We start from the raw sequence: 57,671 nt of genomic DNA, 5'->3' as shown, positions 1-57,671 counted from the left end.
TGCAACCACGACATGAGGCATCTCCGCCAGCACGGTGACAACGCGCAACTCCTTGGCAGGGTCGTAAGGTAGTTTCTTGTAAACCCCGTAAGCAGCATGCAATCCGATGGATCCCACCATCAGCGTGTAGCCGTCCGCCGGCTGATCGGACACATATTTCCCACCTAGATGGCCGCCTGCACCTGGCTTGTTCTCGACCACCACGGCTTGATTCCACATACGACCGAGTCTGTCGGCAAGCATACGGGCCTGCACGTCCGAGCTGCCACCCGCAGTGAACGGCACGATGATGCGAATTTGACGAGCAGGATTGGGATATGCGGAGCTGCCTTCAGCCCAGGCCGAGCCGACGCTCGCCAACGTTGCGGCAGCCAGCACTCCCAGACACAGAGAGCGACGAGCGCTAATGCAAACCATCTAATGACTCCTTGGATTGATTGATGCGCCCTCAATTCCTGAAAACGCATGCACTTATTCGTATGGAAGTCAGTGTAGAAAGCCTAACCTACTCGGAAAAATTCATTTTTCAAACTCATCTATACGTGGTTGGTATACCCTTCCTCCTCAGCATCAAACCGATTGCGCCATGCCACGCCCTTTGAGTTTTAAAGAAATTGAAGCATTTCGTGCCGTGATGCAAACCGGCACCACGACCGCCGCTGCGCAGCTGCTGCACACCACCCAGCCGTCCATCAGCCGCCTGCTGGCTCAGATGCAGACGGGCGCGGACCTGAAGCTGTTTGATATGCACAAAGGGCGGCTGCGCCCGACTGCAGAGGCACGGGAGCTTTTTTCGACGGTGCAGCAACATTTCGTAGGTCTGGACCGCATTGAGCGCGACCTTCAGGGGTTGCGGCAGTTCGGTGCAGGCACTTTGCGCATAGGCTGCACCCCGGCACTGGGACTGTCCATCGTTCCTGCTGCCCTGCACAATTTTCTGCTGCACTACCCGGGCACACACATCAGCCTGCAGACGCTAGGCACTACACATCTTCGGGAAGGACTGCTGCACGGCCAGTTTGACCTGGTGGTCAGTACCATGGCCATTGGCTCCCCTGAACTCAACGCAAGCGTTCTGCATCAGACCCAGGCAGTCTGCGTCATGCATCCAGACCATCCGCTGGCACAGCACAGCAGCCTGCATGTCCGGGACCTGGAAAACCAGCTGCTGCTGACCTTGAATTCGGACGACAACATCTACCTGCAACTGCAGCGAACCATGCTTGAGCATGATGTCCGCCCCGGCTCAACTGTCGAGACCACTTACTCCTCCACTATCTGCTGTCTCGCAGCGCAAGGTACAGGCTTGGGCGTGGTGAACCCCTACGTGGCGGCAACATTTGCGTCAAGCCTCTGCATCAAACCGTTCCTGCCCGAGTGCTCAGTAGAAGTGGTGCTGGCACTGCCCAGTCATTCGGCACCTTCGGAACGCACGCAATGCTTCGTCGAGGAGTTGCAAAAACAGCTGGAACCATAACCCTGCGGCAAAGGCCAAGCACTCAAGAAAACTCCACTGTCAGATGACGGCGAACGCCAAATGCGCCTCAAGGGTCTGCGCCCGCAACCGAGCACATGCGCATGGATGCGGTGGAATTCCGGCGATAGTCAGAGGGCCTCTTACCGGGCCTTGCATTGAATCGGCACCATGCGGCCGACCTCTACCGTCAGATCCAGTCCTTTTCCTCGGATGGTATTGGGCCCGTTGCTGTAAACAAATCCGGAGCCGCTTGGCTGCTGTGGAAGCTCTATGTCTTGACCGCCACGTATCAAGACTGCTTTGCTGTTGGCAGGCGAGAAACGCACCGAAATGGATTCTCCGTTTGCACAGGTGAATGCAACTTCACGGTCTGCATCTTGAGATGGCGCAGAACTGCAGGCACTGACGGCGATTGCGGCGAACATGGCAAGCCCGATGACTTTCATAGACTTCTCCCGTGATATTTCAAGGCAAGACTCAAGCAGCCATGAAGAACTCTTGTGCCAGGTGGCACTTCCAACACTTGGCAGATCACCTTTGTCTCTCTCGACAGATTGGGGCGTCCCAACCCACTGTAGGCTCCCGCCAGCGGGTCAGACCGCAACGCGAAGTGGAACTTGATTGACGCATATCCGAGCTCAGGCTGAGCTCACACGCCTGTCGCGCTCCTTGTCCCGGTAAAGGCGTGCTTTTTCAGCATACATGGCCTTGTCCGCCCCTTGAACAATGCTTTCTATCGGCGTGCCTTCCTGGCCACAGGCATGCCCCATGGAAACCTGGATGCTGTGACCCGGATAGAACTGATTGTTCAGCTCCAGCAAGGACAAGATGCGCTCCTGCAATGCCACGGCACCGCGCTCATCGGTTCCCGGCAAAAGGACGACAAACTCATCGCCGCCGATGCGGGCGGCGCAGGCCGGCGCATCCACTGCCTTGGAGAGAACTTCCCCCATGCGCCTGAGCATGGCATCCCCTGCAGTATGACCATGCTCGTCGTTGACAACCTTGAGTCCATTCATATCTATGGCAAGCATAGACAAGGGCCAGGGCCCTTTGCGCGACAGCCTGTTGAGCTCTTCGGTATAGAAAGCGCGGTTGCGCAGCTGGGTCAACACATCATGCTTGCCCAGATATTCAAGATAAGCCTCAGCCTTCTTGCGAGCGGTGATATCCACGAGCGACAGCAGAACCAAGCCCCATTTTTCCGCATGGCTGCTCATGATGGCGAACTCCATATGAATATGGAGCACATCGCCAGCCAGCCCGTAGTTCACCACTTCCCGCTGCTGCACCAGCTTACCCTCCCAAAGGTCTATCAGTTGCTCGGCAAACGAATCGTACATTTCGCCCCTGAAGACCTTGGACAGATTCTGCAGCAGTTGCTGCTTGCTCTCGGCACCGAACATTTGCAACGTCTGGCGATTGACATCGAGCACCTGGATTTCCTGCATGCAGCGGGTGACGAATTCCGGATGCACTTTCAGAAAAGTCCGGAAATCGGTGATTCCGCGCGCTCTCACATCGTCCATCAGGCGCTTGACCACGCTGAAGTCCTCGACCCACAGTGACACCGGAGAGTACTCGAACAAGTCTCTGGCGTATTGCTCGCTGCGCTGCAGCTTCACCGTGCTCTGCACCTCCGCCGTCACATCCTCCAGGGAGACCAGCACCCGGCTCCAGCTTTGCTCGTAGCCCGGCAGCACACGCGCCCTCACCTGCACATCGAGCCGCCGTCCATCCAGGGCATAGTTGACCGAACGGGTCTCGAAACTGAGCACCCCCTCCCAGAGAGCGACCAGTTCGTTCATGATGCTGTCGAGCATGTCGCCGCGAAAGACCTCACTGAGCCGGTTCTTCAGGGTTTCCTCATCTTCGGCCTTGAACAGGTCCAGCGTGTACTGATTGACTCGCAGCACCTTGTAGGACTGACTGCAAAGCCTGAGCCGCTCCGGATCCTCTTTGAGAAAGCTGAGCAGATCGCTCACCCCCTGCGCCCGCCATTGATCGAAAATCTGTTTCAGGCCACTGTAATCCTCCATCCAGAGCGATACCGGTGCCAGGTTGAACATATCCTCGAAGTCCAGACCTTCTGCGAGCGAATTTTTCACAAACGATACCTCCGCCAACGATTATTACCGAGACTTCAAGCCTGCACTCAGCCCTCTTTTGCAAGAGTCGATCGACTGTCTCGCCGCAATGAAAAAGACTCCCTGCGGAGTCTTTTCAGGTCAGATCACCTCAGGCAGTCTCTGCCTTGCGGCTTTCACCTTGTACATTGCGGCATCGGCTTTCTGCAAAGCATCATCCACATCGGTGTCATCGGGCATCAAGCAGACCATTCCCACGCTGGCTCCTGCGTACTCGATCTCACGACCGTCGGCCAATTGCAAGCTGGCGACAGAGGCTTTGCTCAATCGCAGCTGCATCTCCCTGATCACGGCCTCAGCGTCTTCATCCAGCAAAGGCCCCGCGCCAACCATGACGAATTCATCGCCACCGAAACGAGCCAGCATGTCACTGCTGCGCAGTCCTGATCGCAGTTGTTCGGCCATGGCACGCAGCAATGCATCCCCAGCCTCATGACCGAACTGGTCATTGATCTGCTTGAATCGGTCAAGATCCACAAAGCCCACCAGCACCCATTCACGGGTGCGACGGCAATGAGCAATGAGTCGGTTGAGTTCCTCGGTCACGCAGCGGCGATTGGGCAATCCAGTCAGGGAATCGAGCATGGCCAACGAAGCCAGCTCCTCGTTGGCATGCTGCAGCGATCTCACCAGTTGCTCGCGCTCGGCAAAGCCTGCAATGATCTTGGCAAACAGGCGCAGCAGATCCTCGGCCTCCGCGGCCAGCGCGACGGAATGGTCGCTGGCTGCACACAGAGTGCCGAACAGCGCACCATTGGAAAAACGCACGGGCGTGCTCACATAAGTCTGGATACCCAGCTGACGCGCTGCATCCGAGTCGCCCCAGCACTCGCCAACATTGTCAGTAAAGGTACGCCCTTCGTCGAGCGACCGCTTGCACAAGGTGTCGTGCCAGGGCACCTCCAGCCCTTCGGGGATCTTCATTCCTCCCGTATTGAGGGAGTACAGGACATTCTGAATACCGCGTGCCTCATCCACGGTGGTGAGATAGGCCGACTCCAGATCAGTCACTTCCACCATGATTTCCAGAAGAGGTCGCGTGAAGCTGGGCAGATTCTGAGATGCGGAGACGGTCTGGGAAAGGCGTTGAATAATTGATGGCATGGTGCAATTTGGGGGTACGGCCGCACGACGAGTGCGGCAGCTCAAGCAAAGCCTAAAGCCTAGGCATCATCACTTTCATTCGGCTGAGACTATCGTTCAATCATGCAATGAAAGCCAGATCCCAACGCCTGTATTTTCAAGCAATCGATTGTCAGACTAGGACTGAGGCCACAGGACCCTGACACGCAGACCGCCCAGTTGCGGCGACTCGTCAAGCCACAGCTGGGCGCCGCTGCTTTGCGCAATGCTTTGCGCAATGGCCAGCCCCAGGCCACTGCCGCCGGCCATGCCACCAGCCCCCTGACCGCGAACAAAGCGCTGCAGGACGCGTTGGCGCTCGGCCGGTGCAATGCCTGGACCCGAATCTTCCACCACCAGTGCATGTCCGTGCTCGTCCTGCAACCAGCCCACATCAACCCGCCCCCCGGCGGGCACGTATTTGATGGCGTTGTCCAGCAGATTGCGCAGCAGCACCGCCAGTGCCTCTGCGTCTGCGGCCACGCTGAATGCGGACTGCTGCTGCGGGTCTTCACTAAGACCCATGTCCAACCCCTTGGCCTGGGCAGCCGGCGCGGCATCAGCCAGAGCCTGCTCGACCAGCACGCGCAAGTCAGCCAGCGGTGCATCTTCAGTCTGCGGCCTGGCTTCCTGCCTGGCCAATGCAAGCAACTGCTCCACCAGGCGCCTGGCGCGCTCGATTCCTTGCGCCAGACGGGCCTGCGCCGACTCGCGCTCGGAGCTGTCCGTTGCTTTGCGCAGCAGCTGCAATTGCAGCTGCAACGCGGCCAGCGGCGAGCGCAGCTCATGCGCAGCATCTGCCACGAAATTCTGCTGTGCCTCAAAAGCCTGCCGTACGCGCTGCAGCAGGCTGTTGAGCTCCTCTACCAGCGGGCGCATCTCATCCGGCAGATCATGCTCCGCCACGGGTGCCAAATCCTGAGGCTGACGCAAGGCCAACTCCCTGCGCACCCGCTGCACGGGAGTCAGTGAAAGGCGAATCACCCACCACACGGCCAGCGCCAGCAGCGGCAACAGCAGCACCACAGGCAACAAGCTGCGCCAGGCGGCTTCACGCGCGAGGATCTGACGCACGCGCATGTCCTGTGCAATCTGAATCACCTGAGATCGTGTCTGCAGTGAAAACACACGATAGGTCGTGCCACGCGCAGGCACATCGGCAAAGCCCAGCACTGCCATCTGGGGCAAGGCATCCCCCAGAGCCGACTCGAAAATTCTCAGTCCCTCATTGGTCCAGACCTGGACGATGAACTCGTTGTTTTCATCTTCGGGAGGCGTTCCCTGCGGTCTGCCTTTGGCATCGACCGGCAGACCCGCCCGCAGTGCAAACGCCGTCTGCTGCATCTGGTAGTCGAACAGGGTATCGGTCTGCGCCAGTGCATTGCGATAGGCAAACACCCCTTGCAGCACGGCCACCAGCAAAATCGCCATGCCAATGAAAAGCAACAGACGCCCGCCCAGCGAGCCGGGCAGTTTCAACCGCTGCAATGCTTGGTTTTCGCTCATGGCCTGGGCACCATATAGCCAAGACCGCGCACATTGAGCACTGCGGCAGCGCCGAGCTTTTTACGCAACCCGTGGATATAGACCTCCACCGCATTGCTGCTGACCTCATCGCCCCAGCCATAGAGTTTGTCTTCGATTTGCTGACGTGACAGCGTGGCCCCCGGCCTTGCCAGCAACGCCTGCAGCACTGCCCATTCACGACCAGACAGAGTGACCGGCTGGCCATTCACGCTGGCCTCGCGAGTATTGGGGTTCAGCATGACGCCGCCATGTTCGTACACCGCATCCAGATGCCCTGCCGCACGCCGCGTTAGCGCGCGAATGCGGGCCAGCAGCTCATCCATGTCATAGGGTTTGATGACATAGTCATCGGCCCCGGCGTCCAGCCCCGCAATGCGGTCATGCACGGCATCCCTGGCGGTCGCCACCAGCACCGGCGTGGCATCCTTGCGCGCACGCAACTGGCGCAGCACCTGCAAGCCATCAAGCTTGGGCAAGCCCAAGTCGAGCAGCACCAGATCGTACTGGTGGCCATGCAAGGCTGTATCGGCCTGGGCGCCATCCTGAACCCAATCCACCACATAGCCTTCACGGCGCAGCAGCGCCAGCACCGCCTGGCCGATCATGGTGTCATCTTCAACGAGCAGTAAACGCATGGAGCAAGGATAGCGCCGCTACAGCGGGAATGCCCAGCACCAGAAACAAAGGATGCATCGCACGCAGACTGCATGCCCGCAAGGCGGCAAGCGAGGCAGCTCCACCCCAAGGGGGCAAGCCGCCACCTCACATGAAGGGCCGCCGGTTACACCGCAGCTTCGATGCCCGGCATCGCCATACGTGCCTTGGTCAATGCCATGCCCAGGTTGGCGGTACGGCGGCAGACAAAGACTGCCACATAGTCGGGCACTGCCTTGCTACGCAGAAAGACGTGAATCAGGTTGTCACTGTTGACGATGATTTCCTGAAAATAGTGGTGACCATCATCGCTGAGGCCGCGCGAACGCTTGAACATGGTCTCGATCATGGAGACATTGGGGCCGTTGAACAGGTCGGCCGTAGCAGCCGCCACCAGATCAATCACCTCACGCGGATGGGAATCCACGGTACGGATCGACAGCAACATGCCCGAAGCAGCATCCACATAACCAGCGGCCAAGCACTCGGGGACCGAAGCCACGGCCTGCGTCAACACGGTATCCAAACTCATTACGCTCTCACTTTCCTATTGCTAATCTTTCGCGTCATGGCCGTTTGCAGTCCGCAGCGCCCATGCTTTGGTGGTCTTGAAAACATCACGCCATCTTTTGCAGCAATGCGTTTTCGAATTCATAAAGAAGCGCTTCCTGCGCCTCGGATTGCACATACTGAGCGTCAATCAATCGCACACGGCGCAGCGCTTCTTCGGCAGTCAGGCCCTCGCGCACCAGCCAGGCGGCAAGCACGGTTCCGGTACGGCCCAATCCTGCAAGGCAGTGCACGGCAAGCACCTCTCCACGGCGCAGGGCGACCGACATGCGTGCCAGCAGCATCTGCATCTGTGCCACTGTCGGTGGCTCGTGGTCATAGACCGGCAGGTGAAAGTTCTTGAGCCCATTGCGGGCCAAGGCATCCTGCGGGAAGTCCTTTTCCGTCAGCGTGATCAGCATGGTGATACCGCAACGATTCAGGGCCTTGAGGTCGGCGTCCATGTCATGGACCACACCCGGCCAGGGCGTACCTGCCAGCCTTCCTGGCACCAGCCAGGAAAATCCGTTCGGGCCGCGGCTGGCTGGCATGGCATTTTCAGCAGCCAGCAGTGGCTGCATTTCCATCAGCACAGCCGCATTCACGATGCGAGGCTGGTAGCGGGTTGCAGAGGACAGACCAGATGCCGCAACCGCTGCCGCTTGCGACAGTGCAGGTGCAGGCGCAGAGACCGACGTTGGCACAGGCAGCACGGGTTCCAATTTAAAGGGAGCAACGGCCTCACTCACTGCTGCCGAAGATGCCAGCAGGTCGGAAAATTCGGCAATGGCCGCCAAGGCTGCGACAGGCAAGGGAGGTGGCGGCAATACATCGTCGGCCAGCTCATTCAAAGGGGTACCCGGCATGGGGACAGCGCAGCTTCCGGTACGCAGGAATTGCTGACCGGCAGCACTGAGCGGCCGCAGAGTGAACACCGCCATTGCTGCAGCTTCCTGAATATGACCACCTGCGAGCAACAACATCTGCTGGGCAGCAGCCTGGGCATGCTGCTGATGGTGCGTGACGAGCAGCACACTGCACTGCTGGCCGATCTGCTTGATCAAGTCCAGCAACAAAAATGCCTCATAGCCTTCCAGGTCGGCCGTGGGCTCATCCACCATCAACACCGCAGGCCGGGCCCAGGCCTCGCGCAGAATGGCTACGGCGCGTTGCTGCACCGCGCTCAACAGCATGGTGGACTTATCCAGAGCCTGGGCCAGCTCGGCAAAGCCATAGTGCTGCAGCTGTGCAGTCACCCACCGACGCCACTCCAGTGGCGCACGGTGCTCGGTCCGACGTGCTTTCTCGATCAGAGCATCCAGGGTACTGGCGCGCATAAGCCGGGCATGCTGCTGTACCAGGCGCGGCAAGGCCTGCGCGCCGTCGACGCTCAAAGGCATGTGCAATGGCTGAGCGGCATAGACCACCTGCCCCCAGCTGCGAAAACGCGGATTGACCGCGTTCAGTCCGGCCAGCGTGCGCAGCAGCGTGGATTTTCCTGTACCCGCAGGACCCAGCAATGCAGTTACGCCTGATTGCGGAAGTGTGAAATCCACTTCGGCCAAAACCACGCGTGGACCATATGAAGCGCCCAGGCCTTGCACCTGCAGACTGTGTTGCTGATCCAAAAAATCCTCCCCTCGCAGCGCCTGCTCCGAGGGCCGTCACGATGTATTTGCGGTCACGCCGAATCGCCACCGCACGGCGTCAAAAAGACGAATGAATGCGTTGGCCCGGCAGTCTATGGCATTACATCTCTAGAAACTCGTTACCTCTTGAAACATGACAACATCATGTGGAAATCCACCAAATATTCATTTATTCAGATATTTTTTGTTTTTAATCAATAAAAACAGAGAAGAAAAACCGCACCCCTAAGGATGCGGTCTTTCATACGGCAAGGGATCAACTCAACCCAGGCGCACCGGCACAAAGATTTTGTTGCCATCGCGCCAGATCAGCACGGCCACGGTCTTGTCCGCTTTGGCGACTGCGGCCCGCACCTCATCGATATTTCCGGCAGGCGCGCCATTGATGGACAGCAGCACGTCTCCCTGGCTGATACCTGCTGCTGCTGCCGGACCGCTGGCCTGAGCCACCAGCAGGCCGGAGTCCACACCAATCTGCTTTTTTTCCTCAGGCTGCAGGGGGCGCAAAGCCAGCCCCAGCTTTCCCTTGTCAGCGTCCGGAGAGGACTTAGCCACCTTCGCAGCCTTGTCACTGGCATCGCCAAGGGTCGCACTCAGAGTCTTGGATTCACCCTTGCGCCAGACTTCCAGCGTTACCTTCTGCCCCGGCAAGGCCTGGCCGATAAAGGCCGGCAGATCGCCCGAACCAACAACGGGTTTGCCATCCACCTTGCGCACCACATCGCCTGGTTCCAGTCCGGCCTTGGCAGCAGGGCCATTCTTTTCGACACTGGCCACCAATGCACCTTCGGGCCTATCCAGCTTGAAGGAATCGGCAAAGGCCTGATTGACCTCCTGCACACTCACACCCAGCTTGGCATGCTGGGCCTTGCCCGTTGCCTGAATCTGCTGTTGCACACGGGTTGCCAGTTCGATGGGAATCGCAAACGACACCCCTTGATACCCGCCCGAGCGGGTGTAGATCTGGCTGTTGATGCCCACGACCTCGCCCTGTGCGTTGAACAGCGGGCCACCAGAGTTTCCGGGGTTGATCGCCACATCCGTCTGCAGGAAGGGAACAAAGGAATCATCGGGCAGAGAACGTCCCTTGGCACTCACCACACCAGCCGTCACGCTGTTCTCAAAGCCGAAGGGCGAGCCAATCGCCAGCACCCAGTCCCCCACACGCAGCTGGCTGGTCTGGCCCAGCTTGACCGTGGGCAGCCCGGCAGCGTCAATCTTGAGTACCGCCACATCGGTCTTGGGGTCGGCTCCCAGCACCTTGGCCCTGAACTCGCGACGGTCGTTGAGCTTGACCGTCACTTCCTTGGCGCCATGCACCACATGGGCATTGGTCAGAATCACGCCGTCGCTGGAGACGATAAAGCCCGAGCCTTGGCCGCGCATGGGTGTATCGGGCTGCTGCGCACGTGGTCCCATGCCCTGCCCGCCCGGCATTCCAGGAAAGCCGAACTGGCGGAAGAATTCAAGGAAGGGGTCATCGGGGCTGATGCCCTGACCCTGTTGCTGAAGTTCGCTGGTCTGGTCGCCTTCATCGTCGCTCATGGCGCGAGAGGAGCCCACCACGCTGATATTGACCACGGCCGCGCCATTGCGCGCCGTGATATCTGCAAAATTGGGAGCATTTACCGCAGGCAGGTTAAGGGCTGCGGGTTGCGCAACCGCCGCAGATTGCGTCACCTGCGCCTGGGCAGCGCTGCGGGTTCCCACCAGGCCGGCGCCGGTGGCGCCCAGTGCGCCGATCGCACCAGCGGCCACCAGGGCCATGACCAATCGGCGGGGTGTGGAGAGAATTGTGTTCATGGTCATCCTTTCAAAAAAGCACCGGATCGGTGTCGTTGAAGGGAAGTTTGAACGTCCACACTTAGGCGAGACTTAGGCGCTTGCGGTATTCACCAATGCGCCTGAACCAGAAGCTGCTTGCATCGGCAGCTCAAGGAGTTCAGGCCATTTTCAATCTGCAACCCACCTCGTTCAGATCAGCTCCAGCACCAGCTCCGGCGGGCGACAAAGCTTGGCCCCCTTGGGAGTGACCACAATGGGTCGATTGAGCAGCACCGGATGCGCAGCCACGGCCTGAATCAGCTGGACATCACTGACCGCTGCGTTGTCCAGACCCAGTTCCTTGAACTGAGCTTCCTTGGTACGCAGCAAGTCACGCACCGAAACGCCCAGGTGTGCCACCAGCTCTGCCAACTCTGGCGCCGTCAGCGGCGTGGCGATGTAATCGACGATATTGGGCTCGATACCATGCTCGCGCAGCAGCGCCAGCGCGCCGCGCGAATTGCTGCAGCGGCTGTTGTGAAAAATGGTGATGTCAGGGCGATTCACGGGGGTGTCTGTACTTGTAGTCATGACTGCAGTGTAGCGAGCCTGTACCTGTCCAAGGCTTGGCAGGCAGTCACTGCATAGCAGCTATGCCGGCTGCGCCAGAGCCAGGCAGAGCGCCATCTCATAGACTGTCTGCAAAACATCATGAGGAGACAATATGCCCGCTTTCACCGCACGTGAACCCTTCACTCTGAACCGTCGCCAATGGAGCCAATGGGCTGCGGCCACCACCTTGGGCAGTCTGACCGGTACGGCTCTGGCACAGGACTCGAAGTACCCCAGCAAGGCCATACGCATGGTCATTCCGTTCACGCCCGGCGGCTCCGCCGACATTCTGGGTCGCGCCATAGGTCATGAGCTGACGACCGCCTGGGGCCAGAGCGTGGTGCCGGAAAACGTCGCCGGCGCAGGCGGCAGCATTGGCGCGGACCGCGTGGCAAAGGCCAGTGCCGATGGCTACACACTGCTCATGGGTCATGTCGGCACGCTGGCCGTTACACCAACGCTCTACCCCAAGCTGCCTTACGACCCTATCAAGAGCTTTACGCCTCTGGCCTGGGTGGCGCGTGTGCCCAACGTGCTGGTCGTGCATCCATCGCTGCCGGTCAATGATCTGGCATCGTTCATCAGCTACGCCAAGGCCAACCCGGGCGCAGTGAATTTCAGCTCGGGGGGCAACGGCAGTGCCGCGCATATGACCATGGCCTATCTGAGCCTGCAAGCCGGGCTGAAGATGCAGCATGTGCCCTACAAGGGCACGGCACCGGCCGTCAATGACCTGGTGGCAGGTCAGGTTCAGGCCTTGTTCACCGGCATCCCTGCCGTGCTGGCCCAAATTCGCTCCGGCCAGATCAAGGCCATTGCCGTTTCATCACCTCAGCGCATCCCTGCACTACCCAATGTGCCTACCGTGGCCGAAGCAGGCTTGCCCGGCTTTGAGGCCGACCAATGGTATGGCGTGGTCGGTCCTGCCAATATGCCCGCCGACGTGGTCGCCAGGATCAATCAGCAGATCAATGCCTCGCTCCGAAGCCCCGCCATCCTCGAGCGTCTGCAAAGCGAAGGCGCCCAGCCCATGCCCAGCACGCCCAAGGTCTTTGCCGACCTCATCGTCAAGGACCTCGCGCGCTGGCGCAAGGTCATCATCGACAGCAAGATGACGCTTTAAGCGCCCAGGGCCTGCGCTTCAGGCTGCGGCGGAACTGGTTGCAACCGGGGCTGCCGTTGCGGACTCCAGCTCTTCCTCGTGGGCATCGAACTCACGCCCCGGCAGCAGCAGATTCAGGCCCACGGCCACCAGCGCCCCCACGGTAATACCCGAGCCGAACACCTCGCGCACAAAGGCAGGCATCTTGGAGAGCAGATCGGGGCGCACCGTCACGGCCAGACCGCAGCCCAGCGAGACTGCAATGATCAGGCCGCTGCGACGCGTCTGCTCTGCGCCGCTGAGCATGCGGATGCCCGCCAGGATGATCATGGCAAACATCATCAGGCCCGCACCGCCGAGCACTGGCTGGGGAATCGTCACGACCAGCGCTCCCAGCACCGGAAACAGACCGGCCAGCAACAGCATCACGCCGGTCAGCATCACCACATGGCGACTGGCCACGCCGGTGAGCGAAACCACGCCCACGTTCTGCGCGAAAGTGGAGACAGGAGGACTCGACATCAAGGCGGCAAAGGCCGAACCCACGCCGTCGCAGAGCATGCCGCTGGACAGGCGCTTGCCACGGATCGGCGTCTGTGTTGCCGCCCCCAGGGCCATGAAAGTACCCGTGGTCTCGACAATGGTCACGAGAAAGGCGATGGACATGGCAACGATGCCCGATACCGGAAAGCTCATGCCGAAATGCAGCGGCTGGGGAATCGCGAAGATCGGCGCCTCACGCACCTGGGTGAAATCGATCAAGCCCAGGGCCAGGCACAGCAGATAGCCGCAGGCAATGCCCAGAACCACGGCCGATGCCGAGATCACGCCCTTGCCCCATTGCACAAAGCCAATCACCAGCGCCAGCACAAAGCCCGCAATCGCCAGATTGCCCACGGCGCCATAGCTGCCGCTGCCCACACCGCCTGCGGCCCAGTCCACGGCGACGGGCGTGAGCGACAGCCCGATCATGGTCACAACCACGCTGGTCACGGTATGCGGAAAGAAGCGACGGATCACAGGCATGAAGAAGCTGCCGACGATCATCACCAGCGAGCCCACGAGCGAAGAGCCCAGGATGCCGGGCACACCATGCTCCAGTCCCACGCTGATGCCCGCGCCGACAAAGGCAAAGCTGGTACCCATCACGCAGGGCAGGCGTATGCCGACAGGTCCCACGCCACGGCACTGGATGATGGTGACGATGCCCGAGCCCAGCAGCGCCGCATTGACCAGGGCCACGATCTGGTCGGCCGGCAGCTTGAGCGCGCCACCGAACACCAGCGGCACGGCGATGATGCCGCCCAGAGCGGCGAGCAGATGCTGCAGCGAAAGCAGCGTGGTGGTGATGAGGCTGGGCGGACGGTCTTCCACCCCGTAAAGCAGCTTTTCCATGGTCTTGTCTCCTGTTTTTTAGGTATGCAATCGCCGGGGAATAGGCTTCCCCGCGAAGGCCACAAGACTAAGCACGCAACCGGGAGCTCTCATATGCCGTTGCCGATACAGCCCATGCGCGGCGCCGTATAGCGTGTCCAGCATCGAGAAAGAATTTCTGGCACTCCAAGTCACCTGACACCAGTCCCGAGCCCACTTTTCTTCCAGTGCCACAAAGGCTTGGAATCTCTCTCACACCGATGTCTGGCCATCGCAATGGATCAGCGATGGCCGTCACCGAAAAGTCTCAATGCCCTGCGGCAGCCCGCTCGAACAGGCTGCGCGCAAGATGGCGGTGCTGGCCCAGCACCACGGGCAGGTCGGCGGTCAGCAGACGCCCGTCCTCGACCACCACACGCCCGTTGATGACGCTGCTGGACACATTGGCCGGCGTGCAGAACACCAGCGCTGCCACGGGGTCGTGGCCGGCACCCGCATAGCCGACGTCTTCCATGTCGAAGGCCACGAAGTCGGCAGACATGCCGGGAGCCAGTGCGCCGATGTCATCGCGGTTGAGTACGCGCGCACCGCCCAGCGTGGCGATCTCCAGCGCCTCTCGGGCACTCATGGCCGCCGGGCCGTAGCCCACGCGCTGCAGCAGCATGGCCTGGCGCGCCTCGCCCAGCATGTGGGCACCGTCGTTCGATGCGCTGCCGTCCACCCCCAGGGCCACGGACACGCCGGCATCGCGCATGCTGCGGATGGGTGCGATGCCCGATGCCAGGCGCATGTTGGAGCATGGACAGTGCGCCACACCGGTGCCGGTGCGCGCAAACAGCGCAATGCCTTCGGGATCGAGCTTGACGCAATGCGCATGCCAGACGTCGCGCCCCACCCAGCCCAGGTCCTCGGCGTATTGCGCCGGGGTCAGGCCGAACTTCTCGCGCGAGAAGGCCACGTCGTTGTCGTTCTCGGCCAGATGGGTGTGCAGCGAGACACCGTGCGCACGCGCAAGCACCGCCGATTCGCGCATCAGATCACGCGTCACCGAGAACGGCGAACATGGGGCCAGAACCACGCGCAGCATGGAGTGGCGCGAGCCGTCGTGGTATTGCTGGATCAGGCGCAGGCTGTCGCGCAAGATGGCCTCTTCCTCCTCCACCACCACATCGGGTGGCAGGCCGCCCTTGCTGCGGCCCAGGCTCATGGAGCCGCGCGCGGCGTGAAAGCGCATGCCCATCTGCTGCGCAGCCGCAATGGAATCGTCCAGGCGCGAGCCATTGGGAAACAGGTACAGATGGTCGCTGGTCGTGGTGCAGCCCGACAGCATGAGCTCGGCCATGGCGGTCTGGGTCGAGACATGGATCATCTCGGGTGTCAGATGCGACCACAGCATGTAGAGGTTCTGCAGCCACGAGAACAGCTCGGCATCCTGGGCGGCCGGCACGGCACGCGTCAGGCTCTGGTACATGTGATGGTGGGTGTTGACCAGGCCCGGCGTCACGACCTTGCCGCGCATGTCCAGCACGCGCGCCTGGCCCTCGTCGGCCATGCGGCGGTATTGCGCCGGCAGCTCGGCCGTTGCACCCACCCACAGCAGGGCCGGGCCGTCCGCCACCAGCGCACCGTCCTTGATCTCGCGGCGTTGCGCATCCATGGTGACCAGTACGTCGGCATTCAGGGCAATCAGGGTCATGGGTTTCTTCCTCTCTAAACAAGAAGCGCAAGTCTAGAGAGGCACCCAAGCGCGCGATAGCGCTGAATTCAGCCAAGCATGTCCACAAAATGTGGACGGTGAATCAGTGTTTTCTGGCGTAGAGCCGCGCCAGCGCGGATTCGATGCTTGCCGCCATGAGCTCGGCAGCCGCGCTCAGCTCCGCGCCCTTGCGCACGAACAGCATCAGGGTCTGGCGCTGCAGATGCGCATCGCGCAGAGGCACGAAGCTCAGCGAACCGCGATCCAGCTCCTCCAGTACATCCAGAGCGTTGAGCAAGGCAATGCCCTCGCCCAGCATGACCAGGCGCTGTATCAAGGCCATGGAGGTGGACTCGGCCACCGGCGTCACCTCGATGGCACTGCGCGCGAAGGCTTCGTTGAGCAGACTGCGTATGGTCAGGGCCGGTGCCGGCAGAATCAGCGGATGACCCACGCATTCGCTGAGCAGCAGCGACGAATGCTGGGCCAGCGGGTGCTTGACCGGCAGGACGGCTCCGATCTGCCATTCGCTGGCCGCCAGCATGCGCAAACAGGGTCTGGGCGTGAGATCGTAGGCAAGGCCCAGGTCCACCTCTCCGGCCTCCACGGCAGACACAATGGCCTGCGTGGGCAAGTCGATGACACGCACGACCATCCCCGGGTGGCTGCTGCGAAAGTCATGCACCAGCGATGGCAGCAAGGAGCCCGCCAGGCCCGACGTCGCCGCCACAGTGATCTCGCCACGCCGCATGCCCTTGAGGTCGGCAATGCGCTCGCGCAGCGCTGCATGTTCGCGCAAGGTGCTTCGCACATGGGTCAGCACCATCTCACCCAGAGGCGTCAGACGCAGGCGGTTGTGGATGCGGTCGAACAGCGGCGCTCCCAGCTCGGCCTCCAGATCGAGAATCTGCCGGTTCACGGCCGTGGGAGCCACATGCAGGTGCTCGGCCGCCTTGCGGATGGAGCCGCGGCGAACCACTTCATCGAGATAGCGCAAAACTCTGGCGTGCATGCGCGCAGCCTACAGGGTTTGACTGGGCGCGCAAAGCGCCGGCACAGCGCCTAGTTCTGGCGCAGCCTGTCCACCTCGGTGTGCAAGTCCTTGGCCCAGGCGCGGCGGTCGCGCCCTTGTGCGCTCTGCGCCTCGCCATAGTGCACCACGGCAATCAGCTGCTCCGAACAAAGCACGCGCCAGATGGAGCCCAGCAAGGTCTCATCCCCGACATAGGTTGCGGCATAGCTGGTGCTGCCTGTCTTGCCATCGACAAAGCGCAGCCCCACGGGCTGTACCGGCGCATCGCATTGCACGGCGGCTTCGAGCAGATTGGAGTGAAACGAGAGCAGGCTGCGTCCATCGCCCGTCGTCCCTTCAGGAAAGACGGCAAGGATTTCGCCGCGCTTGAAGGCCTCTTCCATGGCACCTACCATGCGCACCGCATCGCGGCGCGAGCTGCGCTGGATGTAGAGCGTGCCTGCAGCCGTCGCCAGCGTGCCGATGATGGGCCAGCCCTTGACGTCGGATTTGGAGATGAAGCGGCAATGGCGCGCCGCGTGCAGCAGCGGAATATCGAGCCAGGAGATATGGTTGCTGACCATCAGCACCGGTCCTTTGGCTGGCGGCAGGCCCTTGACCTGCAGTCGCACCCCGGCCCGCAGCAGCAGCGTTGCGGCCCAGGCCTGCACATGCTCGTGCTGCTGCAGGTAGTGCAGCTGCGGAAAGCGAAACGCCACGATCCAGGCGCCCTTGGCCACATGGGCCAGCAGACGCAGTCCGCGCCATACCGCACGCGAGCCGGTTTTGATTTTGTGCAAGCCGTTTGCCATGATTCTCAAACAGTGTAGCGGCTCGTTGTGACTCAGTTGCTGCAACTTGAAACCGGCAAGCGCCTAAGACTGGCGCAATGCAAAGTCAGAGGCACCTAGGAAGCGCCGCCGCGCACCGAGGGTGTCGTCCCCCTCCCGATGCAACGCATCGAGAGAGGGGAAGCGGCAAAGCCGCTCAGGGGGAGCCTATCGTTGATAGGCGACAGCGCCGTCAACGATAGTCGTTACCACGCGCGCAGGCAGCTCATAGCCGTTGAATGGCGTGCTCTTGCCCTGGCTTTGCAGCGCCTTGGGATCGACCGTCCACTCCGCCTCGGGGTCGACGATGCACAGATCTGCCACGCCGCCCACCTTGAGCTGCCCCAGCAGGGACTGCTGCTCGCCCAGGGCGCTCCCCAGCACGGCCACGGGAGCCGAAGTCACGACAGCCAGTGCGCGGTTCAGCGGCACCTTGTAGTCGCGGCTCCACTTCACGGCAATGGACAGCAGCAGCTCCACGCCGGTCGCACCGGGTTCGGCTTCGGCAAAGGGCAGCACCTTGGCATCTTCGTCCACCGGGCAGTGATCGGAAACCAGCGCATCGATGGTGCCGTCCGCGAGTGCAGCAGACAGCGCATCGCGGTCGCGCTGCTGACGCAGCACGGGCACCACACGGGCACAGCTGTCGAAGTAGCCGATGTCGTTCTCGGTCAGCAGCAGCGAGTTGATGGACACGTCGGCGGTCACGTTCAGGCCTTCGGCCTTGGCTCGGCGCACCAGCTCCACGCCGGCGGCGCTGGAGATGCGGCACAGGTGAACCCGGGTCTGCGAGCCACGGATCAGCTCGAAGATGGTGTGCAGCGCAATCGTCTCTGCCGCCACGGACACCCCGGCCAGACCCATGCGGGTGGCCAGCGCGCCGCTGGCGGCCACGCCCCTGCCCAGATCCTTGTCCTGCGGGCGCAGCCACACGGCATAGCCAAAGGTGTTGGCATAGCTCAGCGCACGGCTCAGCGTGGTGATGCTGGACAGCGGCACATCCGCCTGGCCGAAGGCCACGCAACCGGACTCGGTCAGCTCGGCCATCTCGGTCAGCGTTTCACCCTTGAGTCCCACGGTCAGCGCGCCCATGGGGAACAGACGCGACTTGTGCTGCTTCTCGGCACGGAACTTGAGCATTTCCACCAGACCCTGCTCGTCGAGCACGGGTTCGGTATCGGGCGGGCAGACCAGGCTGGTCACGCCACCGGCCACGGCAGCCGCCATCTCGGACTGCAACATGCCTTCATGCTCGTGACCGGGCTCGCGCAGGCGCACGGCCAGGTCCACCAGACCGGGCAGCACCCACTGGCCGGAGGCGTCGATTTCACGCTCGGCCACAAAACCTTCGGGCACTGTGCCAATGGCGGCGATCACGCTGCCATCGATGGCGATATCGGCCTGCTGGTCGAAACCTCGTGCCGGGTCCATCACCCGGCCATTGCGAATCAGAATCTTCATGGTTTGGCACCAAATTGGCTTCCAGCCCTTGCCACACAAGCGCTAGCAGCTATAAAAACATCTCTAAAAACCGTCACCACCAGCAACTGCAGTTTGCTTCGTCGACCTTCGCACGGGACACCGAGCTAGGGCCGCCCCGACGCGAAGGTGTCGTCCCCCTCCCGCATCGCGAGAGAGGGGGAAGCCGCGCAGCGGCTCAGGGGGTGTTCAAGCCTCATTCCCCGCGACGATCGACATGACCGCCATGCGCACGGCGATACCGAAGGTCACCTGCGACAGGATCACGGCCTGCGGGCCGTCCACCACGGCGGAGTCGATCTCCACGCCGCGGTTGATGGGGCCGGGGTGCATGACGATGGCATCGGGCTTGGCCAGCTCCAGGCGCTTTTCGGTCAGGCCGAAGCTCTTGAAGTATTCCTGGCTCGAAGGCAGCAGCGCGCCACTCATGCGCTCGTTCTGCAGACGCAGCATGATGATGACGTCGCAGTCCTTGATGCCCTCCTCCAGATTGTGGAAGACGCGCACACCCATGCTGGCCATGTCCGAGGGCACCAGGGTACGCGGGCCGACCACGCGCACCTCGGCAGCGCCGAGTGTGGTCAGGGCGTGGATGTCCGAGCGCGCCACGCGCGAGTGCAGCACGTCGCCCACGATGGCCACGCGCAGATTGGAGAAATCCTGCTTGTAGTGGCGGATGGTGTACATGTCCAGCAGACCCTGGGTGGGGTGGGCATGGCGGCCGTCGCCGGCATTGACCACATGCACATGGGGCGCCACATGTTTGGCGATCAGATAGGGAGCGCCCGACTCGCTGTGGCGCACGACAAAGATGTCGGCCGCCATGGCCGAGAGGTTGTCGATGGTGTCCAGCAGGGTCTCGCCCTTGCTGGCCGAGCTGCGCGCGATGTCCAGGTTGAAGACGTCGGCCGACAGGCGCTTGGCCGCAATCTCGAAGGTGGTGCGGGTGCGCGTGCTGTTCTCGAAGAACAGATTGAACACGCTCTTGCCGCGCAGCAGAGGCACCTTCTTGACTTCACGGTCGTTGACGCTGACGAAGTTGCTGGCCGTGTCGAGAATCTGGGTCAGGATGTCCTTGGACAGGCCTTCGGTGGAGAGCAGGTGGATCAGCTCGCCGTTCTTGTTGAGTTGGGGGTTGCGCTTGTACAGCACGATCAGGCCTCTTGAATGCGGAAGTGGAAAACACCGCCCTCGTCGCGCGCCAGCGCCAGGGAACGGTCGGCCGGCAGCGCCACGCGCGCTGCGGCAAAGTCGGCCTGGATGGGCAGCTCGCGCCCTCCCCGGTCCACCAGGACGGCCAGTCGCACGCTGGCGGGACGGCCGTAGTCATAGAGTTCGTTGAGCACGGCGCGCACGGTGCGGCCGGTGTAGAGCACATCGTCGAGCACCAGCACATCGGCGCCGTTCACATCGAAGGCGATCTGGGTCTGGGCGCTGGAAGCCATGCCGCGCTGGGCAAAATCGTCGCGGTGCAGCGAGGAAGACAGCACGCTGGGCTTGCCCTTGAGGTTCAGATCCTTGTGCAGGCGCTCGACCAGCCAGGCGCCGCCCGAGGTGATGCCCGCCAGACGGGTATTGGGGCCCATGATGCGCTGCACGCCGCGCAGCAGCTCGCTATACAGGGCTTCGGCGTCCAGGATCAGGCTGCCTTGTCCCGGCTGGTTTCCTGCAATGGTTTCACTCATGGGAGACTCCTCAAAAACTGTTCAAGAATGATGCAGGCCGAAGCCGCGTCGGCGTCGCGTGCGCCACCCGCCAGGGCTTCGGTCGTGCTGTAGCGTTCGTCCACCTCGTACACCGGCAGCTTGAAGCGACTTCTGAGCTGGCGGCCGAATTTCAGGGCCCGGGCCGTGTTCTCGTGTGCCGCGCCATCGGGGTGGTAGGGCACGCCTATCACCAGGGCGTTGGGCTGCCACTCGCGGATCAGCTTTTCCACCGCGGCCAGGCGTGCATCCGCCGCTTCGGCCTTGATGGTGGGCAGCGGGTTGGCGCCGCCCAGCACGCGGTTGCCCGAGGCGCAACCCGTGCGCTTGATGCCGAAGTCAAAGCCCAGGAACTGCTGGAAATGGGCCGGAACCTCCGGCTTTTGCGGTGCGGGCGCTGCTGCAGGCCTAGCAGCCGCATTTTCGGCCGAGGAAAAAGTCGAGGAAAAGGCCGCATCGGCGGCCTTGTTGGAAGAGGAAATATCGTTCATGCGCGACCCGACTCTGGGGACAACATCCAGCGCTGCAGACCCAGCAGGCCCAGAGCGCGGTCATAGCGCTCGTCCACCGGGGTGCTGAAGATCACCTCGGGGTCGGCTTCCACGGTCAGCCAGGCGTTTTCGCCGATTTCGGATTCGAGCTGGCCTTCATCCCAGGAGGAATAGCCCAGCGTGACCAGCACGCGCCTGGGGCCGGCACCGTCCGACAGGGCTTCGAGCACATCCTTGGACGTGGTCATCTCCAGACCGCCTGGAATGGTCATGGTCGAGGCATAGGCCGATTCGTTCTCGGGTGCGCCTTCGATGACCATGGGCTCATGCAGCACAAAGCCGCGATCGGTCTGCACCGGGCCACCGGTAAAGACCTGCTGGTCGCGCAAATCATCGCGCTTGAGACCCAAATCCACTTTTTGCAGCAGGCCTTGCAGGCTGAGCTTGGAGGGCTTGTTGATAATCAGACCGAGCGCGCCACGCTCGCTATGCTCGCACAGGTAGACAACGCTGCGCGAAAACGACTCATCTTCCAGGCCGGGCATGGCAATCAGGAAGTGGTGCGTCAAGTTGATAGGCGCAGATTCTGCAGACATGCAGCGATTTTACTGGCGATCCATGACTCCTTCTTACCCTGTGGGCTTGATCTGGCTGCGGCGCGACCTGCGTCTGGCCGATAACGCGGCCCTTTATCATGCATTGCAGCAATGTGAAAAGCTGTATTGCGTCTTTGTCTTCGACGACAGCATTCTTGCCGCCCTGCCCCGCGCCGACCGCCGCGTGGAGTTCATCTGCCAGAGTCTGACCGAGCTGGATGCCGCCCTGCGCGAGGCCGCAGGACGCCCGCACACAGGGCTGATCACGCGGCGCGGTCTGCCCCAGGACATCATCCCGGCCCTGGCCCGGCAGCTGGGCGCGGGCGCCGTCTTCTGCAACGACGACGACGAGCCTGCGGCTATCGCCCGCGACGCCCAGGTGGCGCGCAGCCTCAAGAGCCAGGGGCAGTTGCTGCTGCGCTTCAAGGACCACCGCATCTTTGCGCGCGACGAGGTGCTGACCCAAAGCCTGTCGCCATTTTCGGTCTTCACGCCCTACAAGAACGCCTGGCTGCGGAAAATCACACCGTTCTATCTCTCGGCCTACCCCAGCGAGCGCGATCTGGCGAGCAAGCTGGCCGATCTGCCGGACAGCGAGCGCCGCCCGATTCCCACGGCTGCGGATCTGGGCTTTGCCCCGGACACGCTGGCCGGCCTGCGCCTGCCCACCGGCGTCAGCGGCGCGCGCCAGTTGCTGGCCGATTTTCTGCCGCGCCTGCCGCAGTACAAGACGGCACGCGACTTTCCGGCCCTCAAGGGGCCCAGCTATCTCAGCGTCCATCTGCGCTTTGGCACCGTGTCGATACGCGAGCTGGCCCGCCTCGCCCATGAGGCGGCCCACAACGAGGACTGGTCTGCCGCGGCACGCGAAGGGGCGGCCACCTGGCTCAGCGAGCTGATCTGGCGCGACTTCTACTTCCAGATCCTGGCCCACCAACCTTATGTGGTGGAGCGCAGCTTCAAGCCGGCGTATGACGCCATCGAATGGGAGACGGGAGCCGAGGCCGACCCCCTCTTTGCCGCCTGGTGCGAAGGCCGCACCGGCTACCCGCTGGTCGATGCCGCCATGCGCCAGCTCAATTCCAGCGGCTATATGCACAACCGGCTGCGCATGGTCACGGCCAGCTTTCTGGTCAAGGATCTGGGCCTGGACTGGCGCCGGGGCGAGGCCTATTTCGCCGAAAAGCTCAATGACTTCGATCTGGCGGCCAATAACGGCGGCTGGCAATGGGCGGCCTCCACGGGCTGCGATGCCCAGCCCTGGTTCCGCATCTTCAACCCGGTGACCCAGAGCGAGAAGTTCGATCCGGACGGCAAGTTCATAGCGCGTTATGTGCCTGAAGTGGCTCAGCTGCCCAGCAAACTGCGGCATGCCCCCTGGCTGGCCAAGCCGCTGGAACTGGCCGAAGCAGGCATCGCACTGGGGCGCGACTATCCCTTGCCCGTCGTGGATCATGCGGCAGCGCGGGAGAAAACCCTGGCGCGCTACGGAATCCTCAAGAAAGAAGCTTGAGCTTTCCTGGCTCCAGGCCCTGCGGAGCTCCACATCCGTGGTGTACTCGGCTGCCAGCCGTCCAATAGGCTGTCACTCAAAAAAGAAGCGGCTTGCGCACGGCCTTCATGTATTTCAGATCAATATCAATCTGAAATGCAATCCGGATCAGCGCAAGCCGCTCTGTTATGAGGAGCAGACCTTATTCGACTGTCACTCCCGACTCCTCGGCCGCAAACCCGCCGAGCGGGCTGCGCTCAGGCGCGGGGCCGCTGCGCTGCAAGGCGTAATGCTGGATCAGACCCAGCAGTTCCTCATCGGAATAGGGCTTGCCCAGGTAGTGATTGGCTCCCAGGTCACGGGCCATTTCGCGATGCTTCTGGGCAATGCGCGAAGTGATCATGACCACCGGCATGCCTTCGAGCGTCTGATCGGCGCGGATATTGCGCAACAGATCGAAGCCGTCCATGCGCGGCATTTCGATGTCCGACAGCACCAGGGTCGGGCGCTCGTCCTGCAGACGCTCCATGGCTTGCAGGCCGTCAGCGGCCAGCGTGACACGGTAGCCTTCGCGCTGCAGCAGACGCTGGGTGACGCGGCGCACGGTGATGGAGTCATCCACCACCAGCACCAGCGGCACCGTGGTCTGCGCAGCTTCGGCGCCCAGCAGATCGGCACCGCCTGAGAGAGCCTGCAGTTCGCCATCGGCTGCGGCCTGCTCGGCCCTGGCCAGCATGGCTCGCACCTGCTCGCCATGGACGTTGGCCAGCGCCACCGGGTTGTAGATCTGCACCACGGCCCCCGAGGGCAGCACGGACATGCCGGTAAGACCGGGCAGACGCGACAGCTGCGGCCCCAGGTTCTTGATCACCACTTCCTGGTTGCCCAGCACTTCGTCCACATGCAGCGCCACACGCTGCGAGGCACTGCGAGCTATCACCACGGGGCGCGTGCGACCGAGGTTTTCTTCGCTGCGCACAGAGGTTTGCCACAGCGCGCCGGCCCAATAGAAGGGCATGACTTCGCTGCCGTCCTGGAACTCCTGCTTGCGGTAGCTCTCCTCCAGCACATCGACGGGCACGCGACGCACGATTTCCACCAGGTTGGCGGGCACGCCCATGGACACGGCGCCCATGCGCAGCATCACCACCTGGGTCACGGCCGTGGTCAATGGCACAACCAGCCGGAAGGCGCTGCCACGGCCTGGCTCGGTATGGGTTTCGATACGACCGCCCAGAGCATTCACTTCGGAACGCACCACATCCATGCCGATGCCGCGGCCGGCAACACCCGTCACCTCGGCGGCCGTGCTGAAGCCCGGCTCGAAAATCAGGCGCCCCGCGTCTTCCAGCGTCATGGGACGCTCGTCGTTCCAGAGCTTGAGGCTGATGGCCTTGGCGCGAATCCGCTCTAGGTCCAGACCGGCACCGTCGTCCTCCACGGACAGCGCCACGTCGTTGCGCTCCTGACTCAGCACGATCTCGATGGTGCCGACAGCCGGCTTGCCCAGCTCCTGGCGCCGCTCGGGCGATTCGATGCCATGAGCCACGCAGTTGCGCAGCAGATGCTCGAAGGCCGGCATCATGCGCTCCAGCATGCCTCGGTCCATTTCGATGGTGCCGCCCAGGATGTTCAGGCGCACCTGCTTGCCCATTTCCTTGGACGTCTGGCGCACCACGGCGTACAGACGCTCGGCAAAGGAGTCGAACTCCACCATGCGCGTGCGCAGCAGATCTCGCTGCAGATCACGTGCCTGCCGGCCCTGGGCCACCAGATCGTCTTCGGCAGCGGCCAGATCCCGCTGCAGATTGCGCTGCACGGTGGCCACGTCGTTGACCGATTCGGCCATCATGCGCGTGAGTTCCTGCACGCGGGTGAAACGATCGAACTCCAGCGGATCGAAACCGGCTGCCGTGTCCTTGGACAGGGCCAGACGCGACTGCATCTGACTTTCGGCCTGCACCTCGATGTCGCGCAGCTGCGTGCGCAGGCGCTCCAGGTTGCCCGTCAAGTCATTGAGCGCCGAACGCGCCTGCGACAGCCGCGCATCGACACGCGAGCGGGCAATCAGTACTTCACCGGTCTGGGAAATCAAACGGTCCAGCAGCTGCGCCCGCACACGCACGGTCTGCTGCGACGCAGGACGCGGCACCACCGGAGCCGGCAGCTCAATGGCCTGCTCAAAATCTGCGGCAGTCTTTTCTCCGCCTTGAGCTTCCGCTGCTGCTTGCTCTACATCAGACTCCGCCGCGCTCAGATGCAAAGGCGCCTGAGCAAGAAGATCGTCCAGTTGAGCCAGTGGCTGCTCGGACTCCTGCTCACCGGCCATGCGCAGCACATCGAAGCTGGCTTGCAAAGCGTCAAAGCTGCTCAGCAGCGGCTCGATCGCTTCGGCTGCGGGACGCTCCTGATCAATACGCTCCACCGCCGACTCCAGGCGGTGGGCCATCTCACCCATGCGCATGGCACCCGCCAGGCGGGCACTGCCCTTGATGGTGTGCAAAGCGCGCAGGGCTTCGTTGCGAGCCTCATCCAGCGTCGGGCGCCCATGCCAGCGGCGCAGTGCAGCACCGAGCTTGGGCAGCAGGTCGATGGCCTCTTCCTCGAAAATGGGAAACAGGTCGGCATCGACCTGATCGAGCACATCGATATCGTCTTCGTCGTCACCGGCATGCACCGCCAGAGCAATGGCTTCATCGATACGGCGCTGCAGCTCGGCCTCATGCTCCACGCTGCCCGCGGCAGGCACCATGGAATACGGTGCCTGATCCGCGGCTTTCACCACGGCATCCAGCAACGGGTCGGCTGCCGATGCTCCCACGTCTTCCTCGGCCACACCCTTGGGTCCATCACCCGCAAGCTCGGGCAAGGCCCCATCCTGCGAAAGCTCGGCAGCAAAGTCCAGCGGCAAGTCCTTGGGATCTGCAGGCGGCTGCAGCGCCTGCACCTCGGGCCACTCTGCCTCATCCAGCTCGGCCAGATCGGACAGCTCGAGATCGGCAGTTTCAGCTGCTGCACCGGCATCGATCGGAGTATTCAGGATTTCACGCAGTGCGTCTTCGACAGCGGGTAAAGCGTCCTTGAGGAAGCCTGCCGCAAACTGATGCAGCAAGCGGCGCACTTCATCGGATGCGGTCACGCATTGCTGAATCTGCAGCGCGCCGGCATAGCCCTGAGGCTGCAGATGCAGCAGTGCATGCTCGAGCAAACGCGCCAGCTCCGACAAGGCCTTGAAGCCCACGGTGCCGGAGCTGCCTGCCAGGGAATGCGCCAGCGCGATCGCGTCGTCGGGAATGACGGCAGCCGGCTCTTGCGACCACTGCAGCAACACCTCACCCAGTCGCTCTGACCACTCGTCTGCTTCGTTGAGATAGACGTTGTACAGCGCTGCACTGATGCGCAGCCCGTCTATATTGCGATAGCTGTCGTCCGGCTCACCTGTCTGTTCGAGCACCTGCTCAACCGCAGAGACTTCGGGCTCCGGCAGTTGAGCGGGTTCTTCGGCCATGACTGGCTCGGGCACGCCATCCAGCAAGGCTTCAATGGCCTCCAGCTCGATCGCAGCCTCTGCAGACGGCAGCTCGAGCGCCATCTCCACAGCGGCCGGCACCCCGGTAGCTGCGTCCATGGCGGGGGGCTCCACGGCAGTCTGCATGTCTATGGCAGCCTGCTCGCTTTCACGCATGGCCGCTTCGAAGGCGGCAAAATCCAGCTCCTGCACCTCTTCTGCCGCGGTGATTTCCTGCAGCGAAGGCTGAACCTCCTCGGCGCCCTCTATCCACTCGGGCTCTGCCGCCGACTCCAGAGCAGGCAATGCGGACGCTTCAAGCGCATCGGGTGCCTGAAGCTGATGCAGCAGGTCGTCTGGAATATCCAGTTCCGGCAAGGCAAAGTCGGCTGCTGCCGCCTCCAGCTCAGCCACCGGCTCCTGATCTGGCTGCGCAGACAGCTCTTCTTGCGGGAACTCCAGCTCCGGCATCGCAAATACGGGCTCTGCGGCCACGGTCTGTGGCTCCAGTGGCCACTGCAGCTCGGCGATCGGCTCGGGCGCTACAGGCAACTCCAGCACGGGTGCATCCGCAGCAGCGGCCGCCTCGGTCGACTCCAGGCCCTGGGCGCGCTCGCCGCGACGCGGAACCAGGGCCACCTCGGCACGCTCGCCCTGCAGACGCATGGCGTCTGCAGCGGCACGGAAGGCCGTGGCCGACCAGTTCTGCGCCTGCTGGTTCTCTATATCCTGTGCCCAGACGGCAAAGGCCTTCAGGGCATCCTGAGCCAGCTGCTGCATGGCCTGCGGCATGGGTCGCTGCTCTGCCAGCCATGCATTGAGCATCTGCTCCATGGCCCAGCCGGCTTCACCAAACTCATCCAGCCCCACCATGCGCGAGCTGCCTTTGAGCGTGTGGAACGCACGGCGCAGCGTGGTCTGCTCGCTCAGATTGCCGGGTTCGTCCGCCAAAACCTTGAGGGCCTGCAAGCCGTTATCCACGACTTCGCGGGCTTCCTCCAGGAAGATGGACAGAAGCTCATCGTCGCCGTCCAGATCTACAGTGTTCAATTCGGCTGCCGGCACCGTAGCAGCCGCAGGCACGCCCGCAGGAGCTGCGACTGCCGCTGTCAGATCCCGAGCGACATCCGCCTCGTCAGTTGCCTGCTTGCCCGACTGCATGCCCGCAAACACCTGAGCCATGGCATCGGCCAGGGCATCGGAGCCCACGCCGGCCGACTCTGCCACGGCTGGTGCGGGTGCTGCCTCAAACTCGGGCAAGGCACCTGGCTCGGTCACTGCCCACGGCGGGGTGTCCTCGTCCTCGATGTGCCTGACTTGCAACTGCTCTGGCTTCGCCACAGCAGCGGGAACTGGCCTCACTTCGACAGGCGGTGGCGGTGCGGCGACCGAGGGCTCCACTGCCGGATCAGCAATCACGGCAGCCGAAGCGACTGGAGTCTGTCCAGAAGACGGTACGCCATCCATGGGAATATCCACGGTGGGACGGAAGGCTTCGGGGCCGCGACTGCGGCTATGACCCATGACGATGCGCAGTTCGTCCTTTTCCTCGTCATAGACGAACAGCTTGCGCGCCATATTGCGCTGGTAGCTGAGCATGTCGATGAGAAAGCCCATGGCACCGAGGCTGCTGCCCAGCTTCTCGAAGATGCGAGGCTGGTTCTCGACCGTCACCTCGCCGAGCATCAGATGCTCGACGGTGTCACGCATGCGCTGCATGGCAGTCGCGGCCTGCTCGAATCCCAGCACCGACAGCACCCCACGCATTTGCGCCATCTGGCCCGGTACCGAGGCCAGCACCGAGGTGTCCGCGGGATTGCGAAAGAACAGATCCAGCTGCTTCTCAGCCTCGCCAAGGGTGATGCGCAGCTCTCCAACCACCGACCCCATGGTCTGCTGGTCGCTGGCCTGACGGTAGAGCTCCTCCATCCAGATTTCCAGCGGCTCGGACTGCGCGCCATGCAAAGCCGCATCCAGACGCTGGACCAGCACGCTGGACTGGGCGGCCTGTATTTCGTCGTCATGCCCGGCAGTCATGAAGCTGGCCTGCAGATACAGCACCGCGGTCGCCACCTCCATGGCCAGCTCGGCTGGTGGCGGCTCGCCAATGCGCTCCACCGTCTCCGCCACACGAATCAGCGCGCGCGCCAGCCCGTGACTGACAGGCTGCAGCTTGACCAGCGACTCGGACACCAGTCCGAACTGCTCGGCCATGGATCTGATCTTGCTGCGGTCGCCGCCCGCTACGGCAGACCATGTCTCGGCAGCAGCCGCAATACGCTTGCGCGCCTGCACCAGCACCGAGGGATCGAAGCGGCCATAGCGTGCCACGTGGTAGTCCACCACCGGCATGTGCTCCATGGCATAGGCCTCGTGTACGGCCTTCAGACTGTCGCCGGCCTGCTCGCGGGGCTTGGCCTGCGCGCAAAAGAACATCAAGTCCTGCAACAGACGTGCTGACGGCAGGCTATCGCCCTTGGCCATGCTGGCGTACTGCATGAGCACGCGCGAAGCCATGCGCTTGACGTAGATATCGGCAGTGATGAGTCCACGTGCCAGGCCGTCGAAGAAGGCCGCAGCGATTTTCCAGAAACTGCGCGCCGCTACATCTTCGGACTGAGCTGCCGCAAAGCGCCGGCAAAGCTCGCACATCTGGGCTGCCGCCTCGCGGTCATCGCTCTTGACCATTCGCAGCACCACACCGTCCAGCATGGCACGTGCATGTGGGCCATAGGCCAGCGGCTCGGGCATGGTCCCGGTCCAGCGGGGCTCGCGCGCACGGCGCTCGGCAGGCCATAGGTCAGCCGGGTGGGCCTTGTCATTGCCGGCCAGCACCTGGGTCTCACGGTACTGAGGGAACAGGGCTACAGCCGAGACCTGCTGACCGGCCAAAACGGCCTCCAGAAACTCCATCAGCGCAAAGTGCGTGCGCTCCAGCGTGCTCGCGGCTTCCTGCGTGCAGTATTCGGGACGCTGTACAAAGCGGTTGACCGCAGCCTCCATGCTGCGCAGCACCTGAGCCGGGGCGGTGACACCCACCATCTCCAGAGCGCCACAGGCCTGATGCAGCTGCTGGCGTGCAATGCGCAATGCCGATGTATCCAACTCCTCTAGATCAGACAAACGGGCCGCATCCGCATCGCGCATGAAACGGCTCACAGCCTTGGTCGCTGCCTCCAGCGACTTGCGCACTTCATCGAGCACCCAGGCCAGCGGGCCCAGATCCTGCTCTGCAGTTGCAGACATGGCTGTACGTATTGGCGAGTCGTCAACCACTGACATGCTCTAGTTCCTTAACCCTCAAGGGTTGTGCATTTTTATGAGAGAAAGAGCCAGTCAAATCAGGCAATCTTGAATCGGGAAACAGACTGACGCAGCTCTTCAGCCATGTGGGAGAGCTCTCGCACCTGCTGCGCAGTGGTGCGGGTTCCCTCACCGGTTTGCTCGGTCACGGCAAAAATGTGCTGAATGTTTTCCGCCACGCCGTTGGCCATATTGGCTTCACGTGAAGTGGAGTTGGAAATCTGCTCGATCAGCTCGGCCAGTCGGCGCGACACGCTGTCGATTTCAGACAGTGCAGTACCTGCAGAGTCGGACAGACGAGCCCCTTCCACCACGCCCTGGGTAGAGCGCTCCATGGCGGCCACCGCATCCTGGGTGTCGGTCTGAATGGCCTTCACCAGCGCGGCAATCTGTCGCGTGGCGTCTGCGGAACGTTCGGCAAGGCGCTGCACTTCTTCCGCCACCACCGAGAAGCCGCGACCTGCTTCACCTGCAGACGCAGCCTGAATGGCGGCGTTCAATGCGAGCACGTTGGTCTGCTCGGTAATGTCCGAAATCAGTTCGGTAATTTCACCGATCTCCTGGGACGACTCACCGAGACGCTTGATTCGCTTGGAGGTATCCTGAATCTGATCGCGGATGGAGTTCATGCCGCCGATGGCGTTCTGCACCGCCTTGAGACCCGAGTCCGCAGCCTGCAGCGATTGACGGGCCACCTGGGCCGATTCCTGTGCCTGAGCCGAGACATTGTTGATACGGCCGGCCATGTCCAGAATCGACTTGCCGGTTTCGCGAATTTCATGCAGCTGCTCGTTCGATGCAGCCAGCAGCTCGGTCGAGGTGACGTCCACCTGCTCGGTGGTCTGGGCCACGCGGGTCACGGTGTTCTGCACCGATCCCACCAGAGCGCGCAGCTCTTCCACCGTGTAGTTCACCGAGTCGGCAATCGCGCCCGTGATGTCCTCGGTCACGGTGGCTTCCTGCGTCAGATCGCCCTCGGCCACCGATTGCAACTCGTTCATCAAACGCAAAATAGCCGCCTGGTTGGCGTCGTTGATGCGCTTGGCTTCCTGCTCCTGCAAACGGGCATCGACCTGGTGACGCTCGGCTTCCTGCTGGCGCGCCCGGCTGTCCAGCAGTTGCACGCGCGAGATGCCGATACCGCTCAGAACCGCGGTCAAAATGGCGATGGCCAGCAGCGCCAGCTGCAGCATGCTGGCCCCGCCCAGCCCCTGCAGCGCCGTCTGCAGCTGCTCCAGCTGCTGACGCAGCGGTTCGCTGTCATTGTTGATGCTGGTCTGCGCTTCCCGGGCCGACACCAACCCTTGCAGATTGCCCAGAATGGCACTGGCCTGGGTACGCGTATCGTCGTACTGCTTGATCAGCGTCTCCAGCTGTTCACGCACCTGAGGATCGCGTGCCGCCGACAGCCGCATTTCAGCGCTGCCGTTGAGCAGACCTTCGGAGATTTCCTTGAAGGAATTCAAGTCCTTGCCCAGCAGGAAAACGGCTTCGGGACTCACGCCCTCCAGGGTCTGGAATTCGTTGGCAGACTTGGCAATACGCTGAGTCAACATCACCAGTTGACCGGCAGCAGAGATCTCGGCCGCGCCAGCGCCTTGCTGCAGCTTCAGCGAAGAAATGGTTTCCGCGGTTTCCAGCAGATCGGAGGACTGGCGGTTGATGGTGCGCAGCGCGTCGCCCACTTGAGTCAGAGTCTTTTGCTGTCCGAGAATCAGCCCGGCGCTCTTTTCCGCTCGCTCCATCAGGGTGCTGATGGAGCTGAGCTCGTCCTGCAAACCGCCACCCAGCGCGTTCACGCCCAGATCGGAATCGCCGGCAGCCAGCGCTCGCACGTTGCGCGCCAAAACACCGGCGCTGTCCTTGACGTCGGCAAACGCAGGAGCGGCTCCCGTCATGGCGATGGAGACCGACTTGGCCAGACGTTGCGACTGCATCAATGCCTGGCCGGTCGCCGCCAGTTGCTGGTTGGAGTTGCCTGCTTCGCGCAGCATCCATGCCGACAGAACCACCAGCACCAGCACCGAGCCACCCAGCAAGGTAAACAAGGTGCGCTGATGCTTGGCAGTCGTGGCCGTACCAAGAATAGGCAGGCTCACCAGTTCGTCCGCGCGACCGGCCTCCTCGACGCCGAAGACGGAAGGTGCCCCCTGCACGCTATTGAGCGATCCGTCGTACATATCCTGTACGACCGTGTCTCCCATCATGCTGCTATCACCACTGACGGCAGCCGCGATGGGCTTGCGTCGGAACAACTGATTTATTTTCTGTGCAAAGGACATAGCGCTGTATCCAGGAACCTCAAGCACGAATGCTCAAAAATTTGGCGGTTTGAGACAGGGACTGCAATTTCAGCTCCTGCCAGCGGCGGCCGCTCGCATCGATATGGACGGCTCCGAAGAAACTCGGGGAACGCTCAGGCGCAGGCTCGGCCTTGGAAAACGCGTCTGCGGCACGCAGGCCCAGCAGACGATCGGCCAGCAGGGCCGCGTTGACCTCCAATGCAGGGTTGAAGGCCAGCAGGCTGCAGTCCATCAGTTCCTGCTCATTGCGGACACTTCCATGACCCAGCAATTGAGCCAGGTCCACCACCCCCATCAAAGCACCGCGCAGATTGGCGATGCCCAGAAACCAGGCCTGTGTGTATGGGACGGGCTGAACGCCGGTCCAGGGAAAGATTTCTCCTGCCTGATTCAGCGGCAGCAAATAATCCCGTCCGCCAGCCTGCACTGCCAGCCAGGCAGCAACGCTGACGCCTCCGCTGCGTGCTGCCTGCAGGCGCCCGGCCAGACGGGATTGAAGATCTCGGAGGGCTTCACGGTTCGCCATAAGCAGCGCAGCTCGTTATAGCGCTGCGATCTTGGCTTGGAGCTCGGCGGCATCCACGGGCTTGGTGATATAGCCACGTGCGCCCTGACGCATGCCCCAGACCCGGTCGGTTTCCTGATTCTTGCTGGTGCACATGATGATGGGCACATCGGCATACAGGGGATCGCGAGAAATGGCGCGGGTCAGCTGAAAGCCGTTCTGTCCAGGCATGACCACATCCATCAGGATCAGGTCGGGTTTGTCTTCGGCCAGGCGCTTCATGGCTTCCTCGCCATTTTCCGCGGTACGCACCTGCATGCCCTGCTTTTGCAAGATATCGCTCAGAGCCATCAGCTCCGTCTTGGAATCGTCAACGACCAGAACTTTTTGAATTGTCATCATGCAGCTCCCACATCTGCAGCTTGCAGCGCGAATTGTTGTACGGCTTGCAGCAATTGATCTTTGGTAAACGGTTTGGTCAGATAGTCTTGGCAGCCCACCATGCGACCGCGAGCCTTGTCGAATACACCGTCCTTGGATGACAGCATCACGACGGGCGTATTGGCAAAGCGAGCATTGCGCTTGATGATGGCGCAGGTCTGATAGCCATCGAGTTTGGGCATCAGAATGTCGCAGAAGATGAGCTGGGGCTGGTAGTCATTGACCTTGGACAGGGCATCGAAGCCATCGTCGGCAAGAAGAACTTCGTGACCACCTTGCTTGAGGAAAATTTCAGCGCTGCGGCGGATGGTGTTGCTGTCATCCACGACCAGAACGCGCAAAGGCGCACCAGATGCTGTCACGGTGAAATTCCTCCCAATTCGGTCGTTGATGGAGTGAGCGACTCTTGCACTCAGATTTCCACCATTTCAAAATCTTCTTTGCGTGCACCGCATTCCGGGCATGTCCAGTTCATGGGCACATCTTCCCAGCGGGTGTTTGGAGCAATTCCATGTTCGGGGCAGCCTTGGGCTTCGTCATAAAGCCAGCCACAGGTCAAACACATCCAGGTTTTAGGGTCAGTCACAGCTTAAAGGGGCTTCACATAGAATGCAACGATTGTATCTAGTCACAACCCCGGCTCCCACCCTTGCATTCCCGGGTGCAAACTGGGGTGCGCCATGGCATTGAACCCCATCTCCTCCACTCCCCCTCGCCGCACCCGCCAGGAAGAAGCGACAGAATCAGCACCCGTCTGCGTGCTGTCTTTCAACAGCAGTGACCCCAGCGGAGCCAGCGGGCTCTCGGCCGACATCGCCACCATCTCCTCCATCGGCGGTCATGCACTGCCCGTGGCCTGCGGCGCCTACGCCAGAGACACGGCCCGCATCTACGAGCACTTTGCACTCGACGACGATGCGGTAACCGAGCAGGCACGCATGGTGCTGGAGGACATTGCCGTCACCGCCATCAAGGTCGGCTTTGTAGGCAGCCCTGCCAACCTGGCCGCCATTGCCACCATCTCATCGGACTACCCCGACATTCCCATCATCAGCTACATGCCGGACCTGTCCTGGTGGGAGGACGACAAGCAGGATCAGTACCTGGATGCGTTCAAGGAGCTTGTCCTGCCTCAAACCTCGGTGTTGGTTGGAAACCACAACACGCTGTGGCGCTGGCTGCTGCCTGAATGGGAAAACAGCCGTGCACCCACGGCGCGCGACATTGCCATGGCCGCCGAGGCACTGGAAGTGCCTTATGTGCTGGTGACCGGCATCCCCCTGCCCGACCAGTTCGTGGACAACGTGCTGACCACGGCCCAGTCCGTATTGGGCAACAGCAAGTACGAGATGTTTGACGCCACGTTCACAGGTGCCGGTGATACGCTGTCCGCTGCGATTACGGCCCTGCTGGCCACCGGCAACGATCTGGGCGCCGCGACGCTGGAGGCACTGGAATACCTGGACCACAGCCTGGATGCAGGTTTTCGCCCCGGCATGGGCCACTATCTGCCCGATCGCCTGTTCTGGGCCCAGCCCACCGAGGACGAGGAGTCCGAAGACGAGCAGGCCGAAGACGCCACCGATGACGAACCCGACTCCAAGCCGATTGAAGGCTTTGTGATTCCCTCTCATGACACAAAACACTGATCTGAATATTGCATTGTTCGAGCGCGCCAAGGGCGTGATCCCCGGCGGCGTGAACTCGCCCGTGCGCGCTTTCGCCGCCGTGGGCGGCACGCCGCGCTTCGTGAAGCGCGCCCAGGGCGCTTATTTCTGGGACCAGAATGATCAGCAGTTCACCGACTACATCGGCAGCTGGGGCCCCATGATCCTGGGCCACGGTCACCCCGAAGTAGTCGAGGCCGTGCAGGCCGCCGTGCTCGAAGGCTTCAGCTTCGGCGCCCCCACCGAGCGCGAAGTCGTGCTGGCCGAGAAGATCCGCGCCCTCATGCCCAGCATGGACATGGTGCGCCTGGTCAGCTCCGGCACCGAAGCCGGCATGAGCGCGCTGCGCCTGGCGCGCGGCTACACGGGCCGCAACAAGATCATCAAGTTCAACGGCTGCTACCACGGCCATGCGGATGCCCTGCTGGTCAAGGCCGGCTCGGGTCTGGCCACCTTCGGCGCCTCTTCCTCGGCAGGCGTGCCTGCCGATGTGGCCAAGGACACCATCGTGCTGGAGTACAACGACGTTGCTCAGCTCGAAGAGGCCTTTGCCAAGATGGGCAGCGACATTGCCTGCGTCATCATGGAGCCGATTGCCGGCAATATGAACTTTGTGCGCGCCTCGGTGGACTTCACCCGCCGCATCTCCGAGCTGACCCGCGAGCATGGCGCGCTGCTGATCTATGACGAAGTCATGACGGGCTTTCGCGTCGCCCTGGGCAGCGCACAAAGCCTGTATGCCAAGGAGATCGAAGGCTTTGCGCCCGACATCACCGTGATGGGCAAGGTCATCGGCGGCGGCATGCCCATGGCGGCCTTCGGTGCCCGCCGCGAGATCATGGAAAAGCTCTCGCCGCTGGGCCCCGTCTACCAGGCCGGCACGCTGTCGGGCAACCCGATTGCCACGGCCTGCGGCCTGAAGACGCTGGAGCTGATCAGCCGCCCCGGCTTCCACGCCGAGCTGCACCTCAAGACCGGCCACCTGATGCAGGGCCTGAAGGCCGAAGCCAATGCCGCCGGCATTCCCTTCAGCGTGGACTGGCAAGGCGGGCTGTTCGGCTTTTATTTCCTGCCCGAGCTGCCCACGCACTACGCCCAGGTCATGAAGACCGACGGCAAGGTCTTCAACAAGTTCTACCATGGCATGCTGGAGCGCGGTCATTACTTTGCCCCGGCGCTGTATGAGGCAGGCTTTGTCAGCGCGGCGCACAGCGACGAAGATATCGACCGCACCATAGAAGCGGCCCGCGAAGTGTTCAAGACACTGTAAATCCCTGCCCGCCCAACAGGCCCTGCAGACCATGTCTGCAGGGCTTTTTCATTGTTGGCGGCGGACTGCGCCTGCGCCGGCTTCAGCCGCAGCGGCTCGGCGTTTCACAGCCACGTCATGGACGCTTGCCACGCTCGCGTTTTTGTCAGCAATGAAAGCACCATGACCGACGAATCCAGCAAGCCGCCGCTGCACAACCTGCTCAAGGGCACCACCGACCAAGCCAGTGAACTGAACCGCCGCCGCTTTGTGCGCCAGATGGCCTGGAGCGCCGGCGCAATGTCCGTGCTGCCGCTCGCGGCCTGCGGCGGCGGCGATGGCAGCCAGACAGAGGTCAAGCCGGCCGACCCCGAAGTCCGCTTCGTCCATGGCCTGGCCAGCGGCGACCCTCTGTCCGACCGCGTGATGCTCTGGACCCGCGTCACCCCGCCCGCCGGCCACCAGGCAGACATTCCCGTGCAATGGGAGCTTGCCAGCGACGCGGCGTTCGCCTCCATCGTGGTGCGTGGCGAGAGCAGCGCCACCGCCGCCAGGGACTTCACGGTCAAGGTCGATGCAGCCGGCCTCAAGCCTGCCACGGTCTATCACTTCCGCTTCCGCGCCCATGGCGTAACTTCGGCGGCAGCACGCACGCGTACCCTGCCCACCGGCTCGGTGGCCCAGGTCAGACTGGCTGTCTTCTCCTGCGCCAACTACCCGGCCGGCTACTTCAATGTATACGCCGATGCGGCCAGGCGCAGCGACTTGGACGCCACGGTACACCTGGGCGACTACATCTATGAATACGCGCGCGGCGGCTATGCCTCGGCCCAGGCCGAGGCCATGGGTCGTCTGGTCAATCCTGCCGGAGAAATTCTCTCGCTGGCCGACTACCGCCAGCGCCATGCCCAGTACAAGAGCGATGCCGACCTGCAGGCCCTGCATGCCGCCGCGCCCATGATTGCCATCTGGGACGACCACGAATTTGCCAACGACACCTGGAGTGCGGGAGCCGAGAATCACCAGCCCGGCGAGGGCGACTTCGCCATGCGTAAGGCTGCTGCCATGCAGGCCTACCACGAGTGGATGCCCACGCGCACCGCGAGCGCCGAGCTGATCTACCGCAGCTTCGACTTTGGCGATCTGGTCTCGCTGCACATGCTGGACACCCGCGTGATAGGCCGCGACAAGCAGCTGGACTATGCCGATTTCATGACCTCTGCCGGCATCGACTCGGCGGGCTTCACCACGGCCATGGCCAATCCGTCGCGTCAGCTGCTGGGGCAGACCCAGACACAGTGGCTGCAGCAGCAGATGGCGGCCTCCCGTGCCACCTGGCAGGTACTGGGCCAACAGGTGCTGATGGGGCGCATGAACATTCCCGCTCCCATACTCATGGAGACCATCCAAGCCGGCGCGGGCGTATCGGTCTCGCAGTACGCAGCGCTGGTTGCCAAGGCGCAGACCGCGCCAGCCACACTCACGCCTCAGGAGCAGGCCATCCTGGCCCAGCCTTCGATCCCCTACAACCTGGACGCCTGGGATGGCTACCAGGCCGCGCGCGAGACCGTTCTGGGCTCCGCGCGTCAGCTCGGCAAGAAGCTGGTGGTGCTGGCCGGCGACACGCACAACGCCTGGGCCAGCGAGCTGCAGGACATGAACGGCAAGGCCGTGGGCGTGGAGTTTGCGACCTCCTCGGTCAGCTCGCCGGGCTTCGAGGAATACCTGCCGGGCGAAGACCCCGCCGCGCTGGCCGCTGCGCTGCAGCAGCTCATCAAGCCGCTCAAATATTGCGACACCTCGCGCCGCGGCTATATGCTGGTGACGGCCACGGCGGATGCCTGCCGCGCCGACTGGATATATGTGAACACCATCAGCAACCGCCAGTTCACCGCCAGCACCGAAGCCTCCATGAAAGTTCTGGCCAGCGCGCCGGGGCTGCTGGTCAAGGCTTGACCCCCCGGGCCGGCAAGGCGGAACAAGCCCGCCCTCAGGGCCGCTGAAAACCGGCTCTGGCGCGCTCCACTTCAGCTCTGGTGATGCAGCCCGGCGCATGGTCGTTGACCATGCCCATGGCCTGCATCAGCGCATACATGGTGGTCGGCCCGACAAACTTCCAGCCGCGCTTCTTGAGCTCCTTGGACAGGGTTTGCGACTCCGGCGTCTGGGCCTGAATGGTCGTGCCTGTCGATGGCACAGACGGCTGATAGCGCCAGAAGAACGCGGCCAGAGAGCCTTCGGCCTGGACCATTTCGATGGCCCGCTGGGCGTTGTTGATCACGGCTTCGATCTTGCCGCGGTGGCGCACGATACCCGCGTCCTGCAACAGGCGCTGCACATCGGCCTCGCCGAACTGCGCCACGCGATGAAAATCGAAACCCGCAAAGGCCGCGCGAAAGTTCTCGCGCTTGTTGAGAATGGTCAGCCAGCTCAGGCCGGACTGAAAGCCTTCCAGACAGAGTTTCTCGAACAGGCGCTGATCGCTGCCCACCGGAAATCCCCATTCGCGGTCGTGATAGTTCACATAGCCCGGCGTGGCCAGACACCAGCGGCAGCGCTGCCGGCCGTCTTCGGCGGACTGGGTGGGGGAGCGGGTCGGAGTGGTCTCGGTGGGTTCGGTACTCATGCCCAGCACTCTAACCAATGCAAAAGCCCTGCAGAGCGTTCCCTGCAGGGCTTTTTTTTTTGATAGCTTCTTGCGCTTGATATCAAACGATTTCAGATATTAAACATATTGAAATCAATGAATATCAAGCGCTAACAGCTCACTTTTTATCCGTCTGAGCCAGGCGCGAATGGCGCATGCCATAGGCCATATAGATCACAGCACCCAGCGCCATCCAGCCCAGAAAGCGCAGCCAGGTCAGCGTGGTCAGATTCAGCATCAGATAAAAGCACAGCAGGGCCGAGAGCACTGGCAGCACAGGCACAAAAGGCACGCGGTAGCCGGCTCCGGCGTCGGGACGCTTTTTGCGCAGCACCAGCACGCCGATGCTGACCAGCACAAAGGCCGACAGCGTGCCGATGTTGATCATCTCCTCCAGCAGCTCCACCTTGGTAAAGCCTGCCAGCAGCGCCACGATCACGCCCACAGCCAGTTGCAGGCGAACCGGCGTCTTGCGCCTGGCCGATGTCACGCCCCAGCTGCGCGGCAGCAGGCCGTCGCGGCACAAGGCCAGCAACACGCGCGAGCTGCCCATCAGCAGCACCATGACCACGGTGGTCATGCCGATCAGCACGCCGACCGAGATGACCTGCGCCGCCCAGCCGGCGCCCACGGCAATGAATGCAGTGGCCAGCGACGGGTTCTCGGCCCTGGCCAGTGCCGTATAGGGCACCATGCCGGTCAGCGCCAGCGTGACCAGGATGTAGAGCACCGTCACCAGCACCAGCCCGCCGAGAATGCCGCGTGGCAGCGTGCGCTGCGGGTCCTTGACCTCTTCGGCCGAGGTTGCCACCACATCAAAGCCCAGAAAGGCGAAGAACACCAGCGATGCGCCCGAGATCACGCCCAGCCAGCCATACTGGCTGGGCTCGGCACCGAACAGCCAGGCCAGCATGGGCTGCCCCCACAGGTCACCGCTTACGCCATGAGCCACCACGGGCGGCTGTGCACTGGGTACAAAAGGCCTGAAGTTGTCGGTGTTCATGTAGGTGAAGCCGACGACGATCACAAACACGGTGATCGCCAGCTTGATGACGGTGAACAGGTTGTTGACCTTGGCCGAGACCTGGGTGCCTGCGATCAGCAAGGCCGTGAACACGGCCACGATGAAGAATGGCCCCCAGTTCAGCGAGAAGCCGCCGATCTCGACGCTCTGCGCGATCTCCAGCCCTGCCGTGGAGAACACGGCCGACAGATAGATGCCCCAGTACTTGGCCAGCACGGCAGCGGCCGAGATCATCTCCAGCAGCAGATTCCAGCCAATGATCCAGGCCAGGCCCTCGCCCAGCGTCAGATAGGTATAGGTATAGGCGCTGCCCGTGACGGGCACGGTGGAGGCGAACTCCGCATAGCACATGATGGCCAGCGCGCAGGTCGCGGCCGCCAGAATGAAGGAGAAAATCACGGCCGGCCCGGCAAAGCTGCCGGCTGCGCGAGCGCCCACCGAGAAAATCCCTGCGCCCACGGCCACGGCCAGGCCCAGAATCATCAGATCGAAAACACCCAGCGTGCGCTGGAGCTGCCGGCCCGGCTCGTCGGAATCGGCCAGCGCCTGTTCAATGGTTTTGGTTTTCAGCCACTGCATGCATATCCCCGGGCTTTGAGAACGTGTTTACGATCTCTACGCAGCCGCGTTGGAGCGCAATCGGGATGAGTTCGAAGCGATGGCTCGCCGCTTGCACCGGGGTGCAAGCAAGAGACAGCGCACAGAAATCGCCCGATTTCGCTCCACCCCTTCGGGACAGTGTCTTTGCGGGCGGTCTGCGGCGTTGCGAATCCTCGCAATAGCACGGCTATTGCTGCGGTATCGCGCCTGGCATCCCATCCCGCAAAGCCACTGTCGCGGCGCGAGGAGATCGTAAACACGTTCTTAGCCACGCTTTTGGCGCGGCGTCTTCGGCCCGGTCCTTTTTGTCAAAAAGGCATCCTAGGGATTTCACCAGTGATGCGCAGATTCCCTGCAGCATCACCAGTCCATCTGCATGTTTTGTGCAGGCCCGGCTGCACACCCATCTCAAAACAGACTAGTCAGGCCCGCGTTTCACGAAGCCTGCACCGCGCTCAAAAATCGCGCTGCAGTCCTGCATGCAAGCGAGCACTGACGCAGGATTCAAAAAGACCCGAGGCAGAGCGATCCTGCCCGGCTCAGATACGCGGAGGCTGTGGCGGCACATCGGCCGGGCGAATCAGCAGGCAAAGCACTGGCACCAGCATCAGCGCAGTGACCACATCCAGCACATGGTGCTGATGCACCAGCATGGTTGAGGCGCAGATGGCCGCGCTCCATAGCGCAATCAGCAGACACAGCCCCCTGCGACCACGCTGCCATTGCGCCTGGCAGATGGCCAGACAGGTCAACGCCGTGTAGACGATGTGCAAAGAGGGCAGCAGATTGTGCGGCTTGTCCACCAAGAACATGGTCGCAAAAATGCTGCGATAGGGCTCGAATTCGGGAATCGCGCGCTCGAAGGCCAAATTTGCCGGAAACAGCACGAAGATCAGACCGCAGATCAGCGTACCCAACACCTGGCGCTTGCCCAGAGCCGCCGTGCCGGGCTGCCCCACCAGCCAGAACGGCAGGGCCAGAAACGGGAAAAACGAGAAATAGACAAAGATGAATTCTGGCACCAGCGGAATCATGGCATCCCAGCGCGTGATGAAGTCATAGCGCTGGTCGCGCAGGCTGGCCAGCCAGTTGGCCGTAGGATAGATCGCGTAGGTGGCGATGTTCACCCATATGGCCCAGAAGACAAAGCCACGCTGGCGAGCCGGACCAGCCCCGGATCCGTGGACTGCCTGATCGGCGGGGCGAAGAGCGGGAGCACGCGCGGGTTTTGCCATGAGCGGATTATGAAAGCAAGGCCTGCCACCCTGCGTAGGCTGCAAAGCAAAAAAGGCTAGCAGCGCAAAGCGCTGGCAGCCTTGGAATTCACGCAGTATCTCGGCAACCGGGCCTATTGAGCCGCGGCCGATGGCGCCTGAGCCGACAGCACCCAACGGGCCATCTGCAGAGAATCGGCCTCGCTGATCTGCGGGTGGCGCGGCATGATCACATTGCCCCAGACACCCACGCTGCCGCCGCGAATCTTGTCTGCCAGATAGCTCTGGGCATCGGCTTGCGAGCCGTACTTCTGTGCGATCTCCGTAAAGCCCGGGCCCACAAATTTGCGGTCCAGACCATGGCAGCGCATGCAATCTGCGCCCTCCACCAGCTTTCGGGCCGCCGCCAGCTCGGGCTTGGCAGCCACCAGCGCATCCGCCGCCTTCTCGGCCGTGCTGACCCGCATGATGCGCCAGCCGATATTGGCCACGCCCAGTGCCGACGCCAGCATGACCAGCCCGATCAGCCAGCCAATCCAGCGCGGACGCGGCGGGTAGTTTTCTTCGTCGTCGATGGGATCTGTCATACCAAGCACCAGATTCAAAAAAGAATGGCCAGCAAATGCCGGCCACAGAGCACAAAGCACAAAACTGGCGCGCCCTAAAACCAGAGACACCAAGGAAGCGCCGTCGCGCACCGAGGGTGTCGTCCCCCTCCGGCGCTCAGCGCCAGAGAGGGGGAAGGCGCGATAGCGCCTCAGGGGGAGCAATTAGTGCCTGAAGTGGCGCACGCCGGTGAACACCATGGCCACGCCACGCTCGTTGGCCGCATCGATCACTTCCTGATCGCGCATGGAGCCGCCAGGCTGGGCCACGCAGGTGGCACCGGCATCGACCACCACGTCCAGGCCGTCGCGGAAGGGGAAGAAGGCATCCGACGCCACGACGGTGTTCTGCAGCGACAGCTTGGCGGCTTCGGCCTTGATGGAGGCGATGCGGGCCGAATCCAGGCGCGACATCTGACCTGCGCCCACGCCCATGGTCATGCCGTTCTTGCAGAAGACGATGGCATTGGACTTGACGAACTTGGCCACGTTCCAGGCGAACAGCAGGTCCTGAAGCTCTTCGGAGGTAGGCTGCTTGACGGTCACGACCTTGAGGTCGGCCAGCTTGAGCTCATGGTTGTCCGAGGTCTGCAGCAGCAGGCCCGAGCCGATGCGCTTGGACTCGATGGCGTTGCGGCCGTTGTCCCAGTCGGTTGCGCCGCCGGCGGGCAGAGCGATCTTCATCAGGCGCACATTGACCTTGGCCTTGAAGATTTCCAGGGCTTCGGCGCTGAACTCGGGAGCCATCAGCACTTCGACGAACTGCTTGGACACGGCTTCGGCAGCGGCCTTGTCCACAGCGCGGTTGAAGGCGATGATGCCGCCGAAGGCGCTGGTGGGGTCGGTCTGGAAGGCCTTGGAATAGGCTTCGAAGGCGTTGGCACCCACGGCCACGCCGCAGGGGTTGGCGTGCTTGACGATCACGCAGGCAGGGGTGTCAAAGCTCTTGACGCATTCCCAGGCCGCGTCGGCGTCGGCGATATTGTTGTAGCTCAGCTCCTTGCCCTGCAGCTGCACGCCCGTGGCCAGCGAGCCGGGAGCGGGGTACAGATCGCGGTACCAGGCGGCTTGCTGGTGGCTGTTTTCACCGTAGCGCAGATCCTGCACCTTGATGAAATGGCCGTTGGACTGGCCGCCGAACAGGGCGCGCTCGGGCACATATTCTTCGCTGAGCTTTTCGTCTTCGAACTTGACGCTAGACAGATAGTCGCTGATCGCTCCGTCGTACTGGGCAATGCGGTTGAAGGCCGCCACGGACAACGCAAAACGCAGCTTGTCGGACAGCTTGCCATTCGCCTTGAGTTCGGCCAGCACGGCTTCGTACTGGTCGGCAGCGGTCAGAACGCCCACATCCTTCCAGTTCTTGGCAGCGGAACGCACCATGGCGGGGCCGCCGATATCGATGTTCTCGATGGCGTCGGCCAGCGTGCAGCCAGCCTTGGCCACAGTGGCTTCAAAGGGGTAGAGGTTCACGACCAGCAGATCGATGGTCTCGATGCCATGTTCCTTCAAAGCAGCCATGTGCTCGGGCAGTTCGCGGCGAGCCAGCAGACCACCGTGCACCATGGGGTGCAGGGTCTTGACGCGGCCGTCCAGCATCTCGGGGAATCGGGTGACTTCGGCCACTTCGGTCACGGGCAGGCCCACGCCTGCCAGCAGCTTGGCGGTGCCACCGGTGGACAGCAGCTGCACGCCAAGAGCGTGCAGGGCTTGCGCAAATTCGACGATACCGGTCTTGTCAGAGACGGAGATCAGAGCTTTCATGGGCGTCAATTCAAAGTTTGGATAAAAACAAGCTGCAAGTGCAGATATATCAGGCGCTTGCAGCTATGGATTCGGTAGCTTCGTCGTTCAGAGCAACTCGTGATCGACCAGTTTTTTGCGCAGGGTGTTGCGATTCAGGCCCAGCCATTCGGCGGCACGCGACTGGTTGTTGTCGGCCTGGCCCATCACCACTTCCAGCAACGGTTTTTCGACAAGACGAATCACCATGTCATAGACATTGGCCGGTGTTTCGCCCTCGAGATCGCGGAAATAGCCCTCCAGGCTATCGCGAACGACTTGTTCTAAATTCTGATTGCTCATGCAGCCATTTCTGCCGGTTCGTCCAGCTCGCTGCTTGCTTCAGCAGCGGCCGTGGCCGCCGGGATCCGCTCCATCTGCTGCCCCAGGGCATCCAGATAGTCGGCCACGGCCTGCCATTGCACCGCACAGTCCTCAATAGTGTTGATGTGTTTTCTGAACTCTTCCCCGCCCGGCAGAGCTCGCAGATACCACGCAATATGCTTGCGGGCGCTGCGCACGCCGACTCCCTCGCCATACAGGCTGTAGTGATCTTGCAAATGTTCGAGCAGCAGACGACGCAGCTCGGCCACCAGAGGAGGAGCCAGATGCTCGCCCGTGGCCAGAAAGTGCGCGATCTCGCGAAAGATCCACGGCCTGCCCTGGGCTGCACGGCCGACCATGATGGCGTCCGCCCCCGTATAGGCCAGCACATCGCGGGCCTTTTCAGGGCTGTTGACATCGCCATTGGCCACCACGGGCACTTTGACGGCCTGCTTGACGGCCGCAATCGTGTCGTACTCGGCAAAGCCCTTGTAGCCCTGCTCGCGCGTGCGGCCGTGCACGGTCAGCATCTGGATGCCGACATCTTCAAACTGGCGCGCCAGCAGAACTGCGTTCTTGCGCGTATCGCACCAGCCTGTGCGCATCTTCAGGGTGACGGGCACGTTGTAGGGACGTGCTGCCTCCACCACGGCCTGGGCAATTTCCACGGCCAGCGGCTCGTTCTGCATCAGAGCGGAACCCGCCCATTTGTTGCAGACCTTCTTGGCCGGACAGCCCATGTTGATGTCGATGATCTGCGCGCCGCGCTCGATGTTGTAGATGGCAGCCTCGGCCATCATGGGCGCTTCGGTGCCGGCAATCTGGACCGAGATCGGCCCAGGCTCGCCTTCATGGTTGGCACGGCGACTGGTCTTGAGACTGTTCCACAAGTCCTTGCGGCTGGTCACCATCTCGCTGACCGCATAACCGGCCCCCAGTGCCTTGCACAGCTGACGAAACGGCCGGTCCGTCACACCCGCCATGGGAGCGACAAACAGACGATTTGCCAATGGAATATGACCAATGTGCAGGGCGGGCATGGAGAGAGTTTGGTTTCTGCGGCAGGCAATGTCTGGCACAGACCGGGCGCTGGAAAAGAGGGGGCAATTATACCTGCTCAAATTTTCAGCAAAACCAAACTCCATGCATCACCCTGCGAGGCGAGTCACTATCGGGCAATGCAGCACCGGCGTCTCAGTTTTTACGCACCGGCATATCAAAGTACTGCTCGGGATAGGGCTCGCTGACCAGCGTGTAATGCCACCACTCCTCTGGCAGGTTCTTCCATCCGTTGCGCTGCATCAGGCTACGCAGCCAGCGGCGGTTGTGCTGCACATCGGGCGATTGCTGGGCATTGTCGGTATGCGACTGCTCGTCAAAGAGATCGAAGGGCGTTCCCATGTCCACTTCGATACCGTCGGCCAGCGGGCCACGCACCAGCTTTCTGGCGCGCTTGGCATCCACCACCAGCAGCGTCATGTCCACGGTGCTGGCACGGCTGTGACCCGATTTCTCGGCGATATAGCCACGCTTGAAGAGCTCGCTCTTGGGCACGCGCGGGTAATACATGTCCTTGTTTTTCTGATCGGCCATATCGCGCCCCCAGCGCACAAAGTCGTCGACGGCCGCCTGGGGTCGGTAACAGTCATAGACCTTCAGAGCCAGCCCCTGTCCAGCCAGTTCCTTTTGAACAGCTGCCAGAGATTCGGCAGCCACGCGGCTGAGCCAGCAAACCCCGGCTTCGTAGCCAGCCACGGGGCGGCCCATGAAGTTGTGCTTGGAGACATAGCGCATGTCCTGCTTGATGCCGGGCGCCAGCGTCGCCAGCGGCACCAGATCGGCAGCCACCGTGACCGCTGATCTGGCATCGGACGGCGCGATGGTCTTTATGTTCGATGCGCAACCAGCTATCAAAAGCAAAACGACCGCCAGGCCTGCGGCCTGACTCGATCGCATCATTTTTTTTTAGAGGGCTGAAAGCCATTCCTACTCCCATTGATCTGGCGTTACCGGATAACACCTGTGTACGCATTTGGATAAGAAACCATATATCAACAGCCTCCAACTATGGCCGATGACCGAGAAATGACAGGATGCAAAGTTCAGGGAATTGAGCGACCCGCCTAAACTAGCCGCCCTATGGAAGCGTGGATACATCAGTTGCTGCAATGGCTGGCCCTGCCGGAGCTGGGCCTTAGCACCGTGTTTGTCGTGGCCCTGGTCTCGGCCACCCTGCTGCCGCTGGGTTCTGAGCCCGTGGTGGCCGCACTGGTCTCAGCCAACCCCGATCTGTTCTGGCCCGCCATTGTGGTCGCCACGGCGGGCAACACGCTGGGTGGGGCCATCAGCTGGTGGATGGGACTGGCCGCCAACCAGGCCTGGAACAAGGCCAAAAAGCTGCGCCGACATGGAGAGCCGCCGCCCCAGAACATGCACCACAAGTCACGCTGGAACCGCATCGCCCGTTACTGGCTGCGCAAATACGGCGCCAAGGCCTGCCTGCTGAGCTGGCTGCCCGTCGTCGGCGACCCGCTATGCGCGGTCGCCGGCTGGGTGCGCCTGCCTTTCTGGCCCTGCGTCGCCTATATGGCAGTTGGAAAATTCCTGCGCTATACCTTGATGACGGCAGGCCTGCACCAGATCATCCTGCGGTTTTTCTAGATCAGAACTCGGTGTGCAAACGCACAGCCAGTGCGTTGACGGGCCCACGGTCCGCGTTGTATGCAGGGTTGCGGATATGCTGCCAGTCAAAGCTGATGCTGGATTGTTTGCTGATCCCCACGCTGTAGAACATCTCGAGAATATTCTCGGGCTTGTAGTTCAGACGCCCGTCACCAATGAACGCCCCCACCCCGCCCTCTGCCAGATACTGACGGTGCGTGGACGAGAGGAAATTGCGCGCCACGCCTATGCCCAGCGTATCGTTCGCCCGTCCCCATTTGCGCCCCTGGATCAGCAGACCCGCAGAAAGAGAACGGTCGATTTCCGTGAAGGCATAGATTTCCGTCTTGCCATCGGCCCAGCTGCCACGGGCAAAAAGACCCACGTCATCACTCAGCGCCTGCTCCAGGTTGATGCCGAAGCCTTGCTTGCTTCTGGCACCGTAGCGCGCAACATTCAGATCCGGCACCGCCCCGGTCTGCGTCGCCAGGTTGAGTGCGTCGTCATAGCGCGTCATCACGGCGTGGTTGCGAAAGACCAAAGCACGCAACTTGCCCGGTTGGCCCGCCAGCGTGTGCGCGTGGGCTACTTCCAGCTGATCGCCGTAGTGTTTGAAAATTCGATAGTCCAGCGGCTGGCCGTTGGGCTCCTTGGGCTGGATGAAGCGACCGAAGCGCACCTCCCAGTCGTCGTGAAACCACTCCAGCACCGCCCCCCAGCTGTAACCTCTGGCATCTGCGGCATAGTCAAACGCGCCTTGAGTCATCAGCGACCAGTTCATGAACTGCGTGCGCGGATCATGGCTGTAGCGGTTGTCGTCAAAGATATCGATGACCGCCAGATTGCCCACCGTGAGCACAGTACGACGCTTGTCCACCATGCCCGCCAACTGCCTTGCCTCCGACTCCACCGCCTCTTGCTCGCCGCCATGACTCCAGGTCTGGCGCAAGAATGCACGGGCGCGATAGAGCTTCAATCTTGCTCCCGAAGTTTTGGCCAATTCCCCATTGGTAAAGCCACCCAGGCCTGCCAGTCCCGACAGAGGAATGCCCTGCGCGCCTTCCAGATCAAGATAGACCTCCCCCCCCGGCCCATGGACGGTATCCAAGAGATGCAGTGGTCGTGAAGGAATAACTGCGCTCGCGCCCCGGCAACAGGCTTTTCTCTCCGGTATAGGGTGCAGAAAAGGACGGCTTGCGCTGCCAGACATAGGTGGCCTGGAACTTGGCATTCCACCTCTCAGGCTCTGTGTTTACCCCACCCGCATCAGCTGCTGACGCTGCTGCAGAGGCTTCTTCACTGCCTGCATGGACTTGCTCTGCACTCTGCTGCGCATGAGCAGGCAGCCCCCATATCATGCACAAGGACATCAAACTGCCCGTGCAAAGCTTGGCGAAACCAATTTTGTTATTGAATGTTCTTTGCTGACGCATTGACCGCTCCTGGCGAACCCGCCATTGTGAACTGGCAAACCCGCACACGCTCCAGAAAATTCATGCGCAATCTGCACATGGAAACCGACACGAACAATTCTTACGTTCGCCGTACCGGCACCCGCGACGCCTGCTGCGCCCGCGAAGTGCCAGTCCGGCAGGCCAACCATGTGGCTGCCATCAGCGGATGCTCAGCTTCTCCAGCATGCGCACCAGCTCGGCAACCGAGCCAGCTTCCATCTTGCGCATGGCTTGAGATCGCCTGACTTTGATGGTGATTTCGCTGACATCCAGCTCTCCCGCGATCTGCTTGTTGAGCATGCCTCGCACCACGCCAATCAACACCGACTGCTCCCCACTGGACAGCGAATTCCAACGCGAACGCAACTCCAGCAACTGCCCATCCTGCGCACGGCGCTGGCGATCAAGGGCAATACCTTGCTGTATGGCATCGAGCAAGTCCTGATCGCGAAACGGCTTGGTCAGAAACTCTATGGCCCCGGTCTTCATGGCCTCCACGCTCATGGGAATATCGCCATGGCCGGTGATGAAGATGGTCGGGAAACGCAGCCCCTGCTCCAGCATCTGGCGCCTGAACTCCATACCGCTCTGGCCCGGCATGCGGATGTCCAGCACCAGACAGGCCGGCCCCTCGGGCGGGCTCAGCTCCAGATGGGCGAGAAAGTCGCGCGTCGCACCGAAGGCGGACACGGCCAGTCCCACGGAGAGAAGCAAATCCTCGATGGCCGCGCGCACCGAGGCATCGTCATCGATCACATACACGGTTTCGAGCTCAGCCAAGCTTGTGTCCTCCTGATGCGGGATCACCCGAGGCGGCGAGAGCCGCGATGGTCACATGAAACACGGCGCCGCTGTGCCCGTCCTCTCGCTCTGTGGCCCAGATCCGGCCACCGTTAGCCTCGGCCATGTGGCGACTGATGTTCAACCCCAGACCCATGCCCTCACGCTTGGTGCTCCAGAAGGCATCGAACAAATGGCTTTTGGCCAGCGGCGATAGCCCCTCTCCCGCATCGGTGACTGTCAGCACCAGCTGCTGGCCCAAGGCCTGGGTAGCCACGGCAATGCGCCGCTGCACGGCCGGCGTTTCCTGCATGGCGTCCATGGCGTTGAGCAGCAGATTGCCCAGCACCTGCAAAAACTGCACTCGGTCGCACCAGGCCGGCGCCAGACCCGGCGCCAGTTGCAGGTCCATGGCAATGGCGCGCTGGTTCAGGTCCGCGCCCGACAGATTCACCATCTCGCGCACTGCCTCGTTGAGATCGAACTTCTGCTTGCTCGGTGCCTCGCCGCGCGCCATGGAGCGGATACGCGCAATGACCTCGCTGGCGCGCTGCGCATCACCCAGGATGCGCTCCAGCGCCTGACCGGCTTTTTCGAGATTCGGTGGCTGCTGAGCCAGCCAGCGCTGGCTGGCATTGCCGCTGGTGACGATGGCGGCCAGCGGCTGGTTGACCTCATGGGCGATCGAGGCCGTCACCTGTCCCAGGCTGGTGGCCTGAGTGATGCGCAGCAACTGGGTCTGTGCTGCGTGGGCCGCATTCTGGGCGGCCACCATCTTCAGGCCCAGATAGGCCGTGATAACGATGGCCAGGATGCTGATGCCCGTGTTGATGAGTCCGGTTCGGTAGGCGCCAGCCGGCGTCAGCGCAAAGCTGGCCAGGGTGAGCGCTATGCACAGCGCCGTGGTGCCTATCACCAGGCGCGGGCTGAACCAGCGCACCGCCACGAGGATGACGGCCGTGTGGAACACGGCCGCGGCCACCGCATACTCGGTCAGCGTATCCAGCGCGAAGATGGCTGCCATGGTCGCTGCCATGCCGGCCAGGATCAGGGCCCGGCGCAGATGCAGGAAGCGTTGCGGTTTGGCTGTCATGGCATGCAGGGCGGATCTCAGAGCGTGAAAGACCCGTTGATTGTGGCGCAAGATGCGCGCACGCTAGCCCTGCCCGCCTACTCCACTCATCACAGCGCGGGCCGCTGGCCTATGCTCAGTTGCAGATCGACCGTAGCCTTGGCCAGATCAGCATTGGCCTGCAGATAGCCGAGGTAGGCATCATCGGCCGAGCGCTGGGCCGACAGCAGCTCCAGCAATGAAGCCTGGCCGTGACGGTAGGACAGTCGGATGCTCTCGAGCACGCGCTGCGCATCCGCCAGCACATTGCTGCGATAGCGCTCCACATTCTCCTGCGCCGCCGCGAAACGGAAGTAGGCGGAGCGCACATCAGCCTCGGCCTTGTGCTGCGACTGCTGCAGCCCCAGCATGGCCTGGGTCACGATGGCCTCGGCCTGCAACACCTCACCGCGGTTCAGGCGCGAGAACGGGATGGGCACGCTCACCGAGACCGACAACATGCGCGAGCGGTTGTTCGCATCGAAGACATTGCCTTTGGCGTCCACACCCGCAGACGTGGCTGGTATGGCGGTCAATCCCACGGCCAGCGTGGGATTGACCCAACGGTTGGCCTGGGCCAGGCCGGCATTGTCGCGCGCATTGTCCAGCGTGGCCTGGGCCACGCGCACATCGCTGCGCACATGCAGAGCCTGGGTCACCAGGACATCGATGTTCTTGTCGTTCGCAAAGGGCTGGAAATCGCATTGCAGCTCGTCGGTGCCGAAAATCTCCAGGATCTTGCGCCCCAGCGGCACGCTCAGGGCCAGACGTGAGGTCTGGGCATCGGCCCGCGCCTGCGTCACGTCGGCCTGGAACTGGTCGCGCTCCACGCGCGACTGCCGCCACTCTACGGTGCCGACGTCGCCGGCCTTGCGTCGCACCTCGTTGGCCTTGACCACATCGGACAGAGCATTGAGCGTCTGCTCCTTGCGCTCCAGCGCCTGGCGATCGCGGCAGGCCTGTGTGAAGTCCTGGGCAGCATCGGAGAACAGCTGGGTGCGGAATCCCTCGACCTCAGCCTCGGCCAGCCGCACCTGGCTGCGTGCGGCGCGAATGCGAGCCGAGCGCTTGCCGCCGGTCTCCAGCTCCATGCTGAGTTCATAGGTCCGATTCTGCGGGCGCGGCAGGCCGCTATTGACCTGCTCGCGCGCAGCGCCCAGCGAGAGCTGGGGATCGGGTCGTATGCCCGCGATGCCGACGCCAGCCCGGGCCGACACCACGTTCTGCTGCTGTGATTGCAGGTCCAGGCTGTGCTGCTCGACAGCGCTCAGATAGTCGCTGAAGCGCAGCCCGGCGGCGGCGGGCGGCGCCGCGGCCTGAGCCAATGCCGTGCCACCCAGGCCCAGCGTCGCCAGCAGCAGAGCCAGGCGCTTGAGGGAAAGAAAGGGAAATTGCATGGTGCTTCCAAGTTGGTAGGTATCGCGCGGGCCCGGACTCAGGGGGCCATGCGCTCTGCGGCGGCCGATGTCATCACCGGAGCGGCATCCTCGTCGTCGAGTTCCCCGCGCTCGGCCGCTCGCCGGCGCTTGCGCTCAAGCGCACGCTGGGCACGCAGCTCGATCACGTAATAGAGATTGGGCAGCAGCAGCAGGGTAAGCAAGGTGGCGCTGGCCAGACCACAGACCACCACGGTGGCCAGCGGCCGCTGCACATCACTGCCCAGGCCCGTAGCAAGCATGGCCGGCATGAGACCGAAGGCTGCCACCGTGGCCGTCATCAGCACCGGACGCATACGGCTTGATGCCCCCTCGAGCACGGCATCGCGCAACTCCAGACCGTCCTCGCGACGCAGCCGGTTGATCTGCGAAACCATGAGCACGCCCGACAGCACGGCCACACCGAACAGCGCGATGAAACCCACGGCACTCGAGACATTGAGCGTCATGCCGCGCAGATGCAGTCCGGCAAAGCCGCCGATCATGGCCAGCGGCACCACGCCCAGCACCAGCAGCGGCTGGCGCAGATTGCCGAACTCGCCGAACAGCAGCACCAGCATGATGCCCAGCGTCAGTGGCAGGATGACCAGCAGCCGTGCCTCGGCACGCTGCAGGTTCTCGAACTGGCCGCCCCACTCGATATGGGTCTTCTGGTGGTCGTACTGGAGCTGGGCATCGAGAGCCTCATGCGCATCCTTGAGGAAGCCCGCGAGATCACGGCCGCGCACATTGAGCTTGACCAGAATGTGGCGCTCGCCGCCCTCGCGCACGATCACGCTCTGTCCCACCGTGGTGCTGATGCGCGCCACATCGGCCAACGGCACCTGGGCGCCATTGGCAGCGGCCAGACGCAGCGCGCCTATGGCTTCGGGGTCACTGCGAGTGCCGGGCGCGAAGCGCACCGTCATGTCGTAGCTGCGTTCACCCACGTAGAGCTGGCCTATGGAGGCCCCACCCACACCTGTGGAGATCAGCTGGGCCACATCGGCCGCGTTGATGCCGTAGCGCGCGGCTGCCGCACGGTCCAGGTCTATGCGCAGATTGGGCAGCGGCGGCTCGATGTCCACGGCCACATCGGCCGCACCGGGCACCTTGGACAGAATGCCCACCATCTCGTCGGCCACGCGCCGGTCCTCGCCCAGGTCCTGGCCGTAGACCTTCACGGTCAGGTCGCTGTGCGCCCCCGAGAGCTTGTCCTGCACGCCGTCGATCATGGGCTGCATGAAGCCCACGGTATAGCCAGGCATCCTCTCGAAGTGCTCAGCCATCTTGGCAATCAGTTGCTGCTTGTTCAGGCCCGACTTCCATTGATCGTAAGGATGCAGGCCCACGCTGGCCTCGATGTGCGAAGGCGTCCAGTAATCGGTGCCGTCGTCGTTGCGTCCAGTCTGGGTCACGACATAGGACACCTCGGGGAACTCCAGCGTGGCCCGACGCAGCTCGTCGGCCATGTCGCGGGCTTTGTCCAGCGTGATGCCGGGAGGCATCTGCACCTGCAGCCAGATCGAGCCCTCGTCCAGATAAGGCAGGAAGTCGCGGCCTATGGTGCCGGCCAGCAGCACCAGCGCCACCATCGCCGCCGCCACGGCCCCTACCAGCCAACGCATCTTCCCCACAGCGTCGCTGAGAAAGCGGTCATAGCGCTCGCCCAGGAAGTAGAGCACGGGGTTGTGGAAGATCTTGCGCGGACGGCGAAAGGCCATCCAGGCCAGGCCCGGCGTGAGCAGCAGCGCCACGGCCAGCGCTCCCACCAGGGCCGCCCCCACGGCACTGGCCATGGGCGAGAACAGCTTGTACTCGATGCGCTCGAAACCGAACAGCGGCAGATAGGCAGCGGCGATCACGCACATGCCGAAGAAGATGGGGCGCGCCACCTGCAGCGTGGCCGAGATGGCATCGCGCGGCGTCAAGGGCTTGTCCTTCTGGGCCTCGCGGCGGCGCAGAATGTTCTCGACCACGACCACAGCACCGTCCACCAAAATACCGAAATCTATGGCTCCCAGCGACAGCAGATTTGCCGGGATCCTGGCGTGATGCATGAAGACGAAGGCCAGCAGCAGCGCCATGGGAATCGTCAGCGCCACGATCAGCGCCGCGCGCGGGCTGCCGAGGAACAGCAGCAGCACCAGGGTCACGACGATCATGCCTTCGGCCAGGGTCTTGCCCACGGTATGCGTGGTGCGCTCGATCAGCGTGGTGCGGTCCAGATAGGGCACGACCTTGACGTCGGGCGGCAGCAGCTTCTCGTTGAGCTCCTTCACTGCGGCATGGATGCCTGCCAGCGCCTTGGAGGGGTTCGCGTCCTTGAGCAGCAGCACGATGCCTTCCAGCGTGTCGGAGTTGTCGTCCTTGCCCAGAATGCCGCGGCGCTCCACATTGCCATAGGTCAGGCGCCCCAGGTCCTTGACCAGAATCGGCGTGCCGTTGTCCGAGGTCTTGACCACCACATTGCCCATGTCGTCGAGCGATCTCAGCAGGCCCACGCCGCGCACCACATAAGAGACTTCGCCACGGTCTATGACGCTGCCGCCGCCGCTGGCGTTGTTGGCATTGAGGGCCTCGATCACCTGGGACAGGGTCAGCCCGTACTGCAGCAGGCGCGCGGGGTCGAGTTCGAGCATGAACTGCGTGGTCAGGCCGCCAAAATTCGTCACGTCCACCACGGACTGTGCTTTCTTGAGGCGCGGAATCACCACCCACTGCTGCAGCTCGGACAACTCGCGCAGGCTGTGTGTGGGGCTTTCCAGCGTATAGCGGTAGACCTCGCCCGTGGGCGAGCTGTAGGGGTCGAGCGCGGCGCGCGCGCCATAGGGAAGATCGACCTCGTCCATGCGCTCCTTGAGGCGCTGGCGCGCCCAGTAGCCATCGACCCCATCCTCGAACACCACGGTGATCAGCGACAGGCCGAACAGACTGCGCGAACGCAGCACATGCATGGCCGGTGTGGCCAGCAGCGCACGCTCCAGCGGAATCGTGATCTGCTGCTCGATTTCCTCGGCCGCCAGACCCGGCACCTGGGTGACGATCTGCGAGGTCACATCGGCGATGTCGGGATAGGCCTCGAGCGGCAGCTGCTTCCAGCTGAACCCGCCATACAGGGCTGCAAAGATGAAGATCAGCCACACCACGCCGCGACGTGCAAAACTGAGATTGACGATGCGCTCTATCATTGCAGCAGCACTCCACCGTTGACGACGATGCGCTCGCCGGCCGCCAGGCCCGAGCGGATCTCCACCTTGCCATCCTGTTGCACGCCGACCTGCACGTCGCGTGGCTCAAAGCGGGCGCCCTTGTCCGTGCGCCCCTTGTCTACGAACACCCGTGAGCTCACATTGCCCTGGAGCAGCGCCGTGGTCGGCACCATGAGGGCGTCACGACCCGGTCCGTCGAAGCTCACGCGCGCAAACATACCCGGGCGCAACCGCCCTTCGCGGTTGTCCACGGCCACGCGCACCTTGACGCTGCGCGTGGCGGCATCAACGATCTCACCCACGTATTGCACACGGCCTTCGAGCTTGAGGTCGGGATAAGCGGTCAGCGCGATATGCGCTTGCTGGCCCACATCCACATGGGCTAGGTCGCGCTCGGGCACGCTGGCGCTGAGCCAGACCTTGCTGAGATCGGCCACGGTCATCACCGAGGCATTCACGTCGTTCCAATAGCCGCCCTGCGAGCCCGCCATTTCCACCACGCGTCCGCTGATCGGCGACTTGATCACATAGCTGCCGCGCGAGCTGGCCTGCACATCGGCACCAAGCTGAGCCAGGCGGTCGCTCGCAGCGCGCGCATCGGCGCTGGCTGCGGCCAGCGCCTGCTGCGCGGCCTCGTAGTCCTTGCGCGCCGCGATCTCGGCATCAAACAATAGCTTCTGACGGTCGAACTCCTGACGCGCCAGCAGCAGCGCGGACTGGGCCTTGGCATTGTCCGCCCGAGCGACCGAGATATCGGAGGAGTCCATGGTGATCAAGGCCTCGCCGACCTTGACCGGGTCGCCGAGCTGTCGATGCAGATGCACCAGCCGGCCCGCGACCGGAGGCGTGATCTTGACCATCTTTTCAGGCTCGGCCTCGATATTCGCCGGCGCCGAGATCAGGGTTTGGACCTGCTCCTGGGTGGCCTGTGCCAGCTTCAGCTGCGCCAGCACTGGAGATTGCGACGGCACCACGACCAGATTGCCTTCGCGGCGCAGCGCAGTCCGGCTATCGGCAGCAGCGGCCGGCGTCTGTTTGTCGCCGTTGCAGGCAGCGAGTGCCAGGCACAACAGCAGGCAGGCAGGCCCCACGGGACTGCAGGAGTTCAGGGCTTGTTTCATAAGCAGCAAACAATGGCATCGATATGGCCAGGGCAGGTCCCGGCCCAGGATTGATCCTGTCTCGCCCTCGCAACTTCTTGAATACAGAAGCAGCTTTGCAGCAGGACAGAGAAGCGGGAGAGCATGAGGAAGCCGCGCGCCATAGCGCCGTCAAGGAATGGGCATCCAAAGGTAGCTTCTTCATGCGATGGGCGGCAAAGCATGCCGCCGTGGCGCCAGGGTCTGGTGCCCTGATCCCCGCCTTTGATTATCAAACCCGCCAGTCGACAAAGCGAGCCTGCCTTGGGAAGAGAGGCTTGGCTTTTGGTTGGCCCCAGCTATACCTTCGTATAGCTAACTCGTCATATGCCTGAAACAGAACAGGCCACCTTTGCAGGTGGCCCGTCACGAACATGGACATCCGGAGTCAACCGCTGACTTGCGCTCAATCAACCGTGAGCCCGAGCTGCGCGGTCACGGCCGCATAGCGCTCGATATCGGCTGCGATGAGCTTGCCGAACTGGGCGGTAGACTCCCCGGCCGGGGTATAGCCCTGCTCGCGCAGCGCCTGCTGCATCTCTGGCTCGGCCAGTATTTGCGTCAGCATCTGGTGCAGACGGGCGATCACAGGCTCCGGCGTGGCAGCCGGCGCCAGCAAGCCATGCCACTGCTCTACGGCAAAACCAGCCAGGCCCTGCTCGGCCATCGTGGGGACATCGGGCAAGGATGCGACGCGGGCCGGCGCCGTGACAGCGATGGCCCGCACGCGGCCTGCAGCTATCAGGGGCGCGGCGCTGCTGACCGTGACCACGGCCACAGGTAGCTGTGTTGCGGCTACTGCAGTGATGGCCGGGCCGCAACCCTTGTAAGGCACATGCTGGAGGCTTGCATGGGCGGCCTGAGCCAGCATCTCACCCGCCATATGCTGGGGCGTTCCGTTGCCGCAGGAGGCAAATGGCAAAGGCTGGCCAACGCTCGCTCCGGCCAGCGCATCGTGCAGATTGCGCACGCTGCTTTGGCTGGGAACCACCAGCACCGAAGCGATGCTGCCGACGTTGAACACAGCCTTGAAGTCCCGGCGTGGGTCGAAGTCCAGATGCCGGTAGACGCCGGGATTGATGGCAAACGAGCTGTTGGCCATGAGCAGCGTAGCGCCGTCGGGGGCTGCCTCGGCCACTGCGCTCGCTCCGATATTGCCGCTGGCGCCGGGCCGGTTCTCCACTACTACGGACTGGCCCAAACGCTGCTGCATGGCCGCGCCCAGGCGACGCGCCAGCAGGTCCGTGCCACCGCCTGGCGGAAAGGTCACAACGATGGTGATGGGCTTTTCAAGGCGCACGGCAGCCGCACCCGTGCGTGCCAGCCATAGCCCGGCAGCCGCACTGACCAGCGTTGCGGCCGCCAGAATCCAGGCTCCGCGCGCCCTAACAAACTGCTGTGTGATGGGCATAAGCGCTTTTCCTATTGATTTCCAGCGTCCACAAAACTGG

Annotated in this window: 48 protein-coding genes (1 of these 48 only partly in view); 7 read left to right on the top strand and 41 right to left on the bottom strand. The window is 62.6% G+C overall.

Going from position 1 to position 57,671, the window contains the following annotated elements; translation table 11 throughout:
- Positions 1-417: the beginning of a Bug family tripartite tricarboxylate transporter substrate binding protein gene (locus V8Z78_RS16535; protein ID WP_003071208.1), read on the bottom strand. 582 nt of this gene lie to the left of the window's left edge; 417 of the gene's 999 nt are visible here — the first part of the coding sequence; the start codon lies at positions 415-417; its stop codon lies beyond the left edge, outside the window.
- 169 nt (positions 418-586) lie between these two features.
- Here V8Z78_RS16535 and V8Z78_RS16530 point away from each other — a divergent pair, with 169 nt between their 5' ends.
- Positions 587-1,477 (top strand): LysR family transcriptional regulator, encoded by an 891-nt coding sequence (locus V8Z78_RS16530; protein WP_034363555.1) that lies wholly within the window; start codon positions 587-589, stop codon positions 1,475-1,477.
- A gap of 140 nt (positions 1,478-1,617) precedes the next feature.
- On the opposite strand, the gene V8Z78_RS16525 is transcribed toward V8Z78_RS16530, so the two are convergent.
- The 9 genes from V8Z78_RS16525 to arsC form a co-directional block, all read right to left on the bottom strand.
- A complete protein-coding gene (locus V8Z78_RS16525) occupies positions 1,618-1,923 on the bottom strand; it encodes an MliC family protein (RefSeq protein WP_003071202.1) in 306 nt (101 codons plus the stop codon).
- A 192-nt stretch (positions 1,924-2,115) separates the two neighbouring features.
- A complete protein-coding gene (locus V8Z78_RS16520) occupies positions 2,116-3,585 on the bottom strand; it encodes a sensor domain-containing diguanylate cyclase (RefSeq protein WP_034363607.1) in 1,470 nt (489 codons plus the stop codon).
- A gap of 120 nt (positions 3,586-3,705) precedes the next feature.
- Positions 3,706-4,728: a sensor domain-containing diguanylate cyclase gene (locus V8Z78_RS16515; protein ID WP_012839715.1), complete on the bottom strand. Its 1,023-nt coding sequence runs from the start codon at positions 4,726-4,728 to the stop codon at positions 3,706-3,708.
- A gap of 156 nt (positions 4,729-4,884) precedes the next feature.
- Positions 4,885-6,252, bottom strand: a complete 1,368-nt coding sequence (locus V8Z78_RS16510) for an ATP-binding protein (protein WP_003071194.1) — start codon at positions 6,250-6,252, stop codon at positions 4,885-4,887.
- Positions 6,249-6,908, bottom strand: a complete 660-nt coding sequence (locus V8Z78_RS16505) for a response regulator (RefSeq protein ID WP_039049766.1) — start codon at positions 6,906-6,908, stop codon at positions 6,249-6,251. The genes V8Z78_RS16510 and V8Z78_RS16505 overlap by 4 nt, the downstream gene beginning before the upstream one ends.
- A 146-nt stretch (positions 6,909-7,054) precedes the next feature.
- Positions 7,055-7,459 carry a hypothetical protein gene (locus V8Z78_RS16500; protein ID WP_012839717.1) on the bottom strand — a complete coding sequence of 135 codons (405 nt, stop codon included), beginning with the start codon at positions 7,457-7,459 and terminating at the stop codon, positions 7,055-7,057.
- Between the two features lie 85 nt (positions 7,460-7,544).
- Positions 7,545-9,104, bottom strand: a complete 1,560-nt coding sequence (locus tag V8Z78_RS16495) for a phosphatase domain-containing protein (protein ID WP_314352931.1) — start codon at positions 9,102-9,104, stop codon at positions 7,545-7,547.
- Between the two features lie 282 nt (positions 9,105-9,386).
- Positions 9,387-10,928, bottom strand: a complete 1,542-nt coding sequence (locus V8Z78_RS16490) for a Do family serine endopeptidase (RefSeq protein ID WP_349731734.1) — start codon at positions 10,926-10,928, stop codon at positions 9,387-9,389.
- 171 nt (positions 10,929-11,099) lie between these two features.
- On the bottom strand, positions 11,100-11,480 hold the full coding sequence (gene arsC, locus V8Z78_RS16485) for an arsenate reductase (glutaredoxin) (RefSeq protein WP_046461788.1): 381 nt from the start codon (positions 11,478-11,480) through the stop codon (positions 11,100-11,102).
- 133 nt (positions 11,481-11,613) lie between these two features.
- Between arsC and V8Z78_RS16480 the strand changes: the two genes are divergently transcribed.
- Complete coding sequence (locus V8Z78_RS16480) at positions 11,614-12,624, top strand: Bug family tripartite tricarboxylate transporter substrate binding protein (RefSeq protein WP_003071183.1); 1,011 nt, start codon at positions 11,614-11,616, stop codon at positions 12,622-12,624.
- An 18-nt stretch (positions 12,625-12,642) separates the two neighbouring features.
- Here the strand turns inward: V8Z78_RS16480 and V8Z78_RS16475 are convergent, their stop codons facing one another.
- The 9 genes from V8Z78_RS16475 to V8Z78_RS16435 form a co-directional block, all read right to left on the bottom strand.
- A complete protein-coding gene (locus V8Z78_RS16475) occupies positions 12,643-13,998 on the bottom strand; it encodes a uracil-xanthine permease family protein (RefSeq protein ID WP_003071182.1) in 1,356 nt (451 codons plus the stop codon).
- 286 nt (positions 13,999-14,284) lie between these two features.
- Positions 14,285-15,673 (bottom strand): 8-oxoguanine deaminase, encoded by a 1,389-nt coding sequence (locus V8Z78_RS16470; RefSeq protein WP_003071180.1) that lies wholly within the window; start codon positions 15,671-15,673, stop codon positions 14,285-14,287.
- A 103-nt stretch (positions 15,674-15,776) separates the two neighbouring features.
- Complete coding sequence (locus V8Z78_RS16465; RefSeq protein ID WP_057093467.1) at positions 15,777-16,685, bottom strand: LysR family transcriptional regulator; 909 nt, start codon at positions 16,683-16,685, stop codon at positions 15,777-15,779.
- Positions 16,686-16,735: 50 nt separating this feature from the next.
- Positions 16,736-17,497 (bottom strand): lysophospholipid acyltransferase family protein, encoded by a 762-nt coding sequence (locus V8Z78_RS16460; RefSeq protein ID WP_046461790.1) that lies wholly within the window; start codon positions 17,495-17,497, stop codon positions 16,736-16,738.
- Between the two features lie 186 nt (positions 17,498-17,683).
- A complete protein-coding gene (locus tag V8Z78_RS16455; protein ID WP_046461791.1) occupies positions 17,684-18,976 on the bottom strand; it encodes a dihydroorotase in 1,293 nt (430 codons plus the stop codon).
- Positions 18,977-19,183: 207 nt separating this feature from the next.
- A complete protein-coding gene (locus V8Z78_RS16450; protein WP_003051536.1) occupies positions 19,184-20,146 on the bottom strand; it encodes an aspartate carbamoyltransferase catalytic subunit in 963 nt (320 codons plus the stop codon).
- Positions 20,147-20,148: 2 nt separating this feature from the next.
- Positions 20,149-20,679: a bifunctional pyr operon transcriptional regulator/uracil phosphoribosyltransferase PyrR gene (pyrR, locus tag V8Z78_RS16445; protein ID WP_003071172.1), complete on the bottom strand. Its 531-nt coding sequence runs from the start codon at positions 20,677-20,679 to the stop codon at positions 20,149-20,151.
- A complete protein-coding gene (gene ruvX, locus V8Z78_RS16440; RefSeq protein WP_034396455.1) occupies positions 20,676-21,188 on the bottom strand; it encodes a Holliday junction resolvase RuvX in 513 nt (170 codons plus the stop codon). Before ruvX ends, pyrR begins: the two co-directional genes overlap by 4 nt.
- Positions 21,185-21,784: a YqgE/AlgH family protein gene (locus V8Z78_RS16435; protein ID WP_003071169.1), complete on the bottom strand. Its 600-nt coding sequence runs from the start codon at positions 21,782-21,784 to the stop codon at positions 21,185-21,187. The genes ruvX and V8Z78_RS16435 overlap by 4 nt, the downstream gene beginning before the upstream one ends.
- Before the next feature lie 22 nt (positions 21,785-21,806).
- Between V8Z78_RS16435 and V8Z78_RS16430 the strand changes: the two genes are divergently transcribed.
- Complete coding sequence (locus V8Z78_RS16430; RefSeq protein ID WP_349731733.1) at positions 21,807-23,297, top strand: cryptochrome/photolyase family protein; 1,491 nt, start codon at positions 21,807-21,809, stop codon at positions 23,295-23,297.
- Between the two features lie 181 nt (positions 23,298-23,478).
- Here V8Z78_RS16430 and V8Z78_RS16425 read toward each other — a convergent pair whose 3' ends face one another.
- Genes V8Z78_RS16425 through V8Z78_RS16400 form a run of 6 tightly spaced genes read right to left on the bottom strand, consistent with a single transcriptional unit; the run spans position 23,479 to position 33,901 of the window.
- Positions 23,479-30,066: a hybrid sensor histidine kinase/response regulator gene (locus V8Z78_RS16425; protein WP_349731732.1), complete on the bottom strand. Its 6,588-nt coding sequence runs from the start codon at positions 30,064-30,066 to the stop codon at positions 23,479-23,481.
- A 59-nt stretch (positions 30,067-30,125) separates the two neighbouring features.
- Entirely contained in the window at positions 30,126-32,369 is a 2,244-nt protein-coding gene (locus tag V8Z78_RS16420) for a methyl-accepting chemotaxis protein (RefSeq protein ID WP_046461795.1), read from the bottom strand.
- 19 nt (positions 32,370-32,388) lie between these two features.
- Positions 32,389-32,916, bottom strand: a complete 528-nt coding sequence (locus V8Z78_RS16415) for a chemotaxis protein CheW (RefSeq protein ID WP_349731731.1) — start codon at positions 32,914-32,916, stop codon at positions 32,389-32,391.
- A gap of 15 nt (positions 32,917-32,931) precedes the next feature.
- Complete coding sequence (locus tag V8Z78_RS16410) at positions 32,932-33,294, bottom strand: response regulator (RefSeq protein WP_003071159.1); 363 nt, start codon at positions 33,292-33,294, stop codon at positions 32,932-32,934.
- Entirely contained in the window at positions 33,294-33,698 is a 405-nt protein-coding gene (locus V8Z78_RS16405; RefSeq protein WP_003071158.1) for a response regulator, read from the bottom strand. Before V8Z78_RS16405 ends, V8Z78_RS16410 begins: the two co-directional genes overlap by 1 nt.
- Before the next feature lie 50 nt (positions 33,699-33,748).
- Positions 33,749-33,901, bottom strand: coding sequence for a rubredoxin (locus V8Z78_RS16400; protein WP_034399566.1), 153 nt, complete (start codon positions 33,899-33,901; stop codon positions 33,749-33,751).
- A 115-nt stretch (positions 33,902-34,016) separates the two neighbouring features.
- Here V8Z78_RS16400 and thiD point away from each other — a divergent pair, with 115 nt between their 5' ends.
- From thiD to V8Z78_RS16385, 3 genes are all read left to right on the top strand, one after another.
- On the top strand, positions 34,017-34,985 hold the full coding sequence (gene thiD, locus V8Z78_RS16395; protein WP_012839730.1) for a bifunctional hydroxymethylpyrimidine kinase/phosphomethylpyrimidine kinase: 969 nt from the start codon (positions 34,017-34,019) through the stop codon (positions 34,983-34,985).
- A complete protein-coding gene (gene hemL, locus V8Z78_RS16390) occupies positions 34,969-36,273 on the top strand; it encodes a glutamate-1-semialdehyde 2,1-aminomutase (protein ID WP_003071150.1) in 1,305 nt (434 codons plus the stop codon). Before thiD ends, hemL begins: the two co-directional genes overlap by 17 nt.
- A 162-nt stretch (positions 36,274-36,435) precedes the next feature.
- Entirely contained in the window at positions 36,436-38,208 is a 1,773-nt protein-coding gene (locus V8Z78_RS16385; protein WP_046461826.1) for an alkaline phosphatase D family protein, read from the top strand.
- Positions 38,209-38,242: 34 nt separating this feature from the next.
- Here the strand turns inward: V8Z78_RS16385 and V8Z78_RS16380 are convergent, their stop codons facing one another.
- From V8Z78_RS16380 to V8Z78_RS16345, 8 genes are all read right to left on the bottom strand, one after another.
- Positions 38,243-38,878 carry a DNA-3-methyladenine glycosylase I gene (locus V8Z78_RS16380; RefSeq protein WP_314352922.1) on the bottom strand — a complete coding sequence of 212 codons (636 nt, stop codon included), beginning with the start codon at positions 38,876-38,878 and terminating at the stop codon, positions 38,243-38,245.
- A gap of 139 nt (positions 38,879-39,017) precedes the next feature.
- Positions 39,018-40,502 carry an amino acid permease gene (locus V8Z78_RS16375; RefSeq protein WP_003071145.1) on the bottom strand — a complete coding sequence of 495 codons (1,485 nt, stop codon included), beginning with the start codon at positions 40,500-40,502 and terminating at the stop codon, positions 39,018-39,020.
- Between the two features lie 560 nt (positions 40,503-41,062).
- Complete coding sequence (locus V8Z78_RS16370; RefSeq protein WP_223305696.1) at positions 41,063-41,758, bottom strand: phosphatase PAP2 family protein; 696 nt, start codon at positions 41,756-41,758, stop codon at positions 41,063-41,065.
- 113 nt (positions 41,759-41,871) lie between these two features.
- The gene (locus V8Z78_RS16365; RefSeq protein ID WP_054075487.1) at positions 41,872-42,324 is read right to left on the bottom strand and encodes a c-type cytochrome; all 453 of its coding nucleotides are present in this window, start codon (positions 42,322-42,324) and stop codon (positions 41,872-41,874) included.
- Between the two features lie 183 nt (positions 42,325-42,507).
- Positions 42,508-44,106, bottom strand: coding sequence for a bifunctional phosphoribosylaminoimidazolecarboxamide formyltransferase/IMP cyclohydrolase (purH, locus tag V8Z78_RS16360; protein WP_057093475.1), 1,599 nt, complete (start codon positions 44,104-44,106; stop codon positions 42,508-42,510).
- A gap of 87 nt (positions 44,107-44,193) precedes the next feature.
- Positions 44,194-44,427: a Fis family transcriptional regulator gene (locus V8Z78_RS16355; RefSeq protein ID WP_003071135.1), complete on the bottom strand. Its 234-nt coding sequence runs from the start codon at positions 44,425-44,427 to the stop codon at positions 44,194-44,196.
- Positions 44,424-45,488 carry a tRNA dihydrouridine synthase DusB gene (gene dusB / locus V8Z78_RS16350; RefSeq protein ID WP_280030843.1) on the bottom strand — a complete coding sequence of 355 codons (1,065 nt, stop codon included), beginning with the start codon at positions 45,486-45,488 and terminating at the stop codon, positions 44,424-44,426. Before dusB ends, V8Z78_RS16355 begins: the two co-directional genes overlap by 4 nt.
- A 154-nt stretch (positions 45,489-45,642) precedes the next feature.
- Positions 45,643-46,407 (bottom strand): M15 family metallopeptidase, encoded by a 765-nt coding sequence (locus tag V8Z78_RS16345; protein ID WP_231879740.1) that lies wholly within the window; start codon positions 46,405-46,407, stop codon positions 45,643-45,645.
- Between the two features lie 180 nt (positions 46,408-46,587).
- On the opposite strand from V8Z78_RS16345, the gene V8Z78_RS16340 reads away from it, so the two are divergent.
- The gene (locus V8Z78_RS16340; RefSeq protein ID WP_012839739.1) at positions 46,588-47,109 is read left to right on the top strand and encodes a YqaA family protein; all 522 of its coding nucleotides are present in this window, start codon (positions 46,588-46,590) and stop codon (positions 47,107-47,109) included.
- Between the two features lies 1 nt (position 47,110).
- Here the strand turns inward: V8Z78_RS16340 and V8Z78_RS16335 are convergent, their stop codons facing one another.
- The 8 genes from V8Z78_RS16335 to V8Z78_RS16300 all read right to left on the bottom strand — a co-directional run bounded on the left by V8Z78_RS16335 (position 47,111) and on the right by V8Z78_RS16300 (position 57,631).
- Positions 47,111-48,217: a carbohydrate porin gene (locus V8Z78_RS16335; RefSeq protein WP_349731730.1), complete on the bottom strand. Its 1,107-nt coding sequence runs from the start codon at positions 48,215-48,217 to the stop codon at positions 47,111-47,113.
- The gene (locus V8Z78_RS16330; protein ID WP_349731729.1) at positions 48,177-48,542 is read right to left on the bottom strand and encodes a hypothetical protein; all 366 of its coding nucleotides are present in this window, start codon (positions 48,540-48,542) and stop codon (positions 48,177-48,179) included. The genes V8Z78_RS16335 and V8Z78_RS16330 overlap by 41 nt, the downstream gene beginning before the upstream one ends.
- 180 nt (positions 48,543-48,722) lie before the next feature.
- Entirely contained in the window at positions 48,723-49,343 is a 621-nt protein-coding gene (locus V8Z78_RS16325) for a response regulator transcription factor (protein WP_003071126.1), read from the bottom strand.
- Positions 49,336-50,436 (bottom strand): sensor histidine kinase, encoded by a 1,101-nt coding sequence (locus tag V8Z78_RS16320; protein ID WP_003071124.1) that lies wholly within the window; start codon positions 50,434-50,436, stop codon positions 49,336-49,338. Before V8Z78_RS16320 ends, V8Z78_RS16325 begins: the two co-directional genes overlap by 8 nt.
- A gap of 89 nt (positions 50,437-50,525) precedes the next feature.
- On the bottom strand, positions 50,526-51,851 hold the full coding sequence (locus V8Z78_RS16315; RefSeq protein ID WP_349731728.1) for a TolC family protein: 1,326 nt from the start codon (positions 51,849-51,851) through the stop codon (positions 50,526-50,528).
- 38 nt (positions 51,852-51,889) lie between these two features.
- The gene (locus V8Z78_RS16310) at positions 51,890-55,060 is read right to left on the bottom strand and encodes an efflux RND transporter permease subunit (RefSeq protein ID WP_314352918.1); all 3,171 of its coding nucleotides are present in this window, start codon (positions 55,058-55,060) and stop codon (positions 51,890-51,892) included.
- Positions 55,057-56,202: an efflux RND transporter periplasmic adaptor subunit gene (locus tag V8Z78_RS16305; protein WP_280030845.1), complete on the bottom strand. Its 1,146-nt coding sequence runs from the start codon at positions 56,200-56,202 to the stop codon at positions 55,057-55,059. The genes V8Z78_RS16310 and V8Z78_RS16305 overlap by 4 nt, the downstream gene beginning before the upstream one ends.
- Before the next feature lie 424 nt (positions 56,203-56,626).
- On the bottom strand, positions 56,627-57,631 hold the full coding sequence (locus tag V8Z78_RS16300) for a tripartite tricarboxylate transporter substrate binding protein (RefSeq protein ID WP_057093485.1): 1,005 nt from the start codon (positions 57,629-57,631) through the stop codon (positions 56,627-56,629).
- Between the last annotated feature and the right edge of the window lie 40 nt (positions 57,632-57,671).

It is taken from the genome of Comamonas sp. wu1-DMT, from assembly GCF_040187805.1.
Classification (GTDB): Bacteria; Pseudomonadota; Gammaproteobacteria; order Burkholderiales; family Burkholderiaceae_C; genus Comamonas; species Comamonas thiooxydans.
This window is presented reverse-complemented; position numbering and strand designations above follow the sequence as displayed.

Coding starts and splice junctions, on each gene's coding strand:
- V8Z78_RS16530 (WP_034363555.1), top strand. CDS start 587: ATGCCACGCCCTTTGAGTTTTAAAGAAATTGAAGCATTTCGTGCCGTG.
- V8Z78_RS16525 (WP_003071202.1), bottom strand. CDS start 1,923: ATGAAAGTCATCGGGCTTGCCATGTTCGCCGCAATCGCCGTCAGTGCC.
- V8Z78_RS16515 (WP_012839715.1), bottom strand. CDS start 4,728: ATGCCATCAATTATTCAACGCCTTTCCCAGACCGTCTCCGCATCTCAG.
- V8Z78_RS16510 (WP_003071194.1), bottom strand. CDS start 6,252: ATGAGCGAAAACCAAGCATTGCAGCGGTTGAAACTGCCCGGCTCGCTG.
- V8Z78_RS16505 (WP_039049766.1), bottom strand. CDS start 6,908: ATGCGTTTACTGCTCGTTGAAGATGACACCATGATCGGCCAGGCGGTG.
- V8Z78_RS16500 (WP_012839717.1), bottom strand. CDS start 7,459: ATGAGTTTGGATACCGTGTTGACGCAGGCCGTGGCTTCGGTCCCCGAG.
- V8Z78_RS16490 (WP_349731734.1), bottom strand. CDS start 10,928: ATGAACACAATTCTCTCCACACCCCGCCGATTGGTCATGGCCCTGGTG.
- arsC (WP_046461788.1), bottom strand. CDS start 11,480: ATGACTACAAGTACAGACACCCCCGTGAATCGCCCTGACATCACCATT.
- V8Z78_RS16480 (WP_003071183.1), top strand. CDS start 11,614: ATGCCCGCTTTCACCGCACGTGAACCCTTCACTCTGAACCGTCGCCAA.
- V8Z78_RS16475 (WP_003071182.1), bottom strand. CDS start 13,998: ATGGAAAAGCTGCTTTACGGGGTGGAAGACCGTCCGCCCAGCCTCATC.
- V8Z78_RS16470 (WP_003071180.1), bottom strand. CDS start 15,673: ATGACCCTGATTGCCCTGAATGCCGACGTACTGGTCACCATGGATGCG.
- V8Z78_RS16465 (WP_057093467.1), bottom strand. CDS start 16,685: ATGCACGCCAGAGTTTTGCGCTATCTCGATGAAGTGGTTCGCCGCGGC.
- V8Z78_RS16460 (WP_046461790.1), bottom strand. CDS start 17,497: ATGGCAAACGGCTTGCACAAAATCAAAACCGGCTCGCGTGCGGTATGG.
- V8Z78_RS16455 (WP_046461791.1), bottom strand. CDS start 18,976: ATGAAGATTCTGATTCGCAATGGCCGGGTGATGGACCCGGCACGAGGT.
- pyrR (WP_003071172.1), bottom strand. CDS start 20,679: ATGAGTGAAACCATTGCAGGAAACCAGCCGGGACAAGGCAGCCTGATC.
- ruvX (WP_034396455.1), bottom strand. CDS start 21,188: ATGAACGATATTTCCTCTTCCAACAAGGCCGCCGATGCGGCCTTTTCC.
- V8Z78_RS16435 (WP_003071169.1), bottom strand. CDS start 21,784: ATGTCTGCAGAATCTGCGCCTATCAACTTGACGCACCACTTCCTGATT.
- V8Z78_RS16430 (WP_349731733.1), top strand. CDS start 21,807: ATGACTCCTTCTTACCCTGTGGGCTTGATCTGGCTGCGGCGCGACCTG.
- V8Z78_RS16425 (WP_349731732.1), bottom strand. CDS start 30,066: ATGTCAGTGGTTGACGACTCGCCAATACGTACAGCCATGTCTGCAACT.
- V8Z78_RS16420 (WP_046461795.1), bottom strand. CDS start 32,369: ATGTCCTTTGCACAGAAAATAAATCAGTTGTTCCGACGCAAGCCCATC.
- V8Z78_RS16415 (WP_349731731.1), bottom strand. CDS start 32,916: ATGGCGAACCGTGAAGCCCTCCGAGATCTTCAATCCCGTCTGGCCGGG.
- V8Z78_RS16410 (WP_003071159.1), bottom strand. CDS start 33,294: ATGACAATTCAAAAAGTTCTGGTCGTTGACGATTCCAAGACGGAGCTG.
- V8Z78_RS16400 (WP_034399566.1), bottom strand. CDS start 33,901: ATGTGTTTGACCTGTGGCTGGCTTTATGACGAAGCCCAAGGCTGCCCC.
- thiD (WP_012839730.1), top strand. CDS start 34,017: ATGGCATTGAACCCCATCTCCTCCACTCCCCCTCGCCGCACCCGCCAG.
- hemL (WP_003071150.1), top strand. CDS start 34,969: ATGACACAAAACACTGATCTGAATATTGCATTGTTCGAGCGCGCCAAG.
- V8Z78_RS16385 (WP_046461826.1), top strand. CDS start 36,436: ATGACCGACGAATCCAGCAAGCCGCCGCTGCACAACCTGCTCAAGGGC.
- V8Z78_RS16380 (WP_314352922.1), bottom strand. CDS start 38,878: ATGAGTACCGAACCCACCGAGACCACTCCGACCCGCTCCCCCACCCAG.
- V8Z78_RS16375 (WP_003071145.1), bottom strand. CDS start 40,502: ATGCAGTGGCTGAAAACCAAAACCATTGAACAGGCGCTGGCCGATTCC.
- V8Z78_RS16370 (WP_223305696.1), bottom strand. CDS start 41,758: ATGGCAAAACCCGCGCGTGCTCCCGCTCTTCGCCCCGCCGATCAGGCA.
- V8Z78_RS16365 (WP_054075487.1), bottom strand. CDS start 42,324: ATGACAGATCCCATCGACGACGAAGAAAACTACCCGCCGCGTCCGCGC.
- purH (WP_057093475.1), bottom strand. CDS start 44,106: ATGAAAGCTCTGATCTCCGTCTCTGACAAGACCGGTATCGTCGAATTT.
- V8Z78_RS16355 (WP_003071135.1), bottom strand. CDS start 44,427: ATGAGCAATCAGAATTTAGAACAAGTCGTTCGCGATAGCCTGGAGGGC.
- dusB (WP_280030843.1), bottom strand. CDS start 45,488: ATGCCCGCCCTGCACATTGGTCATATTCCATTGGCAAATCGTCTGTTT.
- V8Z78_RS16345 (WP_231879740.1), bottom strand. CDS start 46,407: ATGATGCGATCGAGTCAGGCCGCAGGCCTGGCGGTCGTTTTGCTTTTG.
- V8Z78_RS16340 (WP_012839739.1), top strand. CDS start 46,588: ATGGAAGCGTGGATACATCAGTTGCTGCAATGGCTGGCCCTGCCGGAG.
- V8Z78_RS16330 (WP_349731729.1), bottom strand. CDS start 48,542: ATGCGTCAGCAAAGAACATTCAATAACAAAATTGGTTTCGCCAAGCTT.
- V8Z78_RS16320 (WP_003071124.1), bottom strand. CDS start 50,436: ATGACAGCCAAACCGCAACGCTTCCTGCATCTGCGCCGGGCCCTGATC.
- V8Z78_RS16315 (WP_349731728.1), bottom strand. CDS start 51,851: ATGCAATTTCCCTTTCTTTCCCTCAAGCGCCTGGCTCTGCTGCTGGCG.
- V8Z78_RS16310 (WP_314352918.1), bottom strand. CDS start 55,060: ATGATAGAGCGCATCGTCAATCTCAGTTTTGCACGTCGCGGCGTGGTG.
- V8Z78_RS16305 (WP_280030845.1), bottom strand. CDS start 56,202: ATGAAACAAGCCCTGAACTCCTGCAGTCCCGTGGGGCCTGCCTGCCTG.
- V8Z78_RS16300 (WP_057093485.1), bottom strand. CDS start 57,631: ATGCCCATCACACAGCAGTTTGTTAGGGCGCGCGGAGCCTGGATTCTG.